This is a genomic window from Acutalibacter sp. 1XD8-33, assembly GCF_003612555.1.
GTDB lineage: Bacteria > Bacillota > Clostridia > Oscillospirales > Acutalibacteraceae > Acutalibacter.
In genome coordinates this window covers 1-57,143 of sequence record NZ_RAZF01000003.1, presented here as the reverse complement: position 1 = coordinate 57,143, position 57,143 = coordinate 1, and the positions used below count along the sequence as shown (strand labels likewise).

Sequence of the window (57,143 nt, the reverse complement as noted above, 5' to 3'; positions counted from 1 at the left end):
TCACCCGCCACCGGCTGGCTTCTTACAGCGTCCAGAGCCAGCGGTATGTGAAGGAGGCGGCCTTTGAATTCATCGTGCCGCCGGAGGTCCAGGCCCTGCCAGAGGCCAGGGCAGAATTCCTTCAGGCCATGGAGGAGGACCAGCGTCACTATGAGCGGCTGGCGGAGCTCCTCCAGGAGAGACATAAAAAAGATTTCCTGGCCCAGGGGCTGGACGAGAAAAACGCGGCCCGAAAAGCGGAGAAAAAAGCCATCGAGGACGCCCGGTTCGTACTGCCCAACGCCTGCGCCACCAAATTGATCTGCACCATGAACGCCCGCTCCCTGCTGAATTTCTTCACCCACCGGTGCTGCAATCGGGCGCAGTGGGAGATCCGGGAACTGGCCACAGAGATGCTCCGGTTGGCGAGAGCCGTCGCGCCCCATATCTTTGAGAAGGCCGGACCGCCCTGCCTGCGGGGGGGCTGCCCCGAGGGGAAGATGAGCTGCGGCCAGGCTCAGGTGGTACGGGAACGGTTCCGGAGACTGGGGGAGACCTCATGAGCCTGATTGTCATCGAGGGGCTGGACGGCACAGGCAAGAGCACTCAGCTCCCCTTGCTGGAAAAATTTCTTTCTCAGCGGGGAGAGGTAAAGACCATCTCCTTCCCGGACTATAGCTCGCCCTCTTCCGCGCTGGTGAAGATGTATCTGGCGGGGGAGTTCGGCAGAGCCCCGGGGGATGTGAACCCCTATGCCGCCGGAGCCTTTTACGCGGTGGACCGGTACGCCAGCTATCAGAAGCACTGGCGGCGGGACTATGAGGCCGGGGTGACGATTCTGGCAGCTCGGTACGTCACGTCGAACCTCATCTACCAGATGGAAAAGCTGCCAGAGGATCAGTGGGAGAGCTATATTGCCTGGGCGGAGGATTTCGAGTACAACAAGCTGGGCCTGCCCCGGCCCGACCAGGTGATCCTGCTGGATATGCCGGTGCCCGTCTCCCAGAAGCTGCTGGAAAAACGGTATCAGGGGGAGGCGGAGAAAAAGGACCTGCACGAAAGGAACGTGGCTTTTCTGGAAAGCTGTGCGGCCTGCGCCTGTTTTGCGGCAAAAACCCTGGGCTGGACCCTGGTGCCTTGCGCGGAGAACGGGGAGCCCCTGTCTGTGGAGAAGATCCATCAGAGGGTGCTCCGGGCCTTGGTATGAAAACGAATGAAACAACCTAGAAAGGAGAATACTATATGGTATATGTATTGTTGGCGGAGGGGTTCGAACTGGTGGAAGCCCTGGCCCCGGTAGATATTCTGCGCCGGGCGAAAGTGGAGGTCAGAACCGTGGGCGTGACCGGAAAACGGGTAGCCGCCTCCAACGGAGTGGAGGTAACGGCGGATCTGGAAATCGCCCAGGCGGAAACCACAGGCTTGGACTGTGTGGTGCTCCCCGGAGGGCTGCCGGGAACTCTCAATTTGGAAAAATCCCAGGAGGTCCAGGCCCTGGTGGATGCCTGCGCGAAAAATGGCAAACTTCTGGCTGCCATCTGTGCCGCGCCCTCCATTCTGGCCCACAAGGGACTGCTCAAAGGCCGGAATGCCACGGCATTCCCCAACTTCCAGAAGGACGTGGCCGAAGGGGGCGGAATCCTCAGCGAGAACTATGTGGTCCAGGATGGCCTCTTTATCACCGGTCGGGGCATGGGAGTGTCCGTCCAATTTGGCCTGAAGCTGGCGGAGGCATTGACCTCGAAAGAGACTGCGGATGCAATCCGGGCTGGCATCCAGTTCGAAACCCTCTGAATCAGGAAGGAGGGAGCGGAATGAGCTGCTTGGGCAACGTTCTGTGGTTCGTCTTTGGGGGCTTCTGGCAGGGGCTCTCCTGGGGCTTGGCCGGGTGCCTATGGTGCGTCACCATTGTGGGGATTCCCATCGGGCTGCAGTGCTTCAAGTTCGCCGGGCTGGCCTTCTTTCCCTTTGGAAAGACCGTGCGCTATGGCGGCGGCGCGGTGTCTATGCTTGCCAATATTCTCTGGCTGATCCTCAGCGGGATTCCTCTGGCCATAGCGGCGGCGCTGAACGGCCTGCTGCTGTGTATTACCATCATTGGGATTCCCTTTGGACAGCAGTGCTTCAAGATCGCTAAGCTGGCGCTGATGCCCTTTGGGGCGGAAGTGGCGGAGATTTAGCCAGCGGGGATATTTTTGGGAGTAATACTGTGTGGCCTCCGCCGCCATGCGGCTACGGCAAGGTCGTGGGACGCTGTCCCACACCCTGCGAGCTTTTGAAAAAGCTCGAGCAAAACTTTTACGGTTGTTAGGTTAGCTCGTCAAAACATTTAAAACGTTCACGACGAGCAAAGCGAGGAGTGGGTAAAAGTTTCGTAGACTTCGTTCTACGAAGTCTTACCTTTATCAAAGGTTGCAGGGGTTTGGGGGCGCTGGTCCCCAGTGGGGACCGTCAAGCGCTGACCGAGCCGGCAGGCGAGACCAGAGTCCCCAAGGTCTTAAAAGCATTTCAGACAGAAAGGAACAGCATACTATGGATCAAAGACCACAGCAGAACAGAGGCCGCGAGCCTGTTCAGCGTCCGAGCCAGGGCACGGGAGGCTTTCAGGTGAAGATCGACCAAAGGGACCTGATGACAGGCAGTTTGGAAGCGCCCCGCCAGCGCCGGGGACAGCCCGTTCAGTACGCCGAGCCGCCCTCGGCGAAGAAGGCCGCCCTCACCGACAAGGAGCTGAAAGCGGAGAAGAGAGCCCACAAAAAGCGCAACCGTATCAAGGCCCGAAAGAACAAGCGGGTGTTCTCCTTTGTGTGGCTGTGCATGGTGCTGCTGACTTCCTTTACCCTGGCCAGCTACCTGATTGGCGGGGCCATGGACTTTTTCGGCGACGGCCGGGATACGGGGACAGTGGATATCACCATCCCCGAAGGCAAACTCACTGAGGACGGCCTGGCGGAGATCCTCTATCAGGCTGGGGCTATCAAGAAGCCGGAGTTCTTCAGTCTGTACTGCAAGGTTAAAGAGGATATGGAGGACTTCCAGCCTGGAACCAGCCTAGAGGTAGGAACAGACCTGGATTATGAGGCGCTGATCAACATCCTCCAGGGGGGCGGGGAAGTGGACCGGGAGGTGGTGACCGTGGTGTTCCCCGAGGGCTTCAACGCCCTGGAGGGCGCCCGACTGCTGGAGGAAAACGAGGTCTGCACGGCGTCGGAGTTCCTCAGCGCCCTGAACACCATGGACTTTTCCAAGTATGGCATGATCGGCGCCCTGGGGGACACCTCCAACCGGTATTACAAGCTGGAGGGCTATCTCTTCCCGGACACCTATGAGTTCTATAAAGGTGAGAAGCTGGATTCGGTGATCGGAAAGCTGCTCCACAATTTCCAGCGGAAGATGGATGACAAGCTCCTGGAGAAGATTCAGAATTCCGGCATGTCCATGGACCAGGTGGTCACCCTGGCCAGCATCATCCAGGCGGAGGCTGCCAGCACCAAGGACATGTTCGATGTCTCAGCCGTGCTCCACAACCGGCTGGAGTTTGGCGCGGACTACGATATTTTCAACCTGGAGTGCGATTCCACCGCCTATTATCCCTATAAGAACGCCAAGCAGATGGAGGAGATCGGGGGGAATCTCAGCTACGGCAACTACAACACCTACAATTTCAGCGGACTGCCCGCCGGGCCCATCTGCAATCCCGGCCTGGAAGCTCTCAACGCCGCTTTGAAGCCCAATACCAAGGGGGACGCCTCCAGCTATCTGTATTTCTGCCACTCGGACGACGGCGTGGCCTACTACGCTACCAACGAATGGGACCACGAGTACAACAAGCAGCTGGCGGGCCTGTCATGAGCGCGGGCCGGAATTCACAAGGGGCGCTGACCCTGGACCCCTCCGGCTCCCACCGCCAGTCTGCGCGAGGGGATAGGTGTAAACCAGAGCTCTTGGCTCCTGCCGGAGACATGGAGCGCCTGGAGGCCGCCGTGCGCTATGGGGCGGACGCGGTGTATCTGGCGGGAAAGGACTACGGGATGCGGGCCGCGCCGGGGAATTTCACCCGGGAGGAGCTGGAAAAAGGGGTGGAGCTCTGCCACCAGAGCGGGGTGCGGGTCTACGTCACCTGCAACACCCTGCCCCGAAATTATGAGCTTCAGAACCTGCCAGACTTTCTCGCCTTCTGCCAGCGGGCGGGGGTGGATGGGCTGATCATCTCCGACCTGGGGGTGCTGGCCTTAGCAAAGGAGTATGCCCCGGATGTGGAGCGGCATGTGTCTACCCAGACGGGGATCGTCAACTACGCCGCAGCTAAAGCCTGCCATGACTTGGGGGCCAGTCGGGTGGTGCTGGCCAGGGAAGTGCCTTTGGAAGAGATCAAAGAAATCCGCCGTAAGACCCCGCCGGAGCTGGAGCTGGAGGCCTTCGTCCATGGGAGCATGTGTGTGTCCTTTTCCGGGCGCTGCCTGCTCTCCAACTACATGGCCGGCCGGGATGCCAACCGGGGCCAATGCGCCCAGCCTTGCCGGTGGGAGTATTTCCTTACAGAGAAGCAACGGCCGGGGCAGCAGTTTTCCATCATCGAGCAGGGAGGGGGGACCTATATTCTCAACTCCAACGACCTGCGGATGATCCAGCACATCCCGGCTATGGCGAAGGCGGGAATTTCCAGCCTGAAGATCGAGGGCCGGGCCAAGTCCGCCTATTATGTGGCCTGCGTCACAGCGGCGTACCGACGGGCTATTGATTTCTTTTGGGAGAACCCCGGGCTCCCCCTGCCCCAGGAGATTCTGGAGGAGACGGAGAAGATCAGCCACAGGGCGTATTCTCCGGGATTCTATTTTGGAGGTGAACCGGGCCAGACTCCGGACCGCAGCCAGTACACCCGGAACTATGAGGTAGCAGCCGTGTGCCAGGGACGGCAAGGGGAATATGTCCTTCTGCGGGAGCGGAACCGATTTTTCCGGGGTGAGCTGGTGGATATACTCCAGCCAGGGAAGGAGCCCTTCACAGCGGAGCTCTCAGAGCTGTATAATCAGGATTGGGAGCCCATCAAGGCCGCCCCTCACGCGGAGATGCTGGTGTACTGGAAAACTCCCTTGGATCTGGAAAAGGGCGCGTACTTACGGATCCGGCGCTAAAAGTCAAGCGCAAATTATAAAAAACTAATATGTAGTAAATTAATTTAAGAACCGACAAAGCCGGTTCTTAAATCCGGCGGCTCTGCCGCCTAGTTCAAAAGATCCTTTTGAACTTAATTAACCATAAAGTTCTTGTAAAAACCGGGACCCTGACAGCTTTTGGGCCCCGGTTTTGTCCATCTTCCGCTTTTCTGCAAAAATAATACTGTGTGGCCTCCGTGCTTCGCACTGCCGCAAGGTCGTGGGGCTCCGAGTCTCGCCTGCCGGTTCGGTCAGTTCGCAGCCTGGTCTGCAATACTTGGCTTCGCCAAGTATCCGGCAGACGCTCACCCCCACACCCGCGCCAGCTGGTCAAAGCTAACCAGGGTAAAATGTTTCGTAGACTTCGTTTCACGAAGTCTTGCCTTTCTCAGAGGCTGCGGGGTTTTTAGGGGGCGACAATCGCCAGTGGCGATTTCCCGTCGCCGACCGAACCGGCAGGTGAGAAGAACCCCTAAACCGTCGGAGGCCTGCGCAGCGAAGCGAGCACCACTCTAAAAAAGTATAGTTAACAAACTTCAAAAGAATCTCAGAATCTTTTGAACCGGGCAGCTATGCCGCCAGACTTGAAATTCAGCTTTGATGATTCTCAAGTTTGCTTACTTTAATCATTTTTTATTTCTGGATAGACAAAATATTGACAATGACTGTTATAATTGCTAAAATATATAATTAGATAATTACAGCCTGTTTCAAGACGAAAGATTTTGAACACACGGTCTTGCCAGCCGGCCCCGACGCGGGCGGACCACGGAGGGATAGTTATGTATCATTGTCATGTCCGGTTCTATTTTGTCGGTTCCCGGCGGAAGCTCTTTCAGCCGGTACGGGACGCCTCTCCCCTGGAATCCTTCACTCACGAATGCATGGAGAGCCTTCGGCCGGAGGCCTCTCTGGCGGCAAAGGCGGACCTCATCCTCTGCGACCTGCGGGACTTGGACGCCCCCTTGGCGATAGACGCCCTGCTAGAAAGCAAGGCCCCCGGCGCCCAGCTGATCCTTCTGGCAGAGCAGTCCCAGGCGGCCGGCCTTTTCGCCAGCCATCCCGGGCTCCTTTCTCAAATTGTGGACATCTGGATCCTGCCCATGTCCGCCGCTGAACTGGGATTCCGGTTTTTGCGGTGGCAGCAGGCATTCAAAGCCCAAAAAGACGCCTGGCAGACCAGCCAGTTTCTGGAGGCCGCCATCAACGGCACCCCGGACATGGTGTGGTATAAGACCAAGGACGGTATCCATGAAAAGGTAAACAACGCGTTCTGCCAGGTAGTCAATAAAACCAAGGAACAGGTACAGGGCCGGGGCCACGCCTATATCTGGGATGTGGAGCACGACGACCCCGCCTGCATTGAGTCTGAGCGCATTGTGATGGAGCAAAGGCAAACCTGTGTTTCCGAAGAAACCGTGCTCAGCGGAGAGCACGTCAAGACCCTCACTACATACAAGTCCCCCCTATACGACTTGGACGGCAGCGTGATGGGCACTGTGGGCATTGCCATCGATATCACCAGGGAGCGCTCTTATGCCCAGGAGCTGATTGAGAAGAACCAGACGCTGGAGGCCCTCTTTACCACCATGGACTGCGGCGTGATGCGCCACAGCCTGGACGGCACCAAGATCATCAGCATCAACAACGCCGCCTTGGACATCCTGGGCTATTCCTCAGAAAAGGAACTGCTGGACGCTGGATTCAGCATGACTGCGGACTCTGTGCTGGAAGAGGATAAGGCTCTGCTGCTGGAAAGCATCGCTTCCTTGAAAAATCCTGGAGACAATGTAAGCCTGGAATACCGGGTGCTCCACCGGGACGGGGAAATCCTCCATGTGATGGGAAATGTAAAGCTGGTTCAGGAAAATGGCGAGCTTTTCTACCAGCGGTATCTTCTGGACTGCACCGCCCTGAAGCTCCAGGAAGAGCAGGCCCGGCGGGAGGATGAACGCCGGCAGATGGAGCTCATCCACGCTTTGAGCATTGAATATAATCTAGTCTGCCATTTTGATCTGGACACGGGTACAGGCCGGGCTCTGCGGGTCAACGAATGCAAACACCATATTCTGGAAGACATCTTTACCGGGGAGCTTACCCTGGAGGAATGCTTTGGCCGCTATATTGACGCCGGCATATATGAAGAGGACAAAGACCTGGTGCGTCAGGCTGCTACCCGGGAATGGCTAGAAACAGAGCTTTCCCAGAAGCCGGTGTGCTATCTGAATTTCCGCAATACTTGCTGCGGGGAGCTGCGTTATTTCCAGATGAAAGCCGTGCGTGCGGGCAGTTGGGAGAAAACCCACGGCGTGGTACTGGGCCTTCGCAGTATTGACGACGAAACCCGGGAAGAGCGGGAGAAGAAGGCCCTGCTGGAGGACGCCCTCTCCCAGGCTAACCGGGCCAGCCGGGCAAAGAGCGTGTTCCTCTCCAATATGTCCCACGATATCCGCACCCCTATGAACGCGATTATTGGATTTACCGCTTTGGCCATCACCCATATCGACCGCACAGAGCAGGTGGAGGAATATTTGAAAAAGATCATGACCTCTGGCAACCACCTCTTGAGCCTGATCAACGACGTGCTGGATATGAGCCGCATTGAGAGCGGAAAGATCCGCCTGGATGAACAGCCCTGCAGCCTGCCGGATATTCTCCACGGCCTGCGCAATATTATCCAGGCAGATATCCACTCAAAGCAGCTGGATCTCTATATGGATGCCGTGGACATCCAGGACGAGGAGATCTACTGCGACCGCCTGCGCCTGAACCAGGTGCTGCTGAACCTGCTCTCCAATGCGGTAAAGTACACCGGCTCGGGCGGTATGGTGAGCCTGAAGGTGATCCAGCGGCCCGGCGCTCCGGCAGGCTATGCCAACTATGAATTCCATGTGAAGGACACCGGCATCGGTATGAACGAGGAGTTCGTCTCCCACATTTTTGAGCCCTTCGAGCGGGAGCGGAATTCCACCATCAGCGGCATCCAGGGCACTGGCCTGGGTATGGCCATCACCAAGAATATCGTGGATATGATGAACGGTTCCATAGAGGTCAAGAGCCGCCAGGGTGTGGGAACCCAGTGCGTGGTGTCCTTTACCTTTAAGCTCCACTCCGGAAAGAAAGAGCCCCAGACTATCCCCGAGCTCAAGGGACTGCGCGCTCTTGTGGTAGACGATGACTTCAACACTTGCGACAGTGTGTCCTGGATGCTCCAGCAGATTGGCCTGCGGGCGGAGTGGACCCTTTCCGGTAAAGAGGCGGTCCTGCGCACAAGGCAGGCCATCATGCGGGATAACCCCTATTCTGTCTATATTATCGACTGGCTGTTGCCGGATATGAACGGCATTGAGGTAGCCCGGCGGATTCGCCAGGAGATGGGCAAGGACGTGCCTATTATCGTTCTCACTGCCTACGATTGGTCTGATATTGAGGAGGAGGCGCGGGAGGCCGGGGTCACCGCTTTCTGCAGCAAGCCACTCTTCCTGTCTGAGCTCCGGGGCTGCCTGCACTCCATCGTCAGCAAAGACCAGGAAGGGGATGCGGCCGCCCACCGTCCCCGAAAAGCCCTGCGCACCGGGCGGATCCTCTTGACCGAGGACAACGAGCTGAACCGGGAAATTGCCATCGCCCTTTTGGAGGAAGCCGGCTTCTCCCTGGAAGTGGCGGAAAACGGGCAGATCGCCGTGGATATGCTGAAAGCCTCCCGGCCAGGATATTACCAGCTGGTGCTCATGGACATTCAGATGCCTGTAATGGATGGCTATGAAGCCGCCCGGGCTATCCGGAGCCTGAAAAACCCGGCCCTGGCCTCCATTCCCATCCTGGCCATGACCGCCAATGCCTTTGAAGAGGACAAACGGGAGGCGATGCGCGCCGGGATGGATGGCCACATTGCCAAGCCCATTGACGTGGATAAGCTCATGGACGCGCTGGACGAAGTTATGGAGAAAAAAGATTGACCCCCCTTCAGAAACTGCCCGCGCCCCTGCTGGCCTGGTACGGTCAAAACGCGCGGGTTCTGCCCTGGCGGAGCGACCCCACCCCCTATCATGTGTGGATCTCCGAAATCATGCTTCAGCAGACCCGGGTGGCCGCCGTCCTGGATTATTACCGCCGCTTTCTGGAGGCTCTCCCTACAGTGGAAGCCTTGGCCCGGTGCCCGGAGGACCGGCTTTTGAAGCTGTGGCAGGGACTGGGATATTATGGCCGGGTCCGGAACTTGCAAAAAGCCGCCCGGCAGGTTTTGGCAAATTTCGCGGGCGAATTTCCCTCCCGCCTTCAGGACATCCGATCCCTGGCCGGAATAGGCGATTACACTGCGGGGGCTATCGCCTCCATCGCCTTTGGACAGGCGGTTCCAGCGGTAGACGGCAATGTACTGCGGGTGTTGAGCCGCCTTGGGGACGACCACCGGGAAATGGGAAGCCCTCCGGTAAAAAGAGAGATTGCCTCCGCCCTGGAGGAAATCATTCCCCGGGACCGGCCGGGGGATTTCAATCAAGCCCTGATGGATTTAGGAGCCATGGTCTGCCTGCCCAATGGGGACCCGTTGTGCGGGCAGTGCCCGGCGGCGGAATTCTGCCTGGGGCGGTTGCGGAACACCGCCCGGGAGCTTCCGGCAAAGCCGTCGAAAAAGCCTCGGGAAGTCCAGGACCGGTGGGTCTACCTGATTTTCCGCGAGGACAGGGTTGTCCTGCGCCGCCGCCCAGACAAGGGGTTGCTGGCCGGGCTGTGGGAATATCCCAACGAGCCCGCTCCCTGGCCCTGCCCGGTGGCGGGGAGGACAGTGCCCGCGGGAACAGGGCGGCATATTTTCACGCACATAGAGTGGCAGATGGAGGCGTTCGCGGTGGAATCGGCCACTGAGGATCTGCCAGAGGGCTGGGTTTGGGCCAGCGGCAGGGATCTGGAAGAAAAATATCCTCTGCCCAGCGCTTTCCGGGCCTTTGAAAAATTGGTGCGGTCCCGCCTGAGCGCGGGTAGCCCCCATGATATGGGCGCGAACAAGCCCTGATGGGGCGAGACGGCTTCGGCGCCCGCGAAGCAAACCGGATTTCCCGGGAAACGTTCCTTGTCTCTCCCGGCCTCCGGCGTTATTATAATGGAGAAAATCTCTGAAAGGAGCTTCCCTATGACATCTCAAAAGCATCTTATCTGGAAAGAGTCCGAATATTCCTATCCTATGTCCGCCGGGTTCTCCCCTTTTCTCGTGAGCTACATCCATTCTAAAGGAACTCGCCCCGCTATGCTGGTGATTCCCGGCGGCGGCTACTGCTTTGTCTCCCCCACAGAGGCCGAGCCCGTGGCTATGGAATTCTATGAAGCGGGCTATAATGCCTTTGTCCTCACCTACACGGTCAACCCCCTGATGAACGCGCCCTTGAAGGACCAGCCCCTCCAGGATATTTCCCGGGCGGTCCGACTCATCCGGCGGAAGTCAAAAGAATTCTCCGTGCAACCGGACAAACTGGCTGTCTGCGGGTTCTCTGCCGGAGGCCATCTGGCCGCCAGCCTCTGCGTCCACTGGAAGGATGCCGGGGACCCCAATCCTGCCTACCAGGCTGTGTCCAACCGGCCGGACGCGGGCGTCCTCTGTTACCCGGTGATTACCTCCGGAGAATTTGCACACAGGGACTCCTTTACCGCCCTGCTGGGTAAGGACGCCTCAGAGGATGATCTTCGGTATATGAGCCTGGAAACCCAGGTGACTCCGGACACGCCCCCTTGTTTTCTCTGGCAGACTGCGGAGGACGGGGCTGTTCCCGTGGAAAACAGCTATTTCTTCGCACAGGCCTGCAAAAAGGCCGGGGTGGACTTTGCCCACCATGTATTTACCAAGGGCCAGCACGGCCTCTCCCTGGCCAATGCCAACTGGCTGGCTGGGCGGCATGGGGCGGATTACGCCATGGCCCAGGTCGCGGCCTTGCGGGAAGCGGTTCGGGCGGGGAGGATTCCCGGTATACAGCCCGACGCCATGGAAGGATACTTTACGCCGCCCCAGGATGTGGGCCCAGCCTATCGGGCGGAGCTGGAAAAGGCCTGTAGGCAGGTGAAAGTGTGGCCAAAGCTGGCGGAGGCCTGGCTGGGAGAGATTCTGGAGCTGAATCAATAGCCCCACAAATGTACATAAGCACAAAAAGAGAGCCCCTCTGAAGCCTGGTTCAAACCAGGCACGAGAGGCTCTCTTTTCATTTGGCCCCGTTCTCAGACGCGCACGTCAAAGGTATAGGGGCTGGGGGGCAGCATCCGCTGGAGCTCCTGGCTGGCCAGCTCCTGGGTATCTTTCATGGCCCGTTTGGTGAGGGCCAGGGAATACTCGGTGGACAGCTGCGCCTTACTGTAGTCCATGTCGGTAGCGCCTACGGCATTGGTAATCTCCATAGTATCAGCCTCCTTGTTGATTACTGAGAGCCGCTATCTATGGTCTAAAAGCCCATTCATACCGGGTGTCTTAGCCATTGATACAGCCTTCTTCTATAGAATATCACGATTTCTCCCGGTTGTCAATGGGCGCGGCGCCCGGCTCTCAAAATAGGGCTTGACTTTTCTTGCTTCCCATGATATGCTAAATAAGCCGCATACTGCGGGTTTTTAAGAGGAGCCGGTGTGGTCCGGACCCGCCCGAGGTAGCGAGATTAGAATAAAAGGCAGGAAATCAGATGTTTGCAATCATTGAAACAGGCGGAAAGCAGTACAAGGTCCAGTATGGCGATGTGATCTTTGTAGAGAAGCTGAACGCGGGGGAAAACGACACGGTAGAGTTTCCGGTAGTGGCGGTTTTCGGCGAGGGTGAGCCCAAGCTGGGCAGCCCCTATGTCCAGGGCGCTTCTGTAACCGGCAAGGTGGTCAAGAACGGCAAGGCCAAGAAGATCACGGTGTTTACCTATAAGCCCAAGAAGAATTCCAAACGGAAGATGGGCCACCGCCAGCCCTATACCAAGGTACAGATTGAGGCGGTTAAGGCCTAAGTGATTACTGTGGACTTTCTCACCCCGCCGGAGGGCCGGCTTTTGGGATTTCGCGTAGAGGGCCATGCGGGATGGGGGAAAGAGGGTTCGGATATTGTATGCGCGGCGGTATCCTCGGCAGTATATCTTGTGGCGAATACCGTCACGGAAGTGTTGGCGGTGACGCCGCTGTCTCTGCGGGCAGAGGAGGGAGAATTCTTCCTCCGCCTGGAACCCAGGGACGAGCCTCTCTGCCGCAGTCTGATGCAGGGGCTCAAGCTCCATCTCTCCCAGCTGGAGGAACAGTATCCGGAATACGTGAACGTGAGTTATATGGAAATCTGAAGGAAACAAATATTTTATTGAAAGGATGGCAACAATCATGCTGAAACTCAATATACAGCTTTTTGCGCATAAGAAAGGTATGGGCTCCACCAAGAACGGCCGGGACTCTGAGTCTAAGCGCCTGGGCGTGAAGCGGGCCGACGGCCAGTTTGTGCTGGCAGGAAATATTCTCGTGAAGCAGCGGGGCACCAAGATCCATCCCGGAACCAATGTGGGCAAGGGCAAGGACGACACCCTGTTCGCCTTGGTAGACGGCAAGGTGCGTTTTGAGCGTATGGGCGCGGACCGCAAGAAGGTCAGCGTGTACACCGCTGAGTAAGAACCTGTGTTCTAGGCAGGCGGCACCAATCGGTTTGAATGGAGAGCTTCTTCGGGCAGTGTCTGAGGGAGCTTTTCTTTTGGAAGAAGGGGGAATCTCTATGAACAGACTATACATTGTGGAGGGCCCGCCCTGTTCCGGCAAGAGCACCGTCTCCCGGCAAATGGCGGGTTGGCTGGCCAAAGGCGGCAAAAAAGTGGTATACGTGGACGAGGGCGGCGGGGACCATCCCGCAGACTATGAGTTTCACGCCTACGTCCCGGAGGTGGAGATGTCCCGCCTTCCTCAGGAGGTGCGGGCTCGGGCCAGGGAGTGCGGCGAGCCCGGCAGGGGCGGCTGGATTCTGCCATTGGCGGCGTTCCGAGAGGCGGAGCTGGCCCCCCTTCTGCCCTACAAAATCTATGACGGCCTGCCCTGGGAAACCGAGCGGCCGCTGATGCTGGACAAGTGGGAGGCTTTTGCCAAAGGCGCGGAGCCGGACGCCGTCTATGTGTTTAACTGCGTCCTCCTGCAAAATCCCATGTGCGAAACCATGATGCGCTTCGGATTCTCCCAGGAGCGGTCCCTGGCCTATATTTCAGAGATCACAGAGCGGATCGCCTCTTTAGACCCGGCGGTGGTTTACCTGAAGAATGAGGATCTCGCCCAAACGGTGAGGAATACCGAGGGAGAGCGGCCCGGCTGGCTGGAGGCGGTGGTCGGGTATCACGTAAGCGGCAGGTATGGGAAAAGCATTCGGGCCCAGGGCTTTCCGGGTTATATCGCCTGCCTGGAAGAGCGCCAGCGCAGGGAGCTGGCTATTTTGGCAGGGCTGCCTGTCCGGAGCATTGTGATCGAAAACGCCCAGCGGGACTGGAGTGAAGCATGTGGCAGGATCCAGCGCTTTCTTGGACAATAGAACTTTGCGCGGAACAAATTTTGTGCGAAAAAAGGGAGGAAGAGAGGGAAGAATACAGATGGAAGCGAATGTAAGAATCCATACCCAAAGGCTGGTGATAGAGCCCTTTCGTCCCGCCTTTCTGGAGGACTATTATCGGGAATTCACGGCCGAGGTCACACAATACCAGTACCCGGACCCCTTCTCCGACCTGGAGGCCGCGAGGCGGGTGCTCTCCGGATTTCTGGAGGACATGGACCGGGGCGAAATGCTGGAGCTGGTCATTCTCAGCCGGGAGGGGGAGTTTCTGGGCAGCGCGGAGGTATTCGGTCTGCGGGAGGAGGCCCCGGAAATCGGGCTGTGGCTGAAACCCACCGTCCAGGGAAAGGGCTATGGCTATGAGGCCCTGCGGGCCGTTGTGGACTACCTGAATAGCCTGAAAAAGTACAGGTATTATATCTATGAGGCGGACGTGAGGAACGTTCCCAGCCTCCGCCTGGTAGAAAAGTTCCGGCACGAAAAGGGAGAGGGCCAAAAGGTCACCACAGAGAGGGGAAAGGAGCTGGTTTTGCAGTCCTACCGTGTTTTTGCGTAGGGCTGTCTCTCAGAAAGTATATTTTCTCGAATAAAACTGTGTAGCCTCCGTATAATTCTTAAAAAAAGTATACTTAAACCTAAGCAGCACGGATGAAAGAAACCGGCGGGATGTTGCATCCGCCGGCTCTTCCTATTATATAGCCTTTCTTTTAAGTGCGTTATCCTTCGTCATACAGACAGCCGAGACCAGCCGAGGCGCTTGGCGCTGAAAAAGCAAGGCCGGCCCAGCTTTCAGCATCGCGTGCGGGTCATGATATTCAGAATCGTCCGGTCCGTCTCTCGCATTCCCTCTTTCGCCAGCACGCCGATATTGGCAATCGTCTCGTCCACATTTCGGGTGACGATTCCGTCCCCGCTTTTGAATTCCTGGCTGGCAAGGTACATGTGATATCCCAGAATTCCCGCGTCCACGCTGGCCGCGATTTTTGCCGCGCAGGAGGGCTTGGCCCCATCACAGATAGTGCCGCTGATGATGGCCACCGCGTTCACAATGGTGTGGGCAATCGCCGCGAAGCTGCCGTCCAGTAAGTAGGCGATCCCCGCCCCGCAATAGGCGGAAAGCCTCCCGATGCCGCTCTTTTGCTGAATGGTCACCAGGTCGCTGACCAGGAGCGCCCGATGCAGCTTCTCCCGACTCGCCCCTAGATGGACCGCGTACCGGGCCAGGGGCACAGAGGCGGTCATTCCCTGGTTTCCCGAGCCGGAGAGAATCACCACCGGCATTTCGCAGCCGCTCATCCTGGCGTCGCTTCCGGCGGCAGCCCAGGCCTTGGCCTCGGTCTTGATGTCCGGCGCGTAGCCGTCCAGAAGTACCGAACCGATGTTAGCCCCCCAGTCCCCCCGCAGGCCCTCCTCCGCGATGGCCGTGTTATAGCTGAGCTGCTGCTCCAAAAGCGGGGAAATCTCCTCCAAGTCCGTCGTATCCGCAAAAGCCAGGATATCCGCCACATTCAGGCAGGCTTTGTCCGTCAGGCTGTCCTCGGGGGAGTCGGTGACAGGCCTCTCCAGCAGGACCTCTCCGTCCCGCTCCTCCCGGACGATATTGCTGTGGCTGTTGGCGATGTGTACCAGGGCGCTGTGCCCTTCCGCCCAGCCGGTGAGCCGGATGTCCAGCAGCCGCGACGTTTTTGCGTACACCACCTGGATGGGGGTATTCTGGGCATAGGCGGCAATTTCCCCGTGCTTTTCTTCCGGCGTTTGGGCGATTACCTGCAAAATACGTCCGGCATCCCCGGCGATAACTCCCGCCGCGACAGCCGCCGGGATGCCCTTCATCCCCCCGGTATTGGGTACGATCACGCTTTTCACGTTCTTGATAATATTTCCGGAAATCTCCGCCAGGATCCGCTCCGGCACAGCGCCCAGTACCTCCCGCAGCCGGGCCCCGCAATAGGCCAGGGCGATGGGCTCCGTGCAGCCGGTGGCGGGCACCAGTTCTTCCCGCAAAATAGAAATATAGGCGTTCTTTGTCTGTTCTGTCAGCATAATATCCCACTCCCTGTCTCTCGCGCTTAGAGTTCCGTCACAGCGTCCAGCTTTTCCCCGCAGGCCTCGATCTGCCGCCGGGAGCCCAGCACGCACACCGCGCCCTCCTTTGCCAGCCGCTCCACCTCCGGGGCCAGCCGCACCAGATCCTCCGGCTTCGTGGAGAGAATCTCTCGCCGCTCCCGGCACAGGTCCTCCTGGGTGATGCCCCGCCAATGGCGCATATCGGCGGTCTTGCCCCGCAGCCGGGGGGTGAGCAGGGGGTCGGAGTCCGCCACCGCGCCGATAATCATGCCCGTCAGATCCATCTCCCCGGCGTTCCGCAGAAAGTCCGCCGTGGCGGCGTAGCAGTCCAGGGTCCGGGCGGCGCTGGGGTCCCGGTAGGAGTAGAACCCGCCCAGGCCGCTGTTCCACAGGAGCATCCCCACGCCGTAGGCCCCTCCCTGGACCCGCACGGCGTTCCACAGGTACGCGAGGGACGCGGCCTTGCCCATGACACTGGCCTGTCCGGTTTTTGCGTGGGGGAGCGCGCCGCACAGCCCGGCAAAGGACACGTCCGCGGGCGCGGCGATGCCCTCCCGGCGGATGCCCCAGGGCCGGACCGCAGGCTCCTCCGGCATCCGGAAGGCCCCCTCCGGCAGGCGGGCGGAGAATGCGGCTCCGGCGGCGTCCTCCGCCTGGGGGTTGGAACTGGTGGCACTGAGGGTCAGCCGCTTTTTGCAGAAGATCCTCCCGGCCAGGGCCTCCAGCTCTTCGGCCAGGGCGGGGAATCTCTCCTCAAAATTCTGCTCCAGGTCCCGCAGCCAGTGGAAGTACTCCACGCCGCCGGTATGCTCCGCCACGACGCCCCCGGCGGAGCAGCAGGCCAGGGTTCGGTTCAGGGCGGTCATGTGCCCGGACATTACCAGCTGCTCGGCAAAAGCCGCCCGCTGCTGGCAGACCAGCTCCCGGACCCGCTTGGGGTCGTTCCACTTGGTCTCCCTCAGCAGCTCGCCCAGCAGCTCCAGGGCCTCCTGGAGCTTGCTGTCCAGAATGCTGCCAAAGGCGCACAGGAACGCCCGGCACCGGGCGGGGTCGTCTCTGTGCCCATAGGCTTCCACATGGAAGGCCATCTGCCCGAACAGGGACCGCATCTCCCGCTGCAGCCGGTCTAGGTCCCGGTTCTCCGTCTCCAGAGAGCCCAGCAGCCGGGCCAGAAACGCCGCCTGGGTCAGCTCCTGGGGGGAGAGGTCGTCCAGGGCGAAGTACAGGTTCAGGTAGCTGATGCCCCCCGTGGGCAGGGTGTGGCGCAGCAGGGGGATGCCATGGGTCTCTGCCTCCTCCAGGGGCAGGGGCTCCGGCTCTTTGGGGATCTCCTCCAGCTTCAGCATGGGGATAGTCGCCAGCTGCTCCGGGGTGTCCGGGGTATTCTGCCATAGCTCGATGGACTCCTGGCGCGCCCGGATTTTGGCCTCGTCCTCCGGGCTCCAGGTGGATTTCGCCGCCTCCAGCCGCTTGGCCTCCTCCTTCTGGCGCTCCTCCCCCAGGGTGTGGGAGGGCCGCATGAGCACCCGGCACTGGTGGCTGTTGTGGAGGAGTCCCCGCTCTAGCAGGGACTCGAAGTACCCCTGCTCCACCTTTGCCCGTAGGCCGTCGAAGAGGCCTCCCACCGAGAGATTCTCCTCCGGCGCGCCGCCATAGAGCCAGCTGTCCAGCACCTGCATCCCAAAGACCAGCCCCTGGGGCATCCGGCCGTAGTCCCGCTGCCGGGCCTGGAACTCCATATTGTCCAGGGTTGCCAGGATGCGCCGGTGGTCCAGGCCCTCTTCCGCCAGCCGGGCCAGCTCCCCGTGCATGGCCTCCATCACCTCAGAGGCCCGGCCGGCGTCCATATCCCGGGCCTCCAGCCAGATCCAGGGCTGCCGGACGCTCTCATACAGGCTGAACCGCGCCTCCTTGGCAAGGCCGCTCTCCAGAAGCCGCCGGGTTAGCGGGGCCTGATTGTCCCCGCAGAGCACGTCCGAGAGGACCTGCCAGGCTGTGGCCTCCTCCCGGTCCTCATAGGAGCAGACCACAAAGCCTTCCGCCAGCCGGGCCTTTTCCGCCGGGTCCTCCTGGGGGGAGAGCTCGTAGAAGACCTCCCCCTCTCCTCCGTCTACCGGCTGCTGAACGGGAATCTCCCCCGGCCCGGGCGCGGCCTGGTATTCCCCCAGATACTCCCGGTCCAGGATGCCCAGGATTTTCTCCATATCCAGGTCCCCGTCCAGGAAGAAATAGGCGTTGGAGGGGTGGTAGAGCCGCTTGTGGGCTGCGGCGAAGGCCTCGTAGGTGAGCTCTGGGATGTGCTCCGGGTGCCCGCCGGACTCGAACCGGTAGCAGGTGTCCGGGAAGAGGCGGCGATTCAGCTCGTACTCCATCAGGGAGTCCGGGGATGCGAAGGCGCCCTTCATCTCGTTGAACACCACGCCCTTATAGCTGGGCCGGCCGTTTTCGTCCAGCTCGTAGTGCCAGCCCTCCTGGCCGAAGATCTCCGGCTTCTGGTGGATCGCCGGGCGCAGGACCGCGTCCATATACACCCGCAGCAGGTTCACGAAGTCCTGGTCGTTCCGGGTGGAGAAGGGGTACATGGTCTTGTCCGGGAAGGTCATGGCGTTCAGGAAGGTATTGAGGGAGCTTTTCAGCAGCTCCACAAAGGGCTCCTTCACCGGGTACTTTTCCGAGCCGCAGAGCACAGAGTGCTCCAGAATGTGGAACACGCCGGTATCGTCCCAGGGCTGGGTCTGAAAGGCCACGGCGAAGGTCTTGTTCTCCTCCCTGCGGTCCAGCCAGACCAGTCTGGCCCCGGATTTCTCGTGCTTCATCTCATAGAGCACCGCCTCCAGCTCGTCCACCTTTTTGCTGGACAGAACGGTAAAATTGCAGATCGTTTTCTGTTTCATGGTTTTCCTCCCTGGGAATTTTCTCTTGGTTTTTCGGTATTTCTGCGGTATTGCCTTTATATCATTTTTCCGGCTGAGCCTCCCGGTCCACGCTGAAAAGATAGCCTGTGCCGCCCTGCTCCCAGCCCTGGAGGAACACCTCCGCCGTCCAATACTTGTGGGGATAGGGGATCAAAACCCCCTGCCCTAGTATGGCGTTCCGGGTCACGTCGTACATGGCGTCGCTGTCAAAGCCCTGGCGGCTGTGGAGGGCCTCCTGGCTCCCGGAAAACACTCCAAAGGCAAACTGGGAGAGAAAGGGCGGGCCCTCGGCTCCATTGTTTTCCGGCACAAGGTCGAAATAGGCAAAGCCCTCCGGAACCGGAGCCCCCGCCTGGAAGAACCTGCCCCAGAAGCCGTGCCAGGGCCCCACATCCACGCAAAGGCCGTAGTGGTGCATAAAGAAAAGATCATAGTCGAAGCCGCAGCGGTACTGATCCAGCCGGTCCAACTCCGCGAAAAGCTCCCTGCGGGCCTGGGGATTCTCCAAATCCTCCCCCTCCCGCCCCAGAAAACGGATGGCGGGAAGGGTACGGTAGCTCAGTCTCTCCAGCCGGATCCTCCACCACTCCGGGCATAAACAAGGTCCATTGAACGGCTGCGTCAGCGTCCTCGAGAAAATTCAAGTACCCTGTCACCTCTATAGCGTCCGTGCCATAGGAGCCGGTTTTTCCACCGGCAATCCGGGCCCGCAAACTGTGGCTTTCCATGGCGGCAGGGCTAGCCAGCATCTGCCGGACGGCCTCTTTCAGCTGCGGATCTGGCAATTCGCCCTCTAGGGTCCGGTCAAAAGCATCCAAAGCGGGAAAAACCGCCGGATTGACCAGCTCCGGGAGCTCCATCTCCTGAAGGATGCGGCGGAATCCGGCGTTCTGCTCCCGAAAGCGGCCGATCAGGCCGTTCGCCAGCTGACCCCAGCTTCCGACGAGATTTCCCCCGGACCAGGACGGATCGTCCAGCACCCAATCCTTCAGGCTGTCGAAGGCGTTGGGGTTTTTCCCTCTGGCCTCCCTGGACCAGTCCACCAGTTCCTGATAGTTTTCCTCGCTGGTATGCCCCTCTGCCCGGGAAAAGTCGAACCAGCAAAAGTTCTCCATGCGTTCTGACGTCATAGGGACGGTCCTCCCTTTAAGGTTAAGATTATATCTATTATACCAGATTTTTGGGGCAAGGCAAGAAAAACCTGAAAAAGCGGGAAAGCTGAGTGCGTGTTTTTTGGGGAGTAATACTGTGTGGCCTTCTCCGCAAAGAACGCGGCTACGGCAAGGTCGTGGGGCTCCGCGCCCCACACCCCCGCCAGCTTAAGACCAGCTGGACCGGTCGATGTTGTTCACTGTAGCATTCCAAGCTAACCATGGTAAAAGTTTCGTCCACCTTTTCAAAGGTGGTAGGGGTGGAGAGGGCAAAGCCCCCTCCCCGCCGGAGGCCACTCCGTATGACTCCCAACACTCAAAAAAAACAAAAAGCCCAGCCTCGCGAAGAGGCCGGGCCTTGCGCTTTTGCTATTCCTCTGTCTCGCTGCTCACCCCGCCGCCTTCCAGGTCCTCCTCCAAGGGAGGCGGGGGCTCGTGGAGCTCGCTCTGGGTCATGAGGACCTCCTCACTGAGAAGCTGCTCCCCGCTGTTCTTGTCATAGGCCTTCACCGTCACCGGGCGGGTGGGGTCCAGGGCCACGTACAGGTCCGGGATGAGGATGAGGTAGGAGCTGTGCTCCGATCCCTGGAACCGGGTGCCGTCGTCCTCCGGGTCGTCGCAGGAGGTGCCCGTGGTCAGGTTGTAATACTCCCAATAGCGGAGCTTCTCGTTCCAGGAAGCATACTCCCCCGTATAGGCGGTATAAACTCTCTCGCCCTCCTGCCAGAACTCTGCCCTCAGGGCCCGCTTTTTGTCCCCGGTCATGATGCTCAGGGTGGGCTTGCTCTGGGAGAGGTGCAGCCGCTCCACCCCGTATTCTCCGGGGGCCAGGTCCTTCACCGCCTCCACGCCGCAGGCGTAGTCGTACACCGGCGGGGACTTCACGTCCTCCCCGCTTCCCAGCTCCGCCGTGCCGTTCTGGAAGTCCAGCAGGAACACCGCCTCGTGCTGGCCGGAGCCGTTTTTGTCGAAGAGGGACCACACCACCCGGCGGGTTTCGTCCTCCCGCAGGCCCGCGCACACGCTGACGCACCGCGCCACGCCGTTCTCCTCCAGGGTATATCCCCCCAGGGAGCCGATCCAGAGCCCGTCCTCAAAGCTGCTGACATCCGCGCCGGGATTCTGATATAGCTCCGCCGGATACTCCGCCACCACGCAGAGGGCCGTCTCCGAGGCCGTGGCGGAGACCAGCCGGACGCCGCCCATCTCCACGCCCTGGCAGTCGATCTCCCGCCGGGGCACCTCCTGCTTCTTCACCGTGAGGTCGAACTGGAAGGGGCTGCTGTTCACCGGGCCGATGCCGTAGGCGCTGATGCCGGAGAAGCCGATGGTCAGGTCCAGCTCCTCCTGGTCCCGGAATCGGTCCGGCACCCGGAAGGCCCGCTGCATCACGTATTCCCCCTGGCCCGCCGGGGTCCAGCTGGAGCTGTTCAGGTCGCAGTAGCCGTCCCCCCAGCTGCGGGGGTAGTCGATCTGGCCGTCCTCCAGGTGGGGGATCTGGGACTCCCCGTTGATGAGCACGTCGTAGCCGGGGCCGTTCAGGTCCCACACATGGTCGTAGCTCCCCCCCAGGTCGAACCGGAAGCCCACGAACACGTATTCCCCGTCGTAGTAGGCCTCCCGCATCCGGGCGGTGACGGGCTTCTCAAAGACGCCCCCCGCGGGCACGGTCTGGACCGTCCCCTCCTCCTCGGGGAGCTCCACCGCCCGCTCCGAGAGCCGGACCAGGGCCTCCCGGAAGTTCTGGCTCTCGCTGCCATAGACATTGCTGTTCACGGTGCGGAAGATGCTTCCCACCAGGGGCAGCTGTTCGGCCACGGCGGGGTTCAGGCTGTTCAGGCCCAGCAGCGTCCCGAACGCGATGGCTACGCTGGCTGCGGTGCATAGGCTCCGCCGGACCCAGGTGGGCATATGCCGTTTGGTAGGCAGGGCGTCGGGTAGTTCGGCATAGACCTGCCGCAGGCGGCTGTCCACAAGCTCCGGCACGGCGGGGAGCTCCAGCTCCTCCCGCAGGGCTCGCGTCATCTGATCCTCATTTCGCTTCACAGGGATTCCCCTCTCTTTCCAGATAAATTTTTTGCAGCCGCTGGCGGCTTCTCATGAGCCGGGTCTTGACGGTGTTCTCATTGGCCCCCAGCATCTTTGCGATCTCCCGGAGCTTGAATCCGTCCATATAGTGGAGAGTGAGCACCAGCCGGTCGTTCTCCGCCAGGGCGCAGAGGCTTTCTTGAATGTCCAGCACCTGGTCGCTGGGCTGGGTGCTGGAAGATTCCGGTTCGGGAAGCTGGTCCAGCGGCACATAGCGCCGTTTCTGCCGGAGAATATCGTAACAGTTGCAGATTAACGCCCGGGTCAGCCAAGTCTTGAAGTATTTGGGCTGGCGCAGGCGGCACAGCTGGGAAAAAGCCTCCACAACGGTTTCCGCCACAGCGTCGGCCACGTCCTCCCGGTCGTGGAGGATGGCCATGGCCGCCCGGGTCAGGGAGAGTTTGTGGGACTCCATCAACGCCACGAAAGCCTCCTTATCCCCGGACTGGGCCCGGCGCACCAGCTTTTCCGTGGAAATTGGCACAAGATCACTTCCTTTACAACATTTTGATTCCGTAAAAGCTCTTACAACTGTTAGGCGAAAGAAGGGGGAAAAAGGTTTCGGACTTTTAAAAAATATTGAAGATTCCATAAATTGGACAAGTGCCGCCGCTGTCTGTCCCGCAGAGGGGAAACGCCTTTTCATCAGCCAGGCGGGGAGGCAGCTGGCCCCTGAGCTAAAGAGCCTGTTCCGTATCTGGGCATATGCAGCGTTGCGCAGATACGGAGCAGACTCTAAGGAAGCAGGATCAGTTTTTCCGTGTAATCCCGCCCGCAGGGTTGGGGCCTGGGGCAGCAGAGGGCATAGAGATCGTCCGCCAGGACCTCTTGGGCGAAAACCTCCCGGACGGCGGGATCCAGCTTTTCCAGATCCTTAGGCCGAACCGCCAAAGGCAGTTTGGAGTCCAGCTGGCGGAGGACCTGTCTCCCCCGCTCCGTGACGGCTATGACCCGCAGATAGGGGGGGAGTTCCGGCAGGGGAGCCTGAAGCCCCAGAAACGCCGCCATCACCAGCCGCCGCACCCGGGCGTGGGAGGTCCGGCGGGACTTTGCCAGGGCGTAGAGCTCTGAAAGGGAGCCGGCCTGCCGCGCGGCCCTGTAGAGCCGGTTTTCCATGCCCTCGCTCAGGTCCGGCAGGCGGGAGAAGGCCTCCCGGGGCAGAGAGCGTAGCCGGCTGAGAATGGGCAGCTCCAGCCGCCGGGGTTCCGCCGGGCACCGGCCGGCCTTTAAGGAGCGCTCCAGGATTTCCCAGGCTTGTCCTGGAATCAGGGCCTCCAGGCTTCCTCCCTGAAAGAGAATTTCCCGCAGCTCTCCGGCGGAATAATAGGGGGCGGGCCCCGGAGCCTGAGAACGCGTTCCGGCCGGGAGGGGGCCCGCACCGGGAGCTTCCTGGGACCGGGCGCGGGGCTGGCCGGTCGGGAGGAATTTAGGCGCGTTCCCATCAAAGGAGCCGCCGCTGTGACCGGCCCCTTGGCGGAGGATGGGGATTGGGGCCAGGTCCAGGCCCTGCCGGAGGATGGCTTTGCGATATTCCACTCCCAGATTGGCGTTGGGCAGAGACAGAACCCGGGCGGCATCCTCTCCCAGAAGCCGGGCGGCGGCCCGCTGACGCCGGACGGCGAAATTTTTTTTGCCGGAATCCGCCTGGAGGAGGCGGGAAAATTCCGGGGAGAGCAGGGCGCGGGCCAGCCGGTCCAGCAGGGCGGCGTCCGGGGTTTCGCTGCCAAAGAGCAGCCCCCGGGCTCCCAGGGCCCCGGCCAGGGCCACCCCTCCGGCGGCGAAGCGCTCCGCCCCGGCACAGGCCCAGGATAGGGGGAGCTCTGCCACCAGGTCCGCGCCGCAGGAAAGAGCCATCCGGGCGCGGTCCCATTTATCCGCCATGGCGGGGGCCCCCCGCTGGACGAAATTGCCGCTCATAATGCAGCAGACCGCCCCTCCCAGGGCCCTTGCTTTTTCCAGAATCAGCCTGTGGCCGAAATGCAGGGGATCGAATTCACAAATGATTGCGAAAATCGGGATTTTCTGTAGCATTTTCTGGTAAACTCCTTGAATTTGCGAGAACAGTATAGTATAATATGTAAGGTGGTTACAAAATTGACATTTTTCAAAGCTTGTGGCGGAAAGCGGAGGAGCAAAGTCGCCATGACAGGGGGAGCTCTTTGGAGCGTCCCCAGGCCTCGCCGGGAATAGATCCGGCAGGAGTACATACTATTATACAAAAAAATGCACGGAAAGGAAAGACGTACATGAAAATTTTAGTCATCAACGCGGGCAGCTCTTCCCTGAAGTATCAGCTCATTGATATGGACGGGGAGAAGATGCTCTGCAAGGGCAACTGCGAGCGCATCGGTCTGGATGGAGGCATCTTCACCCACAAGACCGCCGACGGCCGGGAGCTCCATAAGGACGTGGATATGCCGGACCATACCGCCGCGTTCACTCAGGTAAAGGAAGCGCTGCTGGACCCGGAGAAGGGAGTGATCCACAGCCTGGACGAGGTAACGGCGATCGGGCACCGGGTGGTCCAGGGCGGGGCCATCTTCCACCAGTCCTGCTTGGTAGACGACAAGGTGATCGCCGATATTGAGAGCCTCATCCCCCTGGCTCCCCTGCACAACGGGGCCCATGTCCAGGGAATCCGGGCCTGCCGGAATCTCTTTGGGGAGAAAGTGCCCGAGGCCGTGGTGTTCGACACCTCCTTCCATGCCACCATGCCCCAGAAGGCCTATATGTATAATGTGCCCTATGAGTACTATGAGAAATACGCCGTGCGCCGCTACGGCGCCCATGGCACCTCCCACCGGTATGTGAGCGCCCGCTGCGCTCAGCTGATGGGCAAAGACCTGAAGGACCTGAAGATGATTACCTGCCATCTGGGGAACGGCTCCTCCATCACCGCCATTGACGGCGGCAAGGTGATTGACACCAGCATGGGCCTGACCCCTCTGGACGGCTTTATGATGGGCGGCCGCACCGGCGCGCTGGATCCCTCCGTGGTCACCTTTATCATGGAGAAAGAGGGGCTGTCTCCGGCGGAGATGGACCAGATTATGAATAAAAAGTCCGGCCTGCTGGGCATCTCCGGCGTCTCCAGCGACGACCGGGATGTGACCGCCGCCCGCAACGAGGGTAATCCCCGGGCAAAGCTGGCCCACGATATTCTGGAATATCAGATCAGCAAGTTTATCGGCGGCTACATGGTGGCCCTGGGCGGTTGCGACGCCATGGTGTTTACCGCCGGCGTGGGCGAGAACCAGTGGCACCACCGCTGGGAGGTCGGCAAATATCTGGAGTTCCTGGGCGTAAAGCTGGACGAGAAGCTGAACCAGGAGACTGTTCTGGGCAAGGAGGGCAAAATCTCCACGCCTGATTCCAAAATTGAGGTTTACGTGATTCCCACCAATGAGGAACTGGTTATTGCCAGGGATACTAAGGAACTGGTGGAAAAATTGTAAGAATCCATGTCCATGGCGAAAAACGCTATGACTTTGGATTCCGGAAGGCAGGGAGATTTTCTCTCGCGCCTGGGGTAAAATTTAGGTGAGAAAAGGCGGGGCGTCTGCGTGGGGCAGGCGCTCCGCCGGCTTTTGAGAAAGGTCGAGAAAAGGCGGACTCCCCTTTATATAGTATAGGAAGGTGGAAAAAGCCCCGGTTTACGGTGCAATATTTGGAAAATGACAGAAAAGATTGCAATTTTGTAACTTTTCCGCTATAATAGACGCAGCATAGTTTCATCCGGCGCGCTTTTTTGCCGGAATATTGCGACATTTCTGGAGGTACATAGAAGATTATGCTGAAACATATTATGAAGAATCTGATTTTGCCCCTGGGGCTGGCGGCGCTGACGGCTTTGCTGCCGGTGGTTTCCCTGGCGGCCCAGGGGCCAGAGGACGGAGCCGTCTCAGCGGCGGAAAACCTGGCGGATCCGGGAGAACAGGAGGAGACAGAGCCGCAGGAACCAGAGGGGTCCGAGGAGGCGGAGCTTCCGGAAACTTCTGAGCCCGGCGGCATTCTGGACTCTGAGGATGTCCTGGATCCTGAAAGGGGAGAGGAGCCTGTTCCCTCTCCCCAGCCTGGGGAGGATTTGGAGCCGGATGAAAACGGCTTTTTGGAGACGGAGGCTGAAGTGGACGATTCTCAGCCCATGACCTATGCCCAGGCGGTGGGTGCCCTCAAGACCGGCACCCACGACACCTATATGTCCGGGTACTCCGGCAAGCTCTTCAAACCGGAGAACTTCATCACCCGGGCGGAGGTATGCCAGATGCTCTATAATCTGCTGAAGGAGCTCCCCGAGGGCGGAACGAGCAGCTTCAGCGATGTGCGCAAGGGTACAGATTGGTTCGAACCAGCGGTGACCGCTCTATGCGGCCTGGGTGTGATCTCCGGCTACAGCGACGGCACCTTCCGGCCGAACCGCTATATCACCCGGGCGGAGTTCGTGAAGATCCTGGGCAGGTGCTTTCCCGCCGGGGAGGGGGACGTGGCCTTCTCCGACGTGCCAGAGGATCATTTCGCCTATCAGGACATCGCCTCCGCCTTGGCAAAGGGCTGGCTTTCTGGTTACGCCGACGGTACTTTCAAGCCGGATAACAACATCAAGCGCTGCGAGGCCGCCAAGGTGATGAACATCGCTCTGGAGCGCAAGGGAGACGGCTATGCCGCCGACCGGGACACCCAGGAGTTCCGGGACGTGCCGAAAACCCACTGGGCCTTTCTGGATATCGCTGAGGCGGCGGATCCTTTGAACGAGCCGGATCCGCCCCCGGACGAGCTGCCAAACGGCATCCGGGTAGGCTCCACCGTGAGGGTGAACGCGGAGACCGGCCTGAATATCCGCAAAGCCCCGGTGGATGGCGCGGTGATCACCGCTGTGGTAAACGGCACCCTTCTCACCGTGACGGATATCTCCCAGAACCCTTGGCTGGGGGTGCGCACAGCCAGCGGCATTACCGGATATTCCCATGCGGACTATCTGGTAAAGTACACCGGCGGGGGGAATACAAGCCAAACGGGTACTCTCTCTCACAGCACACTGAGCCTGCGTCAGTATGCCAGCGCCCTTCTGGACGTGAAGGTGGATAACGGCGTGAGCAGCATGAAGTGGGTTTCCAGCAACGAAGCCGTGGCCAAGGTGGGATATGCTATCAATTATAACTCCAAAGAACAGAGCGCGGTGGTTTACGCCGGGGGCCAGGGCACGGCAGTGCTCTCCCTGCGGAATTCTTCGGGTAAGGAGCTGGCCAGCTGTACAGTAACGGTTACAGGGCCCCAGGCGGTGCGCTCGGCCTATGGAGAGGGGAACATCGTCCCCCTGAACCAGGAGTTCGATCTGGTGGCAGTGACGGATACCAGCCGGGATGAGGTGCGTTTTGACATCACCGGCGGTCCGGCCTCCGGTAGCTACACCTCCAGCGCCTACACAGAGGAATCCGCTGTTTCCAAGCACGGCCTGCCCACCAACACGGTGCGGGTGTTCCGGCGGACGGTGAAATTCTCCATGGCGGGCGTCTATACCCTACGGGTCTATTCCGCCCGAAACGGTGCCTATGACAGCGAGTCCTGCCAGTTTACGGTGCAGGTGACCCAGGCGGCCAGCGTTACCGCTACCAGCAACGACAGCCGCCGGGTGAGCGGGCGGATGATTTATCAGCTAAAGGATTTTGAGGGCTATGTGGCTGAGATTGAGGACGACAACGTGACTTCGGGCAATCCCACCGTGGGCTATGGCAAGGTGATGCACGCGGGCGAGATGTTCTACAATAATATGACCCGCACAGAGGCTTTTGCCAAGCTGACGGAGACGGTAAATGACGACATATACGCGGCGGCGGCGGAGAATTTCCGCAAGGAGTACGGAATCAGGATGAGCCAGGCCCAATTCGACGCCCTGGTGAGCTTGGCCTATAACTGTGGTACCGGCGTGTTCAGTACCAGCCGCTATGAAACCCCCAACATCATTCTGAACATGGTGACGCCGCCTACGGACTGTTCCGCGAACAAGCCCTATTCCGGCACGCTGAACGTGACAAAGGCAAAGCTCTATGCCCAGCCCGACTATAACAGCACCCTGCTGGTTGAGGTACCCAAGGGAACGGCGGTGAGCGTGACGGAGATCAAGGTGAACCGTAGCGCCACAAAGCAGGAGGTCTGGTATAAGCTCTCCTATGGCGGCAAGACTGGTTGGATGGCCTCAGGGTATGTAAAGCTCAACGGGAATTTCACCCGGGATTTGGCCTATGCCGATACCACCTCCCTGGCCAATGAGTTCCTCCAGTGGCACAGGTCCGGCGGCTCCTGTACGCCCGGGCTCCTGTACCGGCGGCTGGCGGAGTGCAAGATCTTCTTCTTCGGCAACTATGACGAAGGCAAGGTGGACGGCGTGGAAACGCCCAACTACCGGAAGAACACCTACAAGTTCCGGTATCCGCCCTGCTGCGCCCATCTAGGAAAATAAGAACCTGTATTCATAACCGAAGTTGCCGGATGAGCAAGAGCTCTTGAGTTCTGAATTTTTGGGGCTGCTCAAGGCAAATTTGTGAAGGCATCCTTGCCGTATGGCAAGCAAATTTAACGCGGAGCAACCCGAAAAAAGCCGCTCAGACGGTGATTGCAGGTTTTGAATACAGGTTCTAAAGAAGCGGCCCTTTTCCGGCCCTTCGAAAGGATCCTCGGAGGCGACTCTCCGGGGGTCCTTCCGTCTTTTATGCACGAAAAATTCCCCAGGGCATAGGATGGATAGGGGCTTTTGGGGGTTTAAAAGCATAGTTTTTTAAGAGTAATACTGTGTGGCCTTTATGCGCACAGAAGAGTTCGCAAGCGAACTCTCGCGCATTCCGGCAAGGTCGTGGAGCTCTGCTCCACACCTCGCAAGGGGCCTGTCTCGCCTGCCGGCTCGGTCGGGTCAGAACAATCGCCACTGGCGATTTTCCCCGCCCCTTGACTGCGCAACATGTCCGGATTTATCCCACACAGCTAGCTAGGGAAAAGTTTGGATCAAAAACTTTTAACCTGGCTAGCTGAGTGCTTAAAAGTTGGCCAGCGTAAAAGTTTTGTCCACTTTTTCAAAAGTGGCGGGGTTTTCAGGGGGCGACAATCGCCAGTGGCGATTTCCCGTCGCCGACCGAACCGGCAGGTGAGAAGAACCCCTGAACCGCCGGAGGCCGTCGTCACTCCCAAAATTCCTTCTCAACAGACGAATGTGTAAGGCTGTTTTAGTTATGATAGAGGTGATACTATGAGCAAGCCCATTATTTTGGTTGGCTCTGTGACCTATGCCATGAAAAGTCGGGACCTGCTCTTTCAGCGGGGCATCAGGGCCTTTGTGGAACGGGTGCCTCCCACAGAGGCCTCCGGCTGCGGCTATGGGGTGCGGGTGCCCCAGGGCGCCGATGAGGCGGAGCAGATTCTGCGGGAAAACAAGATTAAGATTCTGGGCCGCATAGAACAGGAGGCGGCTCCATGATTTATCTGGATAACGGGGCCACCACGTATCCCAAGCCCCAGGGAGTGCGCCAGGCCGTGGCCCGGGCTCTTGCGGAATTTGGGGCAAACCCGGGACGGGGCGGTTTTGCCATGAGCGTGCGTACGGGCCAGGGGGTGTACGACTGCCGCCGGATGGCGGCGGACCTCTTTGGCGCCAGAGGCCCGGAATGCGTGGTGTTTCAGCCCAACTGCACCCAGGCGCTGAACCTGGTAATCAAGGGCAGCCTGCGGTCTGGGGACCATGTGGTGGTCAGCGACCTGGAGCACAACGCGGTGATGCGGCCCTTGGAGGCGCTGAAATCCCGGGGCGTGTCCTGGACTGCGGCCCAGGTGACCCCCGGTGATAACGACGCGACTTTAGATGCCTTTCGCAAGGCAATGGGGCCGAACACCAAGCTGCTGGTCTGCACCCAGGCCTCCAACGTGTTTGGCATCCGGGTTCCGGTGGAACGGCTGGCGGCGCTCTGCCATCAATACGGGGTGAAACTGTGTGTGGACGGGGCCCAGTCTGCGGGCGTGGTCCCCATCAACATGGAACGGGACGGGATCGACTACCTGTGCTGCGCGGGGCACAAGGGCCTTTACGGGCCCATGGGCACCGGACTGCTGATTTTTCGGGATCCGGCGGACAAGTTGGCGACGCTGGTGGAGGGGGGAACCGGGACCCAGTCCCGCAGCTATCTGCAGCCGGAGGATCCCCCGGAGCGCTATGAGGCGGGCACGGTCAACGTACCGGGGATTCTGGGCCTTCGGGCGGGAATTGCGTTTGTCCAGAGCCGGACGCCGGAAAAGCTCTACCAGGAGGAGATGGCCAAGGCCGCCTATCTGTATGGACGGCTGTCTCAGCTGAAAAAGGTGCGGCTCTATACCAAGGCTCCGGAGATCCCCTGGTTTGTGCCGGTGGTTTCCTTCAATGTAGAGGGAATTTCTAGCGAGGAGGTGGGAAACCTTCTGGCAAAGCGGGATATCGCGGTGCGCTGCGGCTTGCATTGCGCCCCCGCCGCCCATGAGAAGATGGGCACGTTGGAAACCGGCACAGTGCGGGTGTCCCTTTCCGCCTTTACCCGACGGGAGGAGCTGGACGCCTTGGCGCGGGCTGTAGGACGCATGTAAGGCAGAATATGGGAAGGCCGAAAGGGCCGGGGCGGCTGCGAGGAAGCGCTCCGGCCCTTGGCCTGCCCGGCTGCTTTGGCAGAAATTGGGCGGAAAAAAGAAAAGATATTCGAAGTTGTCTCCAAAAACCCCTTTTCTTTGTTCCCGGATTGTGGTAAAATAAAAAAGATTGTAGGGTTGGCCTGTGGGGATTTCTCCCTGCTTGGTTCCCGCCATGCCGTCCAGCGGAAGCGTCCTGAAAATTCCGGTTGGCTTTGGGGACGGGCCCTGCTGCTGAAAAACTACCTGAAAAGGTCCTTTCCGGACCGGCAAACGAAAAAGAGAAAGGACTGACTCCTGTGGAATCCATGATGGACTCTATCGCCCGGTTTGGACAGACCGTGTTAAACCTGGCCCGTCAATTTACCCTGAAGGACGCCTTGGACGTGGCCATCGTCACGGTTCTTCTGTATGGCGTTATCAAGCTGGTGCGGGATACCCGCGCGGGCCAGCTTGTCAAGGGAATCATTTTGCTGGTGGCCCTGTTCCTGCTTTCCGATTATGGGAACTTCATGGTGCTCAACGGCATTCTTACGCGCTTTTTGCAGTCCGCTTTTGTAATTGTGGTAATCCTCTTTCAGCCGGAAATCCGCAAGGCTTTGGAGCAGGTGGGCCACAGCAAGACAGTGCAGTCCATTGCCAGTAATTTGGGCCGGTCCAAGGACGCGGAGCACACGGAGACCCGCCGGGCCATTGCCGGAGTAGTGGAAGCCACGGGGATTTTGCAGCAGCTGCGCATGGGGGCGCTGATTGTCTTTGAGCGCCAGACCCGTCTGGGGGAGATTATCTCCACGGGAACGCTGGTGGACGCGGGCCCCTCCGGCCAGCTGATCGCCAATATTTTCTTCAACAAGGCGCCCCTTCACGATGGCGGAATGGTGATTCGTGAGGGGCGCATCTGCGCGGCGGGCTGCATTCTGCCTTTGACGGCCAGCGACGCCGTCAGCGCCGAGCTGGGCACCCGCCACCGGGCCGCTATTGGAATGAGCGAAAATTCCGACGCGGTGGTGGTGGTGGTCTCTGAGGAAACCGGCCAGATCTCCATGGCCATCGGGGGCAAGCTGGCACGGAATTTCAACCGGATGAGTTTGGCCGAGACGCTGGAAAAGGAGCTCGTAGGCCGGCAGGAGAGTCCTGCGGCAAACGGGATTCTGGGCCGTCTGGGCCTTGGCAAAGGGAAAAAGGAGGAGAGATAGCCGCCATGAACCTAAAAAAGGAACCAGAGGAGCGGGAGGCTCCCAAGAAAAGAAAGTTTCGGCTGGGAGAGCTGGTATACCGCAACGGCTTTGTGCTGGCGGCCTCTTTTGCGGCGGCGTTGGTATGCTGGTTTGTGATGGCCAAGGACAGCGAACTGGACGGCACCCAGATGATCTATGACGTGCCGATCAACGTAACGCTTTCTCCCCAGGCAGACGCCGATGGCCTGCGGGTGTTCAACACTTCTTATAGCACGGTGGACATTGAGGTGTCGGGCAGCAGTCTGATTACCTCTAAGCTAACTGCGGAGGATTTTCAGGTTACCGCCCAGCTGAACCCCACCTCTACCAAGCTGGCGGGGAATACCACCGAGAAAATGGCGGTGCAGGTGCGGGCGATTAAGAAGTCTGCGGCCACCGACTATGAAGTCGTCTCCACCAATCCGGACGAGATCGCCGTGGAGTACGACCGCTATAAGGAAATCACGCTGAACATTGAGAACGAGGTGGAGTTTACCGCTGGCACGGGATTTTATCCCGGCACGCCGGTGCTTTCAGAGGAGAAGGTGAATATTTCTGGGCCGGAATCAGCGGTCAATAAGGTAAAGCGGGCGGCGGTAAAGCATAGCTTTTCTGATCCTTTGCGGGACAACGCGTCTTTTTCCGGGCCCATCATCCTCTATGATGAGAACGGCCAGGAGATCATCGACAAAGCCTCTCTCTACCTCTCCCAGGATCTGGAAGAGGTAGAGGTGACGATTCCCGTGATGGCCCGAAAGACGGTGCCCCTGGTGGTTTCCTGGGCCCATCGGCCCCAGAATTTCTCAGACTCTCGAATTTCTATCCAGCCTGAGAACATTGAGCTGGCCGGGACGGGGGAGACGCTGGGCGGAATCACGGAGATCCGTCTGGATACGGTTATCGACTTTGCGGAGCTGGACGTGAACCAGCGTTCCGCCACATACACGGTGGAGATTCCCGTGCCCGCGGGAACCAGGAACATCACCAACAGCGGCACGAACACGGTGAGCCAGGCTACTGTGACCGTGAATCTGAGCGGCTACCGCCAGGCCACAGTAACCGTGCCGGAAAGCAATATCCAGCTGCTCAACGCTCCCAGCGGCACTGTAAACGCGGAGCTGATTACCAAGACGCTGGATGTGGTTGTGGCGGGGCCCGAGGCCCAGATTAACCGGCTGACCGGGGATTCGGTGACGGTGCAGGCGGATATGAGCAATATTCAGGCCCGTCCGGGAAGCGTGGACGTTCCGGTGACAGTGTCCGTGACAGGAACCTCTGGAGAAGCCTGCTGGGTTGTAGGAACCTATACGATGACGGTGACAATGAGGGCAGAGAGCGGCGCCAGCAGCGCCCCCAGGCAGACCTCTCTGAGCCCATAAGGAGGCTGGTCAAGATGGATGTGCGGGCAGGCGACAGACTTCTGATGAAAAAGCCCCATCCCTGTGGAAGCAAGGAATTCCTGGTGCTGCGGGCCGGCATGGATTTTAAAATTCGGTGCCTGGGCTGCGGTCGGGAAGTCATGTTGCCCAGGCTGAAGTGCGAGAAGAATATAAAGAAAATTCAGCGGGACGGCGAAATATAATCAGCGGGAAAGGGAAGTGATTCTAAAGATGGCAATTACGGTGAATGTTTACTACACCGGCGAAAATGGAAACGCGCGAAAGTTTGTGGAGGATATGGTGTCCGGTGGCATAGTGGACTTGATCCGGGCGGAAAACGGAAACCAAAAGTATGAATATTTTTTCTCTAAGAAAGACCCGGAAACGGTGCTTCTGGTGGACAGCTGGGAGAGCCAGGAGGCCATCGACGCCCACCATGCCACGCCTATGATGGAGGAAATCACCCGCCTGCGGGAGAAGTATGACCTGCACATGCGGGTGGAGCGGTATATCACGGATGAGAGCGGTATACCCCAGAAGGATGCCGCCTATATTCGGGAATGAGAAAAGACGCGGGGAGAGGATCGGCCGCGAATCTGGATCGAAAGGGAAAACGGAAGGCCTATGTTTGAAAATCTACAGGTATTTGAAAACCGCTATGAGGAAATTACGCAGAAGCTCTATGACCCTCAGAGCGCCGGAGATCCGGAGGTTTTCGCCGCTCTGATGAAGGAGAGCCGGGAGCTGGAACCCATTGTGACGGTCTATCGGGACTATTGCCGCTGTTTGAAAGCGGCGGAGGAAGCCCGAGAACTGCTGGAAGAATCTGGAGACCGGGAGCTTCGGGAGCTAGCCCAGCAGGAGCTGAAGGACAACGAGGCTCAGGCGGAAGAGCTCCAGGAACAGCTAAAAATCCTGTTGCTGCCCAAGGATCCCAATGACGGCAAAAATGTGATCATGGAGATCCGCGGGGGAACCGGCGGAGAAGAGGCGGCGCTGTTTGCCTACGATTTGTACCGGATGTATACCGCCTACGCGGAGCGCCAGGGTTGGCGCACGGAAATTGTCAACCTGAACGAGACGGAATTAGGAGGATTTAAAGAGGTAAGCTTCCTTGTGGATGGAGAAGGGGCCTACAGCAGGCTGAAATATGAGAGCGGGGCCCATCGGGTACAGCGGGTGCCGGAAACGGAAACCCAGGGGCGGATCCACACCTCTGCGGCCACAGTAGCGGTGATGCCCGAGGCGGAGGAAGTGGACGTGGAGATCGACCCCAAAGATCTGCAAATCGACACCTTCCGGTCCAGCGGGGCCGGAGGCCAGCACATCAACAAGACCTCTTCCGCCATCCGGATTACCCACCTGCCTACAGGCATGGTGGTGGAATGCCAGGATGAGCGGAGCCAGTATAAAAACAAGGACAAGGCCATGAAGGTGCTCCGAGCCCGGCTGTTGAGCCGGGAACAGGAGAAGGCCAGCGCCGAGACAGCGGCCCAGCGCCGGAGCCTGGTGGGCAGCGGTGACCGGTCGGAGCGGATTCGCACCTATAATTTTCCCCAGTCCCGGGTAACGGACCATCGAATTGGGCTGACGCTCTATAAGCTGGAGGAGGTCCTCTCCGGCGGGCTTGACGAGATTATCAACGGGCTGATCACGGCGGACCGCACGGCGCAGTTGGAGAACGATCCCGGCTGAGGAGTATTTGAGGCGCCGCCGCTTCCCGGCAGGTCTGGGAATGCCGGTGGTTTCCAGAATTTCAGATTTTCTTGAAAGGAGTCCTCCATGAATACCGAGATTATCCCGCCTTCTTCCCAGGGAGCTGCCCGGGCAGGAGAAATCCTCCGCGCCGGGGGGCTGGTGGCCATTCCCACGGAGACAGTGTACGGCCTTGCCGCCAATGCCTTGGACCCTGCCGCTGTGAAAAAAATCTATGAGGCAAAGGGCCGGCCGTCGGACAACCCGCTCATCGTCCATATTTCCAGCGTGGAGCAATGGCCGGAGCTGGTCCGGGGGAAGATCCCGGAAAATGCCCGAAAGCTGGCCGAGGCCTTCTGGCCCGGCCCTTTGACGGTAATTTTGGAAAAATCGGGGATAATACCCTCTGTCACCAGCGGCGGACTGGACACTGTGGCAGTGCGCTGCCCCGCCCACCCGCTGGCCCGGGCGGTCATTGAGGCGGCGGGCGTGCCCCTGGCCGCGCCTTCGGCGAACCTTTCCGGCAGGCCTAGCCCGACGACCTTCTCCCATACCTTGGAGGACCTGCAGGGCCGGGTAGACGCCGTTATGGACGGCGGGGACTGCGGCGTGGGGGTGGAATCCACGGTGATAAGCTTGGCCGGAGGCCGGGTCCGGCTGCTCCGCCCCGGCGGGGTAACAAAGGAGGCGCTGGAACAGGTGGCGGGCCCCGTAGAGTTGGACCCGGCGGTGACGGCCATGCTGGCGCCAGGAGAAAGGGCTGCTTCTCCCGGCATGAAATACAAGCACTATGCGCCCCGGGCGGAGGTGGTCATTTTGGACGGCTCCCCGGAGGCCTTCGCACAGTACGTGAACGCCCAGGGGCCGGGGGCTGATGTCCTGTGCTTTTCCGAGACCGAGCCCCTGCTGGCCGTTCCAGCCCTGTGCCTGGGGTCCCGGTACGATGGGGCGGAGCAGGCCCGGAGACTGTTCTGGGCCCTTCACCGGCTGGACCAGATAGGGGCTAGGCGGGTTCTGGCGCAGCGGCCCAACCGGCGGGGGATCGGCCTGGCGGTATATAACCGGCTGCTGCGGGCAGCGGCGTTTCGCATAGAAAAACTGCCGGGCCCTCCCTGGATTGTAGGCCTGGTGGGCCCAAGCGGGGCGGGAAAGTCCACGGTGGCAAAAGAAATGGGCCGGCTGGGCTTTTCCCTGGTGGACTGCGACCGGCTGACTCGATCTGCCGAAGTATACAACCAGGAATGCCTGGCGGCGCTGGGCAGGGCCTTTGGGGAGGAAGTAATCCCGGGAGGCGTGCTGGACCGCCGGGAACTGGCGCGGCGGGCGTTTCGGGACGAGGCATCCAAGAAACTGCTGGAAGAGATCACCTTTCCCACCATTGAGCGGGCGGTCCGCCGGGCGTTGGAGCAAATGGAAGGACCGGTGTTGCTGGATGCGCCCACGCTGTTTGAGTCGGGGCTGGATGTGCTCTGCGCCAGAATTTTGACGGTAACCGCTCCGGAGGATCTGCGCCTGCGCCGGGTGATGGCCCGGGACGGGTTGACGGAAGAGCAGGCTCGCCAGCGCTTTCGCGCGCAGAAGCCGGCGGAATTTTACGAGGCGCGGGGGGACTTTGTGATAGAAGGCACAGGGGACAATTCAGGGCGGTTGGAAGAGGCGGCCCAGGAGCTGAAAGGCAGGTGAGGCCGGTGAAGAAGCCCGGGAAAAAGCTGGCGCTGGGATTGGCGGCGGTAGCTCTGGCGGGGATTTTAGGAGTGGCCTTGGGTCCCCGGCTGGCGGATTGGGTTCTGCGGCTGCGCTACCCCCAGGCGTTTACCCAGGTAGTGAACCGGGAGGCCGAGGAGTTCGGCCTGCCGGAGGAACTGGTTTACGCGGTAATCCAGGCGGAAAGCGGGTTTGACCCCACAGCCCGTTCCCGGGCGGAGGCCATGGGGCTGATGCAGCTGACGGAGGGGACTTTCCGCTGGATGGCGGCGGAATATCCCCCGGAGAACGGCGGCGGGGATATCTTTGACGCCAACGATAATGTGCACTGCGGCTGCGCCCTATTGAGGTTGCTGCTGAATCATTATGAGGACCAAGAGGTGGCCTTGGCTGCCTATAACGCGGGCATGGGCAACGTGGACCGCTGGTTGGAGGATCCCGCCTGCTCCCCCAATGGCCGTACCCTGGAGAAAATCCCCTTCCCCGAAACCGCCGCCTACGTGAAAAAGGTCCAGCGGGGCCAGAGCATCTACCAAAACCTCTATGGGGGTAGGCCTCCGGCGGCTTAGGAGCGTTGCCCCTAAGAACCCCACCACCTTTGAAAAGGTGGACGAAACTTTTACCCACTCCTCACTTCGTTCGTCGTGAACAATTTTATTGACAAACGTTGACCGGTCCAGCTGGTCTTAAGCTGGTCGTCGTGTGGGGGCGAAACCCCACGACCTTGCCGGAATGCGCGAGAGTTCGCTTGCGAACTCTTCTGTGCGCATGGAGGCCACACCGTATTACTCTTAAAAAATACCTTTGCAAGGCCTTCTACCACTCCTTAAAAGGGGATTGTGGCTTGACAAGTCTCCCCGGGGGGAGTATAATTTTTAGCGAATCACCAAAATAATTTCCAAAAAGAGGGATTGCCAATGGACGAGAATAAGAACTCCGCCGCCAAAGAGCTGGCGGAAAAACTGCTGCTGGACCGTGCCAAGCCCGCCCGCGCCGCCTGCCTGAAGATCGCCCCCAAGGCCATGGACTTCGCCGAGGGCTACAAGGACTTCATCACCGCCTCCAAAACCGAGCGGGAGACCGTGGACTGGACCGTGGCCGCCGCCGAGGCCGCCGGATTCCGGGCCTATGTGCCCGGCAAGGCCTACGCCCCCGGGGAGAAGATCTACTACAACAACCGGGGCAAGGCCATGTGCCTGGCCGTGATCGGCAAATCCGGGTGCAAGGAGGGCGTGCGCATCGCCGCCGCCCATATCGACAGCCCCCGCATCGACCTGAAGCCCATCCCCCTGTACGAGAGCAGCGAGCTCTGCCTTTTGAAAACCCACTACTACGGCGGCATCAAGAAGTACCAGTGGACCGCCATCCCCCTGTCCGTCCACGGCAAGATCGTGCGTAAGGACGGCACGGAGATCACCGTGAACGTGGGTGAGAACGAGGGCGACCCCCAGTTCTGCATCACGGACATCCTGCCCCATCTGGGCAAGGACCAGAACGGCAAGAAGCTGGGAGAGGCCTTCACCGGCGAGGACCTGAACGTGCTGGTGGGCAGCCTGCCCCTGGACGAGGAGGGCGAGCAGCTCTACAAACTGAATGTGATGAAGATCCTCAACGACCAGTACGGCATTGTGGAGGGTGACCTGATCTCCGCCGAGCTGGAGTTTGTCCCCGCGTTCAAGGCGGTGGACATTGGCTTTGACCGGAGCATGGTGGGCGCTTACGGCCACGATGACCGGGTATGCGCCTATCCCGCCCTGCAGGCCCTGTTCGACTGCGCCGCCCCGGAGAAAACCTCTCTGGTGGTGCTGGCGGACAAGGAGGAGATCGGCAGCGTGGGCAACACGGGCCTCTGCTCCGAGTATATGAACTACTTCGTCAGCGATCTGGCCAGGGGAGAGGGCCTGGAGCCCCAGCATGTGTGGAGCAAGTCCAGCTGCCTCTCCGCCGACGTGACCGCTGCGCTGGACCCCACCTATATCTCCGCCTACGAGCCCGGCAACTCCACCTATGTGAACCGGGGCGTGGGCATCGCCAAGTATACCGGCAGCAGGGGTAAGGGCGGCAGCAACGACGCCTCCGCCGAGTTCCTGGGCTGGGTGCGTCGCATCCTGGACGAGGCCGGGGTGCTGTGGCAGATCGGCGAGCTGGGCAAGGTGGACCAGGGCGGCGGCGGCACCGTGGCCTATGACGTGGCCCGGCTGAACGCGGACGTGATCGACATCGGCGTGCCGGTGCTCTCCATGCACGCCCCCTTCGAGGTCATCTCCAAGGTGGACCTGTACAGCGCCTATGAGGCCTTCAAAGCCTATTTTGAGGCAAAATAAAATTGAATGGAAAAGAGCTGGCGGCAATGGAAAGCCGCTGGCTCTTTTCTTGATTTTTCAGTTCATTTTATGGGCGCGCGGTCAGAAAAGTGGAGGGCGTCAGGCCCGCCGCCCGCGAAGCTGGCAGGAACAGAAAAATCCGGGAAGGCGGAAAACTCTCCCGGATAACAACAAAGTAGCAAAAAGGCGATGCAGCCAAGGCCGCACCGTCTTTTTTGTAGTTAACGCAGTTCAAAAGAGGTAAGATACCTAGAGGTAGAATACCTCTTTTGAACCAGGCGGAAAATCTGCTCAGCTTGAAAATCGGTATTTACCGATTTTCAAGTGCGTTTACTAGTTTACTATAAGAAGCTGTATTCATATCGAAATTGCCAGACGAGCGAGAATGTTCAGAGATTAATTAAGGCAAACTTCCGCAAGTGTATTTTTCCTTCAAGGGAATTTAACCCGGAGCGGTTCTGAAAAAGACGCGCAAAAAGTGGCTAAAGTAAGTAGCCTCGCTGCGCCTCTTACTTCTTTTCCTCTTCTTCCTCGTCCTTGCCAAAGTAGTTGTCGAACATCTTGTTGACAGCGTCAATGGTCTCTCCGGCAATATCGGGCAAGTCACTACCCCAGGCCTTGCCCGCGGCCTCATAGCCCTTCTTGACGGCTGCCTGCATGGTTTTCATCTTTTCAGGATCGTCCCCGGCCAGGGCCTGGGCCATCTTAAAGATACGGTCAGAGGTCTGCTTTACACCCCAGTAGCCGTCCTCGGAAATGGCCTCCTGGGCGGCCTTCTTGGTTTCCAGGTCCACAGAAAGGTTGCCGGAGGAGAACATCTTCCAGAAAGAGTCGTCCTCGGCGGTTTTGCCGGTGAAGCCCTGTTTGGTGAAGGTTTGGGTCATCATGTTGATGAAGCGGGTCATCTGATATTCCTGGTCGGCCTTCAGGCTTTTCACCAGGGCCGAGCGCTCTTCGGCGCTCATTTTGTTTACGCTTTTGGCATCGTCGCTCAGGTCAACGCTGTCAGGGTCCTGCTCGATCTTGCCTTCAGAAGCGGCGCCTTCCGCAGCCTGGCCTTCGGAAGCCTTTTTGGTGCTTTCGGCCTCGCTGGTCTTGGCAGTTTCAGTGGATTTTGCGGCAGGAATGCCGCTGGTAACGCTCTGATAGCGGTTTAAAGCGGGATCGAATTCAATTGCCATGGAAATTTCCTCCTTCTATTCATTCAGATGAGTTCACCTAGTATATCGGAATTTTTTGGGAAAACTTAACCCCATGTCCCCTACTTTCCCAGCTACTTTTTTTGCTGTACGGGCACATACAGCCAACAGCCCTGGATTTCTCCATCCGGGCGGTGGCGGTAGTACTCCACAATGGGCAGCTGACTGTCTCCGCAGGCAAATCCCAGCCGGGGGCCGATGCTCTCGCTGACCCACTGGAAAGGGGGAACGCCGCCGGTCCAGGGCTGTTTATCCAGGGCTTTGGCGGTCTGCTCATTGATCTCCAGCCGCAGATACCGGCCCGCCGGGATCCAGACCATATCGAAGCCCTCCGGCTGGCGGCGGCTCTCCACCAGGAAGCCAAAAAACACGCCGCTGGGCCGTTGGCCGGAGAGATAATTGAAGCTCAGGCATACGTCCCAGCCCTCTTCGGGGCCGTTGGGAGAGAGCTCCGCTTCCCCCAGCGCCACAAAGTCCTTCATCAGCTGTTCCACATCCGGCTCGTCGACAGGGTTCTTTGCGTAGAGAATTTTTCCGCACCAGAGGCTTTCCTCCCATTCTACCAGCTGAACGCTGGCCCCGTCCAGGTCAAAGGTTTCCAGGACCCTTTCCTGTTTGTGCATCGATTCCATAAGGGGCTCCTTTCGCGCGTTGCTACATCCATCTTTCCTATTCCTGACTTAAATGCTTTTCTTTCATATGATTGACTAACCAGTCATTGACTAAAATCAGATAGTTTTCACTAGCATTGGGGTCTGGATAGTCTCCTTCAACTATTGCCTCAATACAATTGCCACTTGCGCCTCTATTTGTATATACCGGGGAACCACTTTGTCCAGGCTCTATCGGGATTGTTGTTGTGACAATGTCCAAAAAGCGACTCAGTTGCGGTTTATCTGCGATAATCCTCCCTGATGCTTTATACATATCCCATTCATCCCACCGGGTATGTTTATTGATGTTTAAATCTTCTGGATAACCCTGCGTAAAGTAAACACGTCCAACCATATCGCTGGCACTATTAACAGCATTTAAACCCATATGACTGGATGTATTGGTGGGTGAATTTAACGTGAGAACTCCCCAATCATCATATTTGGCCCAATGATTCCAGAGGCTATGCCCAGTATACTTTACAAAATCTCCTCCCACGGCAAAGCCAGTCCCCAGCCGGTACTGGCTATACTTCCCGCCAGAAGCGCCTACATATACTGCCACATGCTTTGGATAGTGATTTCCATCTGCATTAGTATAGTTTATATCTATAATTGCTCCTTTCAAATTTCAATCATTTGGCCTAAACAGAATGTCAATTTCACAGTACCCCACCTGTTCCATGTATAAACGGTACGCCCCGGGCTCCTCAAACAGTCCGGCAGGAACCAGGAAGCTGAACAGGTGGGTATGCTCCGGCTCCAGACACGGGGAGTTGAGGAACCGCTCCAGATAGGGATGATACACGGTATACCACTCCCCGTTCTCCTGCTTGTCCACACGATACTCTGTGGGGGAAAAATGGAGTTCCCCGCTACCCGCGTTTGTGAGCTGAACCAGCACGGCATCAAAGACGGTTCCGTCCTCCTGGCTTGTGTATTCCTCAAAATTGATTCCCCGAAACTCCAGCTTTCCCCCTGGATTCACCGAATCCTCCGCCTCCACCTTCTCCCACAGGGGATACCGGTCCTCCGGCTTCCTTTCGCACGCGGCAAACATAAAGATCCCCGCCGGTAAAAGCAACAGAGACAGCACCTTTTTTACCATGGACTTCCCCGCCTTATCAAAACAATTAAATTTTCATTTTACCATCAGTTCAAAGATTCTCAAAACCGCCTCCTGAAGGATTCCATAAAAGCGCTCCTTTCAGGGCTTGGGATACCGGCGGGCGCGGCCGTCGGAGATCACGCCGTTCCAGTTCAGGCCAAAGGCGAAGTCATAGACGTTTCCGGCGGAGTCCCGGTAGGGCTCCATGTCCAGGGGCACGTCCTCGCAATGGCGCTCCACCGTGTCCATATTGGCGGGCATCTGCACGGGCAACAGGCCGCTAGGCTCAGCCCTGCCGCTGACCAGATCGAGAATGGCCTGGCTCTGCACGCCAAAGTCCACGAGGATGGCGTCGGCGCTGGGCTCAAATTCTGCCGGAACGGTGGGCTTGTGCATCCGCAGCACCACGATGACAGGCTTATCCCTCATGGCCCTCTTGGCATTTAATACCAGATCCAGGTCGGCCTCGTTGGCGGCGGTTCCGGTTTTGCCCTTGTAGCTCCGGTTGGTGAAATCCTCCCGGAAATCGCCTCCGGCGATGCTCTCCTTCCGGGCGGCATCCGCCCGATAGGGCCGGTATTGCAGGGAAATGGGCACATAGCCGTTGCCGCCCGCGTCCCGGTCGGCCTGGGAGTAGCCATCGGAAAGGGGGCTCTCGATGAATACCAGGGCGAAGTCCGCTTCTTCCGGCGTTTCGGCCCAGTCGTAGTATTTTTCCACCAGCTCTCTTGAGATGGGCTGGATGTCTTGGGCGGGCAGGTCGCTGCGGAAGAAGGCCTTCATGGGCCCAATATGCCGGGCGGGGATGAACACCTTTTTCCGGTCCCGCTGGGGCAGCGCGCCCTGGTTTTTCACCAAGACCAGGGACTTCAGTTGGGCCTGGTAGCCAGCCTGGCAGAAGGCCTCGCAGCCTGTGGTTTTTACGCTTTCAGCGGGGTCCAGGTAGGGGTTCTCGAAGAGCCCGCACCGGAAGATGTTCCGCAACAGGCGCACGGCGGACTCCTCCATCCGTTTGCGCATGGCGGCTTCCCCGTGGCGCCGGCAGCCGATCTCGTAGGCCTCTAGAATAGGGGCGATGGCGGAGTTCCCGCCGAACTGATCCACCCCGTTTTCAATAGCCAGCAGATGGCGCTCGGCCTCGGAGAGGTCCTCCACCCCATAGCAGCGGCTGGAGAAGGAATCGATCTCCGGGCTCGGGTCGGCGGTGATGCCCCAGTCGGTGCAGACCACGCCGTCGTAGCCGTATTTTTCCCGGAGCAGGTCGCGGATCAGGTACTCGCTATAGGAGTTGCCCACGTTCTTGCCGTTTTTCTGGTCCAGCCCCCAGCTGACGGTGTAATAGGGCATGATGGCGGAGGTCCTACCGGTAGGACCCTCCAGGCGGAACACGCCCTCCAGGAAGGGCTTCAGGTGGTCGGAGAGGTTGTTTCCCGGATACACGGCGAACTTGCCAAAGGGATAGTGGGCGTCCCGGCCCCCCTCACAGGGGCCGCCGCCGGGCCAGTGCTTGGCCATGGCGCAGAGGCTGTCTTTGCCCCAGCCGGTGGGAGAGTTTTCCGTGGTTTGCAGGCTGTCGCAATAGGCTCTGCTCATGTCGGCCACCATGTCCGGGTGGGCGCCGAAGGTGTCCTCAAAGCGCATCCAGCGGGGCTCTGTGGCCAGGTCTACCTGGGGGAACAGGGCGGTGGTGATACCCATGGCCCGGTACTCCTCGGAAACGGCTTTGCCGAACTCCCGGCACAGCTCTGGGGAGAAGGTAGCGGCCATGCCCAGCCCCTCCGGCCACTTGGACACGTCCCCGGCCCCGGACTTGTACTCCGCGCCCGCGCTGCTGGAGCCGTGCCGGGGATCGCTGGAGATATTCACGGGAATGCCCCAGGGCAGGCTTTCCGCGAAGCTCTGGAGCCGGTTGCTCCATTTGGCGGCGGTTTCTGCGTTTTCCAGGACCATGGCCAGGATATGGCGCACATGGTCCCGCTCTATGAAGTTTTTCTGCTGGTCGGTAAGCTCCCAATGGGCCGCGCCGCTCTCCTCCAGAGTTTTCCCGCCGTAGGTGCCCGGGAAGGGGCCGTGGGGCCCGGCGGGCACCATCTGGTGGGGGGAGTAGAGCATGAGCCCGGCGATTTCCTCTATGGAGAGCCGCCCGGCCAGATCCTTGGCCCGCTCTTCAATATCCAGCCGCCAGTCCTCATAGGGGAGCAGTTCTCCGGTTCCGGCCAGATCCTTGAAGAAGAGGCCGTCTTTCTCTAAAATTTTTGCTCCGGTCGTGGCGATATCCGGCCCGCCGGGGTTCTTATGTACGGTAACCCCAAATTTCTCTTGTGTTGCCATAAATACCTCCTGCTTTTTATTGGGAAAAAGCCTATATATAATTCTATTATATCGGGAAATTCCAGCAATGTCAACTAAAATTCTGGAAGGGAGCGCCCAAATCGCGTTTTGCGCCACCTTCCCAGATAAAGCCTTGTAAACGGAAAAATTTGGGAGTATAATAAGGACGTATGAAATTTGGAGCGGGAGGCGCTGGAAATGCGGATATGGGACCGGGAAAAGCTGCGTGACGGGGCAAAAGCCTCGGGGGAGTATGTTCTGGCGTTTTTAAAATGGGTGCTGGCGTCACTTTTGGTTGGAGGAATCGGGGGACTGCTGGGCACGCTGTTTCACAGCGGCATCGGATGGGCCACAGCATTCCGGCAGGAGCATGGTTACATCATCTGGTTCCTTCCGGCGGCGGGGCTGGTGACGCTGCTCCTGTACCGGCTGTGCAAGGTGAGTTTTGGGGCAGGGACCAACCTGATTATTCAGTCTGTTACCACCAACGAGCATATTCCGATTCTGCTGGCCCCGTTGATCGCGGCGGGCACGCTGCTCTCTCATTTGTTTGGCGCGTCGGTGGGCCGGGAGGGGGCGGCTTTGCAGCTGGGAGGCAGCGTCGGGCACAATTTTGGCGAGCTGCTCAGGTTTGACGAGGACGATGTACGGGTGCTTTCCATGTGCGGCATGGCGGCCTGCTTTTCCGCCATGTTTGGTACGCCCCTGGCGGCGGCAGTGTTTGTCCTGGAAGTAATCTGTGTGGGCAGGATCCATTATGGTGCGTTTCTGCCCTGCGTGTTGGCCTCATATATGGCGTCCGCTGTGAACAGCTGGATAGGAGGCGGTACGCTGCAATATGACCTGAAGGGAGGCATTCCCCAGGCCAGCCTGGAAACAGTTCTTCAGGTGGGGATTTTAGCCGCTTTATGCGCCGGGGTGGCCATCCTATTATGCATGGTGATTCACGGGGCGGGGCATTGGGCGGAAAAGCTCCTTAAGAATCCCTATCTCCGCATTGCCTGTGGGGGCGGCCTGATGGCGGTGCTGGTAAATATTTTTGGGCTCTGGGACTATGCCGGGGCCGGGGCCCACATGATTGATAGGGCGGTAAACGGCGAGGCGGATTCCTGGGCGTTTCTGGTAAAGCTGGCCCTGACGGCTCTCTGCGTGGGGGCGGGGTTTCGCGGCGGGGAGATTGTGCCCACGCTGTTCATCGGGGCCACCTTCGGATGCGCGATTGGGCCGCTGCTGGGACTGAGCCCGGGCTTTGCCGCGGGAGTGGGGATGGTGGCGGTGTTCTGCGGCGTGGTGAACTGCCCAATCGCTACGCTTTTTCTAGCGGCGGAGATGTTCTCCACCTCCAATCTGGGCCTTTTCGCCGTGGCAATCGCGGTTTCCTTTGTGCTTTCGGGATATTTTGGGCTCTATAGCAGTCAGGTGATCATTTTCTCAAAAATCAAACGCCGGGTAAGACAGAACCCGGAAAAGGAACAGGAGTGAGCCGGTATGTATAAGAATGTTGAGAAGTGGGCCGTAGTGAAGCTGAAGGATCAGGTGGACCATAGTAAACGCACTTGAAAATCGGTATTTACCGATTTTCAAGCTGGGCGGCTACGTCGCCTGGTTCAAAAGAGGTACTCTACCTCTTTTGAACTGCGTTAACTTATACCAGCCGGGACAGCTGGTAAGCATGACGCTGGTTTCCTTTGACAAAGGGGAGGAGATTTCTACCCACGCCGCCGGAGGCGACGCAATGGCGACCGTGTTAGAGGGCACCGGGCGGTTCACGGTTGGCGGGGAAGTATTTATCCTCACAGCCGGGGATGCGCTCATTATGCCGAAAGACATTCCCCATGCGGTATATGGGGAGGAGCGGTTTAAAATGCAGCTGACGGTGTCCTTCTAAACCAGCGGAGGCATCTATGTCTTTTCATTGGATTGCCCCTTCCCAAATCTCAGCAAGACCGGCGGCAAGGTGTGCCGTTACCGGAAACAGGTGGAAAAAATAAGGAAAAGGGCCTCCCCCAGATTTTTTGGGGAGGTCCTTTTGGCGTTAGCGATACTTTTTGAGAGTAATACTGTGTGGCCTCCGCCGCAAGGGGTGCGGCTTCGGCGCTTAGGGGCTCTGGGTCTCGGCTGGTCTCGTCTGCCGACTCGGTCGGCGACGGGAAATCGCCACTGGCGATTGTCGCCCCCTAAGAACCCCGCCACTTTTGAAAAAGTGGACAAAACTTTTACCCTGGTTAACTGGGTGAAATAAAGCTAGACAAAGTAAAAGTTTTTGATCCACACTTTTTTCAAAAAGTGTGGTCCAGTCCAGGGCAAGAGTTCGTAAGACGAAGTCTAACGAACTCTTGCCGCCGAAGGCCATCACATGCTCCAATAAAGTATTACTTTCTGAACCGGCCGCTGGTGTTGCAGTAGACAGCGGCGAAAATGCTCAGACCGACCACAACTGCCAGGTAGAACCAGGTGAGCCATTCCAGGGCCAGGAGAAAGAGGCCTGCCCCAAAGAGCAGAGTTGCCAGTCCGATGGCTAGCAACACTCTTCCGGTGAATCTGGCCAGGGCCGAGCCGTCCCATCGGGCCTTTTCCTCGGCGCTCATGGTGTTGTACCCGGCGATGAGCCAGGTTCCCTTGCCCAGGAGCAGGGGGATCGAAAGCCCTACAAGCCCAAGACTTATCGCAATAAACACGGCCAGGCCGATCATGGCAGGAGTTTCCATTCCAACAGCCTCCTTTCAAAAAGCCAATTGCGCAATATTTCAAGGGTACAGGTCCCTTTACTTTATAATGCTCTCTCCGGTCATCTCGGCGGGCTGGGGCAGGCCCAGCACCTTCAGCATGGTGGGGGCAATGTCCGCCAGGCGGCCGCCCTCCCGGAGCTCGCAGGGGTGGTTGATCACGCAGAAGGGCACCGGATTGGTAGTGTGGGCGGTGAAGGGCGTGCCGTCGTCGTCCACCATCTTGTCGGCGTTGCCGTGGTCCGCAGTGAGCAGAATACAGCCGCCCATCTCCTTGACCGCGGCCTCCACCCGGCCGATGCAGGTGTCCACGGCCTCCACGGCCTTTACCGCTGCCTCAAACACGCCGGTGTGGCCCACCATGTCGCAATTGGCATAGTTGAGGATCAGGGCGTCGTACTTGCCGGACTTCACGGCCTCCACCATCTTGTCCGTGACCTCGTAGGCGCTCATCTCCGGCTGCAGGTCGTAGGTGGCCACGGCGGGGGACTTCACCAGAATCCGGTCCTCGCCGGGGTACTGCTTCTCCACGCCGCCGTTGAAGAAGAAAGTCACATGGGCGTATTTCTCCGTCTCGGCGATGCGCAGCTGGGTCATGCCCTGGTTGGACAGGTACTCGCCGAAGGTGTTCGTGAGGCTCTCGGGCTTGTAGGCCACGTCCACGTTGGGCATGGTGGCGTCGTACTGGGTCATACACACGTAGTTCAGAGGGAAGAAGCCCTTCCGGCGCTCAAAGCCCCCGAATTCCGGATCCACCAGGGTGCGGGTGATCTCCCGGGCCCGGTCGGGGCGGAAATTGTAGAAGATGATGGAGTCGCCCGCCTGGATGGGCTCCGCGCCCTTACATACGGTAGGAACCACGAACTCGTCGGTGACCTCCTGGTCGTAGGAATTCTGCACCGCGCAGATGGGGCAGTCGGCCTCGACGCCCTCGCCGTAGACCATGGCGGCATAGGCCTTCTCCACCCGCTCCCAGCGGTTGTCCCGGTCCATGGCGTAGTAGCGGCCCATGACCGTGGCGGCCTTGCCCACGCCGATCTCCTCCATCTTCTCCACCAGCTCCTTCACGTAGTCCTTGCCGCTGGAGGGGGGCACGTCCCGGCCGTCCAGAAAGCAGTGGACAAAGACCTTGGTGAGCCCCAGGCTCTTGGCCATTTTCAGCAGGGCATAGAGATGGGTGTTGTGACTATGGACGCCGCCGTCAGACAGAAGGCCCATAAAGTGCAGGGCCTTGTTGTTGTCCCTGGCGGACTCCATGGCGTGGAGCAGGGCGGGGTTCTTCGCCATGTCCCCCTCTTCGGCGGACTTGGTGATGCGGGTGAGCTCCTGGTAGACGATGCGGCCCGCGCCGATGTTGGTGTGGCCCACTTCGGAATTGCCCATCTGGCCGTCAGGCAGGCCCACGTCCAGGCCGGAGGCTCCGATCTTGGTGACGGGGTTCTCCTTGAGGATGCGGTCCAAGTTGGGGGTGCTGGCGGCCACAATGGCATTGCCCTCGTCCGGGGCGATGCCGAAGCCGTCCAGAATCATTAAAACTAAAGGCTTTTTCAAGTATATACCTCCTTGCTTGTGCTGGCTTCCAGGGGAGTCCTGGGATTTGGGGCGTGTTCACATAAGCGTTCGTACACGCCTTTTTGGCAGATTTTCGCCATCTTCTGCGTTAAAAATTCTTGAAGTACGGCAAGTACGTCTGCGAATTTTTGCCTTGAATCTGCCAAAAATCTGCTCAAAAATCCGCATACTCAGCATATGGGAACACGCCCTAGGAAAGCGGGGGCTTTTGGGCGACGATCAAGTACCGGTGGATAGTTCCCTCCACACAGCCGTCCCGCTCCAGAAGCCTCTGGGCCTCTTCCAGCCGGGGCAGGCAGCGCTCCACGGAGAATCCGGGGAACTCCCAAGGGATCACCCGGGCGAACCACACCAGAGCCCCCACGTCGAAGAACCGGATGGGGCGGAAGGCCCCATCTCCCCGAAGAATGACGAAGCCGGCCCGCTGAAAGCGGCGGCGCTGCTCCTCCAGATGATTTTCGGGGAAGGGGGGCGGCTCGCCGGGCAGCAGCAGCTCCACCAGCTCCCGGTCGTTTTTGCTCCCCACCTGCTGGGTGAGGAACACACCGCCGGGCCTCAGAACCCGGAAGAGCTCCTCCGGCACAAAGTCGCCGTGGCGGTTTATGACCACGTCAAACCGGCCGTCCTCAAAGGGCAGGGGCTCCAGGCAGTCTGCCTCGCGGAAATCCACCCCCAGAGGGGAGAGGGTCTCCCGGCAGAGGGCGGCGTTGGGGGGATATCCCTCCGTGGCGCTGGTGAGCCCATAGGGGTGCCCCAGGCTCAGGAGGAATTCCCCGCCGCCGGTGTCCATGTCCAGCAGCCGGTGATCTGGGCGCAGATATTCCTCGATGAGGGCCCGGAAGTCCCAGGGCAGGTCCGTCTCCTCCGTGTAGCGCCCGTCCAGATGGGAAAAATCCCAGCCGTGGATCCGGGCGGCGCGCTCTTCGGCTTTCCAGATTTCTTCAAAAGACTTGTTCATATTATTCTGCTCCTTCATTCAGTATTATATAAGTTTTGTTATATTTTTGAGAGTAATACTGTGTGGCCTCCGTGCTTCGCACTGCGGCAAGGTCGTGGAGCTCTGCTCCACACCTCGCAAGGGGCCTAACGCCCCTTGACCGCGCAACATGTCAGGATTTATCCCACACAGCTAGCCAGGGTAAAGTTTTCGTCCACCTTTTTCAAAAGGTGGTGGGGGTGGAGGGGGCGAAGCCCCTCCCTGCCAGAGGCCATCATCACTCTCAAAAAATACTCAATTTCCGGTGCAGAATTTCCGGCGGAACGGGCGGGGGACTAGGCCCTCCGTGCTTTCAGCCCAGTGCAGGCGCCGGAAAAACTCCGCACCGGGCAGATATCTCGAATATGTGCCAAAAAGGCCACCTCGGCTTTCAGGGGGATTTAGCCCTTGGTCGCGGCCTCCACAATGGCGGCGAAGTCGGCGGGCTTCAGGGAGGCCCCGCCGATGAGGCCGCCGTCCACATCGGGCTGGGCCAGCAGCTCGGCGGCGTTCGCAGCATTCATGGAGCCGCCGTACTGGATGGTGATGCCGTCGCCGGCGGCGCAGTCGTAGATTTCCTTGATGGTCTGGCGGATGGCGGCGCAGACCTCGTTGGCCTGCTCGGCTGTGGCGGTCTTGCCGGTGCCAATGGCCCACACGGGCTCGTAGGCGATGATCACCCGCTTCAGCTCCTCGGCGGACACGCCGCCCAGGGCGATCTTGGTCTGCATGGCGCAGAGCTCATTGGTGATGCCCTGCTCCCGCTGCTCCAGAGTCTCGCCCACGCAGAGGATCACGGTGAGGCCAGCGTCCAGGGCGGCCCGCACCCGGTCATGGACGGTGACGTCCGTCTCGCCGAAGTACTGGCGGCGCTCACTGTGGCCGATGATAACGATCTTCACGCCCATGGCGCTGAGCATCTCGGCGGAAATCTCCCCGGTGAAGGCCCCGGACTTGGCCCAGTGGCAGTTCTCCGCGCCGATCTGGATGTTGGTGCCGGCGGCAGCCTCCTGGGCGGCGCTCAGGTCCACAAAGGGGGTGCAGGCCACCACGTCGCAGCCCGCGTCCTTCACCAGGGGGGCGATGGCGGCAATGAGCTCCTTGGCCTCCTGGGGGGTCTTATTCATCTTCCAGTTGCCGGCGATCACGGCCTTGCGCAGTTCTTTATTCATAGTGCTTTGTCCTCCATTTAAATTGGTTTAGTTAAGGGGCGTGTCCAAAGCGCACGTTTTTTGAAGTAATGGAAAGCCTTCGGGCCAAAGGACGGCCCGCTGGATCAGCCAAAGCCGTCCAGGGTAAAAGTTTTGTCCACTTTTTCAAAAGTGATAGGATGTGCCTCAGCAATGTCCCACAGTCTTGCCAGAGTCGGCGTCTCTGTGCCGACGAAGGCCCCCTACTACTTCAAAAAATGCGTGATTTAGCCACTCCCTAGTCAAGCATGTTGGTCTCTTCCAGGTCCTCGATCAGCTCTTTCAGAAGTTTGTCTTTCTCAGATGGATCCCGCTGGGCGCGGATCCGTTTCAGCTGGGTGATGATCAGCCGAAGAAACGCGCCGAAAACTTTGTCTCCCATAGCAATCCCTTCTTTCAAAAGAAAGGGCGGAGATACCCCCGCCCTCCCAGATAGCCAATTATTTCTCGTTGAGGCAGGCGATGCCGGGCAGCACCTTGCCCTCCAGGAATTCCAAAGAGGCGCCGCCGCCGGTGGAGATATGGGTCATCTTGTCCGCAAAGCCCAGCTTCTCCACAGCCGCCGCGGAATCGCCGCCGCCGATGATGGAGATGGCGCCGCTCTCGGCCACGGCGTTGGCCACGCCGATGGTGCCCTTGGCGAAATTATCCCACTCGGAGACGCCCATGGGGCCGTTCCAGACCACAGTGCCCGCGCCCTTCACGGCGTCGCTGAACAGCTCGATGGTCTTGGGGCCGATGTCCAGACCCATCCAGCCGTCGGGAATGGCGGTGGAATCCACCACCTGGCTCTCGGTGTCCGGGGCGAACTCCTTGCCCACTTTGGTGTCAACGGGCAGCAGGAACTTTACGCCGGCCTTCTCGGCCTTCTCCAGGGTGGCCTTGGCCAGGTCGATCTTATCCTCTTCGCACAGGGAGGTGCCGATGGTGTGCCCCTGGGCCCGGAAGAAGGTGTAAGCCATGCCGCCGCCGATGATCAGGGTGTCCACCTTGGAGAGCAGGTTGTCGATGACGCCGATCTTGTCGGAGACTTTCGCACCGCCCAGAATGGCCACAAAGGGGCGCTTGGGCTCGGTGAGAGCTCCGCCCATGACGGTGATTTCCTTCTGAATCAGGTAGCCGCACACGGCGGGCAGATAGTGGCTGACGCCCTCGGTGGAGGCATGGGCGCGGTGGGCGGTGCCGAAGGCGTCGTTTACATAGATGTCGGCCATGGAGGCCAGCTCCTTGGCGAACTCGGGGTCGTTCTTGGTCTCCTCGGAGTGGAAGCGGATGTTCTCGATGATCATCACGTCGCCGTCATTGAGGGCGGCGGCTTTCGCCTTGGCGTCGGGGCCGATCACGTCCTTGGCCATGACGACCTTCTTGCCCAGCAGCTTGCCCAGTTCGGCGGCCACAGGGGCCAGGGAGAATTTCTCCACGTCGCCCTTGGCGGCCTCCAGGAATTTAGCGGTGGCCTCGGCCTGCTCGGCCTCGGGCAGGGCCTCCACCTTTTTCTTCTCCTTCTTGTCCAGCTTTACGGTATCGTTGAAGATATTGTGGGGACGGCCCATGTGGGAGCAGAGAATGACCTTCGCGCCGTGGTCGCTGAGGTACTTCACAGTAGGCAGCGCGCCGACGATCCGCTTGGTGTCGGTGATGGCGCCGTCCTTCATGGGGACGTTAAAGTCGCAGCGGACCAGAACCCGCTTTCCGGAAACGTCAATGTCTTCAACGGTCTTTTTGTTGAGATAATTCATTTTGGGAGCACTCCTTCATCATAGAAATCCAGTGGCAAAAACACGCGCACTACTACCAAATATTGTATAACAAACTGCGGCTCTTTTCAAGCAAAACTTTGCGGAAAAGAGCCGCTTTCTTAAAATTTTTACCAGGAAAAGATCTCCTGGGGATCCTGGAAGAGCCGGTCCAGCCGGGAGACAAAGGGCACAAGGTCGCTGAAGTCCAGCACCCTGTGATCGAAAACCAGGCACATAGGCAGAATTTTTCGTATGCCCAGAACCTTTTCGCCCGCGTCATTCACATATACGCCGGGGCGTTCCTGTATAGCGGAAATGCCCGCGGCAAAGACCTGGGGCGGAAGGATTTCCAGCAGGGCGAACTGCCCGGGGCTTTTGCAGATGGAGCCGATATTGGAGACAGTGACTGTGCCGCCCTCAATATCCGCGGGGGAGAGGCCCTCTCCTGGGTCGAAGGGAAACTCCGGCCTGGCTGTGGCCATAAAGAGCTTGGTAAAATCGGTTTTCTCCACCTTTTCCCGAATGGCTTCCACCTGCCCGGCAATTCCTGCTAAGTCCTGTCTTCCGCCGTCCCGGATGGTCAGGGTCATCATGCCGCCCTGGGGCAGTAGCCAGGGTACGCCCAGGTTGATCTGAGAATTTTCCGCGATTTCACCGTTGTGCTGCTCTGGATCATAGGTAAAGCGGGAATTGAGAATGGGGGCCTCCTTCAGCGCCAAGGCCACGGCTTTCAGAAGGACGGTGTTTATGCTCAGCCGGATCCCCCTATGGGAAAAGTCCTCCTTCAGTTTCTGAAATTCCGTGAGAAAATCCGTGGCGTCTGGCTCATATTGGTAGGCCACATGGGGCACCTCCTGCCAGGCGGCGTAAGTTTTGTAGGCCACCAGCCGTCTTTGCAGACTTAAAGGATGGGTGTTCAAATTTTCTGCCATAATGATTCCTCCAAAAAAGATTCCATACAATGGCTTTCCCGTAGCAGCGCGGCGAGCGCCACCCTCAAAACCGATAAGCCTATGATAACAAGTTTCCCCATCTGGCGGAAGAAGAAATATGCGGACAGGCTGTTTCCTACGGCTGAAAACAGCTTGTCAGTCCACCTGGATTCCCAGGCTATAAAGAAGATTCGCGGCTTCCGGTAGGGAAAATTTCGCCCCCTTTACCGTGCAGCTGGGCACGTCCACCTTGTATCCTACCGCCTCTCGGAAATTCGCGCCGGTCAGGTCGCAGCGGAAGAACTCCGTCTCGTGGAGGCCGCAGTTCTGGAAATTGCTTTCCATCAGATTGCACTCCGCGAACATGCAGCCTTGAAGGGCGGTCCCGGAAAAGGAGAAGCGCCGCAGGTCTATCCCAGTGAAAAAATTGTATTTTAGACGGCAGGCCTCCATCCGCTCCAGGGGGTCCCCAAAGCCTCCCGTGGGCAACAGAAGGCCCCAGTTGACCCCGGTAAGGGAGCAGTTTTCCAGGGTGAGGAATTTTACTTGGCTGTATTCGCATTTGGGGTCCGTGATCCGGCAGTTCAGAAACCGGCATTCCGTGAGCACGCAGCGGAGGAATGCGCAGCTCTCGAACACGCAGTCCTGAAAGGCGCAGTCCACCAGGGTGAGGCCCTGGAAGCGCTCTTCTATAAAGCTCAAGCCCCGGAACTTCTCGCCCTCGAAATAGCTTGCAGGCATGGCGCGGCCTCCTTACAAAAACTCAGAATGGGGATGGGCGGCTTTCGCTGCGGCCCAGTCGTAGCTTCGCAGCTCGCCCCGGCATTCCAGCTCTGGATAATCCCACTGGCGGAGCACCTCGAACACGCCAATGGCCACAGAGTTGGAGAGGTTCAGGCTTCTGGCCCCGTCCAGCATGGGGATGCGCACGCAGCGGTCCGGATTTTCGAAGAGCAGGCGCTCCGGCAGCCCGGCGGATTCCTTTCCGAAGAATAGATAGGCGTTGTCCGGATAGGAAAGATCTGAGTGTCGGCACTGGGCTTTGGTGGAGAAAAAGAAAAAATTCCCAGTGTTTTTTTCGAAAAACTCGGACAGGCTATCATATTGATGGAGCGACAAAAAACGCCAGTAATCCAGGCCCGCATGGCGCAGGCGGCTGTCTGTGGGGGTAAAGCCCATGGGGCCCACCAGGTGCAGAGAAGCGCCGGTCACCGCGCAGGTGCGGGCGATGTTGCCGGTGTTCTGGGGAATTTCCGGCTCCACCAGAACAATGTGCAGGCTTGCCATAACGAGGCTCCTTTCTGCCGGGCGTTCTTGTAAATTTAAACCTTTTGCATTCTTTGATTATAAACAGGGGAAGAGGCGGGAAAAATGAGTTTGACAACCGTGTTGAGGCTGTTGCATTTTCTAATTATTTTAAGGAGGATTGACGGGATGTACAAACAGAGCATGAACGTTGCCAAGGGCGTGGGACTGGGGCTGCTCACCGGCGGGCTGGTGGCCGCCATCGGGACCAAGGCCATGTCCGGTTCCCACAAGAAGGCCGCCCATATGAAGAAGAACGCCAGCCGGGCCATCCACACCGTGGGGAATATCATCGGCGATATGGAAAAAATGCTCAAGTGAGCGGGAGACTGGGTTAAACAAAAGGCGGCGGGAGAGCCGGGCATTTTCCTTTTTGGAGAATGCCCGGCTTTTTGCCAGGGCGTGTTCGTGGGAGTGTTTGCAGGCCTCCGGCGGGGAGGGGGCTTTGCCCCCTCCACCCCCACCACCTTTTGAAAAAGGTGGACGAAAACTTTACCCTGGTTAGTTGGAAGCGCCCTAACGAACCACATTGCGCGGTCAAGGGGCGTTAGGCCCCTTGTGGGGTTTGGGGCAAAGCCCCAAGGTCTTGCCGTAGGGCGCGGCAGACTTGGCTTTGCCAAGTCTTGTGCGCCCGAAGACCTTCTATTGCTTCAAAAAAACCTACGGATTCTGCAACTTCTGGTAGAGCACGCCGTTATAGTAGTTCCCGTCCCGGAATTCCCCGTCGAACACCACGCCGCCGGTCTGGTCAAACTCCGTGCCGTGGCCGTGGCGCTTGCCGTCCTTCCAGCCGCCGTAATAGAGCAGCCGCCCGTCCCGGTCAAAGGCGGAGCCCAGGCCTGTGGCTTCGCCCCCGGACCACTGTCCCACAAAGACCGTGCCGTCTTTGCCGTTGATCACCACCCCGGCCCCCTCTTTTTTGCCGTTTTCCATGCGGCCGCTGTAGCGCAGGTTCCCCTCGCTGTCAAAGAGGGTGACCAGTCCCTGGGGTTGGCCCTCTTGCCAGTTGGCCACATGCAGGGCGTGATCGCTGTCCCGGAAGGAGACCCCCAGGCCGTCCCGGCGGTCCTCCTTCCAGGAGCCCGCGTAGCACAGATTGCCATCTTTATAGTAATAGGAGCCGAAGCCGTGGCGCTTGCCGTCCAGATACTCTCCCTCATAAGAGGTGGCCCCGCCGGGCTGCTGGGCCCGACCCCGGCCGGAGGCCTTTCCCCCTCGGATACCCCCTGTGTAGCCGGGGAGCTCCAGTTCTCCGGAGGCTTTCGCGGCGGCCTCGGCGAGAATGGCCTCTAAGCCCTCTCCCGGCTGGGATTCCGGGCCGGGCTCAGGGGCGGATTCCGCCTCCATAGGCAAAGAATCGGGTTCTTTGGATGTTTTCTGTGGGGGCTGGGCGCTCCCCTTGGCCTCCTGGGCCGGCGGGAGAGCGTCCCCCTTTTCCGGCTGAATCTCCGTGGCCGGGGTGGAGGCTTCCTCCTCCTTGCCGGGCTCTTCCAGGCCGGAATCCTGGAGCAGCGCCCGGACGGCCTCCCCTGCCTCAGAAAGGGCGGCCTGCATCTGGGGGGGCAGCACGTCCTCCTCTCCCGGGGAGAAATCCTCCACAGGCTCGGAGAGCCCGTCGGAATCCCCGGCCTCTATCAGCGGGGTGGACTCCTCCTGGGCAGGGGGCTGGATCTTCGCGTACTCCTCCAGGCTGGGGAAGGTGATGGCAGGCTCTCCGCCGTCCACCAGTTCCCCCTCCTTCACCTCCCAGGCGGGCATTAGGACCATTGTTCCGGTGCTGACCTCCTCCATGGCCTCCAGACGGGCCTGGGACTCCTTCTGGGAACAGAATCCCAGCTCGCCCGAAGAGGTGAGCAGCAGCAGCTGCGGCGTTCCCAGGCGGGCGTCCACAAGGCTTTGCTCCGCGCTGCCAAAGCGATAGGGGGTGGGGTAGAGCGAAAGGGCGCGGTAGGCCTTTTTTTCAGGATCCCAGTCCCAGCGCTGAATAGCGCCCTCCTGGCTGTCGGGGCGAAAAATCACCCGGGCGGTGGAGGCGTCCCAGGGCTCATAATATTCGCTTCTCTGCCAGACGTGGCCTCTGTCAAAATAGATCCGGCTGACAATCGCGCCCCGGAAATCCCGGACAACCACCACCCAGCCGTCCCGCTGGCTGAAAGCCTCTTCCAGCACGGGACGGCCGAATCCTTTTACCCGCTTTTTCCAGTATATGCCTCCGACAGAGAGCTTTCCCCGCACCTGGCCGTCGAAGCCGCAAAGAGCGCGCTCCTTATAGACCCGGACGGGCTTGCGGCCCTTTTGGAAATACTCCCGACGGGCTACGGCCAGGTCGCCGTGGAGGGAATCCATGCTGTCCCGCAGAGGGAAGCATACCCAGTATATCTCATATTGCTTGTCCATATTCTTGCTCCTTGAACAGGAAATTTACCCTTACATGATATCCATAAATAGTACAAACCCAAAGGGAGTTTTCTCCGGATTTTGCGAAGCAAAACAAGCGCTTCACGCGATGGGAGAAAACTCATGAGACACAACGAAGCCGGGCTTTCTCCTTGCGCACCCTTGGCGTTGTGTCC

At 59.2% G+C, this 57,143-nt stretch carries 52 protein-coding genes (1 of these 52 running past the window's edge); 29 read left to right on the top strand and 23 right to left on the bottom strand.

Features of this window, described 5'->3' with window-relative positions; all coding sequences use genetic code 11:
- The 9 genes from thyX to D7X94_RS03405 form a co-directional block, all read left to right on the top strand.
- A protein-coding gene (gene thyX / locus D7X94_RS03445; protein ID WP_120426306.1) for an FAD-dependent thymidylate synthase crosses the window boundary here: on the top strand, positions 1-542 show its 3' portion. The gene continues 229 nt to the left of window position 1, outside the view; only the last 542 of its 771 coding nucleotides appear in the window; its start codon lies beyond the left edge, outside the window; the stop codon is at positions 540-542.
- Positions 539-1,186, top strand: coding sequence for a dTMP kinase (locus D7X94_RS03440; protein ID WP_120426305.1), 648 nt, complete (start codon positions 539-541; stop codon positions 1,184-1,186). Before thyX ends, D7X94_RS03440 begins: the two co-directional genes overlap by 4 nt.
- A 35-nt stretch (positions 1,187-1,221) precedes the next feature.
- The gene (locus D7X94_RS03435; protein WP_120426304.1) at positions 1,222-1,773 is read left to right on the top strand and encodes a DJ-1 family glyoxalase III; all 552 of its coding nucleotides are present in this window, start codon (positions 1,222-1,224) and stop codon (positions 1,771-1,773) included.
- Positions 1,774-1,793: 20 nt separating this feature from the next.
- Entirely contained in the window at positions 1,794-2,159 is a 366-nt protein-coding gene (locus tag D7X94_RS03430) for a YccF domain-containing protein (RefSeq protein WP_120426303.1), read from the top strand.
- A 352-nt stretch (positions 2,160-2,511) separates the two neighbouring features.
- Entirely contained in the window at positions 2,512-3,831 is a 1,320-nt protein-coding gene (gene mltG / locus D7X94_RS03425; protein WP_120426302.1) for an endolytic transglycosylase MltG, read from the top strand.
- On the top strand, positions 3,828-5,114 hold the full coding sequence (locus D7X94_RS03420) for a peptidase U32 family protein (protein ID WP_120426301.1): 1,287 nt from the start codon (positions 3,828-3,830) through the stop codon (positions 5,112-5,114). The genes mltG and D7X94_RS03420 overlap by 4 nt, the downstream gene beginning before the upstream one ends.
- Positions 5,115-5,917: 803 nt before the next feature.
- A complete protein-coding gene (locus tag D7X94_RS03415; protein WP_120426300.1) occupies positions 5,918-9,094 on the top strand; it encodes a hybrid sensor histidine kinase/response regulator in 3,177 nt (1,058 codons plus the stop codon).
- Entirely contained in the window at positions 9,091-10,149 is a 1,059-nt protein-coding gene (gene mutY / locus D7X94_RS03410; RefSeq protein WP_120426299.1) for an A/G-specific adenine glycosylase, read from the top strand. The genes D7X94_RS03415 and mutY overlap by 4 nt, the downstream gene beginning before the upstream one ends.
- Positions 10,150-10,266: 117 nt before the next feature.
- Positions 10,267-11,247: an alpha/beta hydrolase gene (locus D7X94_RS03405; RefSeq protein ID WP_120426298.1), complete on the top strand. Its 981-nt coding sequence runs from the start codon at positions 10,267-10,269 to the stop codon at positions 11,245-11,247.
- Between the two features lie 92 nt (positions 11,248-11,339).
- Here the strand turns inward: D7X94_RS03405 and D7X94_RS03400 are convergent, their stop codons facing one another.
- A complete protein-coding gene (locus D7X94_RS03400) occupies positions 11,340-11,516 on the bottom strand; it encodes a putative motility protein (protein ID WP_120426297.1) in 177 nt (58 codons plus the stop codon).
- A 278-nt stretch (positions 11,517-11,794) separates the two neighbouring features.
- On the opposite strand from D7X94_RS03400, the gene rplU reads away from it, so the two are divergent.
- The 5 genes from rplU (at position 11,795) to D7X94_RS03375 (ending at position 14,218) form a co-directional block, all read left to right on the top strand.
- A complete protein-coding gene (rplU, locus tag D7X94_RS03395; RefSeq protein ID WP_120426296.1) occupies positions 11,795-12,103 on the top strand; it encodes a 50S ribosomal protein L21 in 309 nt (102 codons plus the stop codon).
- Entirely contained in the window at positions 12,104-12,427 is a 324-nt protein-coding gene (locus tag D7X94_RS03390) for a ribosomal-processing cysteine protease Prp (RefSeq protein WP_120426295.1), read from the top strand. It abuts the gene before it with no gap.
- A gap of 37 nt (positions 12,428-12,464) precedes the next feature.
- A complete protein-coding gene (gene rpmA, locus D7X94_RS03385) occupies positions 12,465-12,746 on the top strand; it encodes a 50S ribosomal protein L27 (protein ID WP_120426294.1) in 282 nt (93 codons plus the stop codon).
- 100 nt (positions 12,747-12,846) lie between these two features.
- Positions 12,847-13,644 (top strand): hypothetical protein, encoded by a 798-nt coding sequence (locus D7X94_RS03380; protein WP_120426293.1) that lies wholly within the window; start codon positions 12,847-12,849, stop codon positions 13,642-13,644.
- A gap of 58 nt (positions 13,645-13,702) precedes the next feature.
- Complete coding sequence (locus tag D7X94_RS03375) at positions 13,703-14,218, top strand: GNAT family N-acetyltransferase (protein WP_120426292.1); 516 nt, start codon at positions 13,703-13,705, stop codon at positions 14,216-14,218.
- A 233-nt stretch (positions 14,219-14,451) separates the two neighbouring features.
- On the opposite strand, the gene D7X94_RS03370 is transcribed toward D7X94_RS03375, so the two are convergent.
- The 7 genes from D7X94_RS03370 to D7X94_RS03340 all read right to left on the bottom strand — a co-directional run bounded on the left by D7X94_RS03370 (position 14,452) and on the right by D7X94_RS03340 (position 23,914).
- Positions 14,452-15,705, bottom strand: coding sequence for an L-cysteine desulfidase family protein (locus tag D7X94_RS03370; RefSeq protein WP_120426291.1), 1,254 nt, complete (start codon positions 15,703-15,705; stop codon positions 14,452-14,454).
- Positions 15,706-15,731: 26 nt separating this feature from the next.
- Positions 15,732-18,623, bottom strand: coding sequence for an insulinase family protein (locus D7X94_RS03365; RefSeq protein ID WP_120426290.1), 2,892 nt, complete (start codon positions 18,621-18,623; stop codon positions 15,732-15,734).
- A 61-nt stretch (positions 18,624-18,684) separates the two neighbouring features.
- Positions 18,685-19,152, bottom strand: coding sequence for a hypothetical protein (locus D7X94_RS03360; RefSeq protein ID WP_120426289.1), 468 nt, complete (start codon positions 19,150-19,152; stop codon positions 18,685-18,687).
- The gene (locus tag D7X94_RS03355) at positions 19,073-19,774 is read right to left on the bottom strand and encodes a hypothetical protein (protein ID WP_120426288.1); all 702 of its coding nucleotides are present in this window, start codon (positions 19,772-19,774) and stop codon (positions 19,073-19,075) included. Before D7X94_RS03355 ends, D7X94_RS03360 begins: the two co-directional genes overlap by 80 nt.
- Before the next feature lie 390 nt (positions 19,775-20,164).
- Complete coding sequence (locus D7X94_RS03350) at positions 20,165-21,841, bottom strand: hypothetical protein (RefSeq protein ID WP_120426287.1); 1,677 nt, start codon at positions 21,839-21,841, stop codon at positions 20,165-20,167.
- Entirely contained in the window at positions 21,828-22,367 is a 540-nt protein-coding gene (locus D7X94_RS03345; protein WP_158590878.1) for a sigma-70 family RNA polymerase sigma factor, read from the bottom strand. The genes D7X94_RS03350 and D7X94_RS03345 overlap by 14 nt, the downstream gene beginning before the upstream one ends.
- A gap of 251 nt (positions 22,368-22,618) precedes the next feature.
- Positions 22,619-23,914, bottom strand: coding sequence for a nucleotidyltransferase family protein (locus D7X94_RS03340; RefSeq protein WP_120426285.1), 1,296 nt, complete (start codon positions 23,912-23,914; stop codon positions 22,619-22,621).
- A 215-nt stretch (positions 23,915-24,129) separates the two neighbouring features.
- On the opposite strand from D7X94_RS03340, the gene D7X94_RS03335 reads away from it, so the two are divergent.
- From D7X94_RS03335 to D7X94_RS03275, 12 genes are all read left to right on the top strand, one after another.
- A complete protein-coding gene (locus D7X94_RS03335; protein ID WP_120426284.1) occupies positions 24,130-25,338 on the top strand; it encodes an acetate/propionate family kinase in 1,209 nt (402 codons plus the stop codon).
- A 335-nt stretch (positions 25,339-25,673) separates the two neighbouring features.
- The gene (locus tag D7X94_RS03330) at positions 25,674-28,340 is read left to right on the top strand and encodes an S-layer homology domain-containing protein (RefSeq protein WP_120426283.1); all 2,667 of its coding nucleotides are present in this window, start codon (positions 25,674-25,676) and stop codon (positions 28,338-28,340) included.
- A 780-nt stretch (positions 28,341-29,120) separates the two neighbouring features.
- Positions 29,121-29,348, top strand: coding sequence for a DUF3343 domain-containing protein (locus D7X94_RS03325; RefSeq protein WP_120426282.1), 228 nt, complete (start codon positions 29,121-29,123; stop codon positions 29,346-29,348).
- On the top strand, positions 29,345-30,481 hold the full coding sequence (locus D7X94_RS03320; protein ID WP_120426281.1) for an aminotransferase class V-fold PLP-dependent enzyme: 1,137 nt from the start codon (positions 29,345-29,347) through the stop codon (positions 30,479-30,481). Before D7X94_RS03325 ends, D7X94_RS03320 begins: the two co-directional genes overlap by 4 nt.
- A gap of 347 nt (positions 30,482-30,828) precedes the next feature.
- The gene (gene cdaA / locus D7X94_RS03310; protein ID WP_243111155.1) at positions 30,829-31,716 is read left to right on the top strand and encodes a diadenylate cyclase CdaA; all 888 of its coding nucleotides are present in this window, start codon (positions 30,829-30,831) and stop codon (positions 31,714-31,716) included.
- Between the two features lie 5 nt (positions 31,717-31,721).
- The gene (locus D7X94_RS03305) at positions 31,722-33,116 is read left to right on the top strand and encodes a CdaR family protein (protein ID WP_120426279.1); all 1,395 of its coding nucleotides are present in this window, start codon (positions 31,722-31,724) and stop codon (positions 33,114-33,116) included.
- Positions 33,117-33,130: 14 nt separating this feature from the next.
- Positions 33,131-33,319 carry a DUF951 domain-containing protein gene (locus tag D7X94_RS03300; protein ID WP_120426278.1) on the top strand — a complete coding sequence of 63 codons (189 nt, stop codon included), beginning with the start codon at positions 33,131-33,133 and terminating at the stop codon, positions 33,317-33,319.
- Positions 33,320-33,347: 28 nt separating this feature from the next.
- The gene (locus D7X94_RS03295; RefSeq protein WP_120426277.1) at positions 33,348-33,680 is read left to right on the top strand and encodes a putative quinol monooxygenase; all 333 of its coding nucleotides are present in this window, start codon (positions 33,348-33,350) and stop codon (positions 33,678-33,680) included.
- Between the two features lie 60 nt (positions 33,681-33,740).
- Positions 33,741-34,811 carry a peptide chain release factor 1 gene (gene prfA / locus D7X94_RS03290; RefSeq protein ID WP_120426276.1) on the top strand — a complete coding sequence of 357 codons (1,071 nt, stop codon included), beginning with the start codon at positions 33,741-33,743 and terminating at the stop codon, positions 34,809-34,811.
- A gap of 87 nt (positions 34,812-34,898) precedes the next feature.
- Positions 34,899-36,494 (top strand): L-threonylcarbamoyladenylate synthase, encoded by a 1,596-nt coding sequence (locus D7X94_RS19630; RefSeq protein WP_120426275.1) that lies wholly within the window; start codon positions 34,899-34,901, stop codon positions 36,492-36,494.
- Positions 36,491-37,084 carry a lytic transglycosylase domain-containing protein gene (locus D7X94_RS03280; protein ID WP_158590877.1) on the top strand — a complete coding sequence of 198 codons (594 nt, stop codon included), beginning with the start codon at positions 36,491-36,493 and terminating at the stop codon, positions 37,082-37,084. Before D7X94_RS19630 ends, D7X94_RS03280 begins: the two co-directional genes overlap by 4 nt.
- Positions 37,085-37,432: 348 nt before the next feature.
- Positions 37,433-38,839: an aminopeptidase gene (locus tag D7X94_RS03275; protein ID WP_120426273.1), complete on the top strand. Its 1,407-nt coding sequence runs from the start codon at positions 37,433-37,435 to the stop codon at positions 38,837-38,839.
- Positions 38,840-39,348: 509 nt separating this feature from the next.
- Here the strand turns inward: D7X94_RS03275 and D7X94_RS03270 are convergent.
- The 5 genes from D7X94_RS03270 to D7X94_RS03255 all read right to left on the bottom strand — a co-directional run bounded on the left by D7X94_RS03270 (position 39,349) and on the right by D7X94_RS03255 (position 44,130).
- Positions 39,349-40,020, bottom strand: coding sequence for a hypothetical protein (locus D7X94_RS03270; RefSeq protein ID WP_243111134.1), 672 nt, complete (start codon positions 40,018-40,020; stop codon positions 39,349-39,351).
- 92 nt (positions 40,021-40,112) lie between these two features.
- A complete protein-coding gene (locus D7X94_RS03265; protein ID WP_120426272.1) occupies positions 40,113-40,670 on the bottom strand; it encodes a hypothetical protein in 558 nt (185 codons plus the stop codon).
- A gap of 37 nt (positions 40,671-40,707) precedes the next feature.
- Entirely contained in the window at positions 40,708-41,319 is a 612-nt protein-coding gene (locus tag D7X94_RS18100) for a hypothetical protein (protein ID WP_147401649.1), read from the bottom strand.
- A 3-nt stretch (positions 41,320-41,322) separates the two neighbouring features.
- Positions 41,323-41,799 (bottom strand): hypothetical protein, encoded by a 477-nt coding sequence (locus D7X94_RS03260; protein ID WP_120426271.1) that lies wholly within the window; start codon positions 41,797-41,799, stop codon positions 41,323-41,325.
- A gap of 99 nt (positions 41,800-41,898) precedes the next feature.
- The gene (locus D7X94_RS03255; RefSeq protein ID WP_120426270.1) at positions 41,899-44,130 is read right to left on the bottom strand and encodes a glycoside hydrolase family 3 protein; all 2,232 of its coding nucleotides are present in this window, start codon (positions 44,128-44,130) and stop codon (positions 41,899-41,901) included.
- 198 nt (positions 44,131-44,328) lie between these two features.
- On the opposite strand from D7X94_RS03255, the gene D7X94_RS03250 reads away from it, so the two are divergent.
- The gene (locus D7X94_RS03250; protein WP_120426478.1) at positions 44,329-45,612 is read left to right on the top strand and encodes a chloride channel protein; all 1,284 of its coding nucleotides are present in this window, start codon (positions 44,329-44,331) and stop codon (positions 45,610-45,612) included.
- A 148-nt stretch (positions 45,613-45,760) separates the two neighbouring features.
- Positions 45,761-46,018: a cupin domain-containing protein gene (locus D7X94_RS03245; RefSeq protein ID WP_243111132.1), complete on the top strand. Its 258-nt coding sequence runs from the start codon at positions 45,761-45,763 to the stop codon at positions 46,016-46,018.
- A gap of 484 nt (positions 46,019-46,502) precedes the next feature.
- On the opposite strand, the gene D7X94_RS03240 is transcribed toward D7X94_RS03245, so the two are convergent.
- From D7X94_RS03240 to D7X94_RS03205, 9 genes are all read right to left on the bottom strand, one after another.
- On the bottom strand, positions 46,503-46,838 hold the full coding sequence (locus D7X94_RS03240; RefSeq protein ID WP_120426269.1) for a DUF3784 domain-containing protein: 336 nt from the start codon (positions 46,836-46,838) through the stop codon (positions 46,503-46,505).
- 57 nt (positions 46,839-46,895) lie between these two features.
- Positions 46,896-48,407, bottom strand: a complete 1,512-nt coding sequence (gpmI, locus tag D7X94_RS03235) for a 2,3-bisphosphoglycerate-independent phosphoglycerate mutase (protein WP_120426268.1) — start codon at positions 48,405-48,407, stop codon at positions 46,896-46,898.
- 211 nt (positions 48,408-48,618) lie between these two features.
- Entirely contained in the window at positions 48,619-49,386 is a 768-nt protein-coding gene (locus tag D7X94_RS03230) for a class I SAM-dependent methyltransferase (RefSeq protein WP_199714997.1), read from the bottom strand.
- Between the two features lie 419 nt (positions 49,387-49,805).
- Positions 49,806-50,576 (bottom strand): triose-phosphate isomerase, encoded by a 771-nt coding sequence (gene tpiA / locus D7X94_RS03225; protein WP_120426266.1) that lies wholly within the window; start codon positions 50,574-50,576, stop codon positions 49,806-49,808.
- Between the two features lie 256 nt (positions 50,577-50,832).
- Positions 50,833-50,976, bottom strand: coding sequence for a hypothetical protein (locus D7X94_RS18315; RefSeq protein WP_158590876.1), 144 nt, complete (start codon positions 50,974-50,976; stop codon positions 50,833-50,835).
- Positions 50,977-51,034: 58 nt separating this feature from the next.
- Entirely contained in the window at positions 51,035-52,333 is a 1,299-nt protein-coding gene (locus tag D7X94_RS03220; RefSeq protein WP_120426265.1) for a phosphoglycerate kinase, read from the bottom strand.
- Positions 52,334-52,461: 128 nt separating this feature from the next.
- Positions 52,462-53,265: a 2-oxo acid dehydrogenase subunit E2 gene (locus D7X94_RS03215; RefSeq protein WP_120426264.1), complete on the bottom strand. Its 804-nt coding sequence runs from the start codon at positions 53,263-53,265 to the stop codon at positions 52,462-52,464.
- Positions 53,266-53,421: 156 nt separating this feature from the next.
- Positions 53,422-54,006: a pentapeptide repeat-containing protein gene (locus tag D7X94_RS03210; protein ID WP_120426263.1), complete on the bottom strand. Its 585-nt coding sequence runs from the start codon at positions 54,004-54,006 to the stop codon at positions 53,422-53,424.
- 12 nt (positions 54,007-54,018) lie between these two features.
- Entirely contained in the window at positions 54,019-54,552 is a 534-nt protein-coding gene (locus D7X94_RS03205; protein ID WP_120426262.1) for a tRNA (cytidine(34)-2'-O)-methyltransferase, read from the bottom strand.
- 147 nt (positions 54,553-54,699) lie between these two features.
- Here D7X94_RS03205 and D7X94_RS03200 point away from each other — a divergent pair, with 147 nt between their 5' ends.
- A complete protein-coding gene (locus D7X94_RS03200; protein ID WP_120426261.1) occupies positions 54,700-54,891 on the top strand; it encodes a hypothetical protein in 192 nt (63 codons plus the stop codon).
- A 339-nt stretch (positions 54,892-55,230) separates the two neighbouring features.
- On the opposite strand, the gene D7X94_RS03195 is transcribed toward D7X94_RS03200, so the two are convergent.
- A complete protein-coding gene (locus tag D7X94_RS03195) occupies positions 55,231-56,967 on the bottom strand; it encodes a hypothetical protein (RefSeq protein ID WP_120426260.1) in 1,737 nt (578 codons plus the stop codon).
- Positions 56,968-57,143 lie beyond the last annotated feature (176 nt).

Excerpts from the sequence above, each read along its gene's own strand:
- D7X94_RS03440 (WP_120426305.1), top strand. The coding sequence starts at position 539 with ATGAGCCTGATTGTCATCGAGGGGCTGGACGGCACAGGCAAGAGCACT.
- D7X94_RS03435 (WP_120426304.1), top strand. The coding sequence starts at position 1,222 with ATGGTATATGTATTGTTGGCGGAGGGGTTCGAACTGGTGGAAGCCCTG.
- D7X94_RS03430 (WP_120426303.1), top strand. The coding sequence starts at position 1,794 with ATGAGCTGCTTGGGCAACGTTCTGTGGTTCGTCTTTGGGGGCTTCTGG.
- mltG (WP_120426302.1), top strand. The coding sequence starts at position 2,512 with ATGGATCAAAGACCACAGCAGAACAGAGGCCGCGAGCCTGTTCAGCGT.
- D7X94_RS03420 (WP_120426301.1), top strand. The coding sequence starts at position 3,828 with ATGAGCGCGGGCCGGAATTCACAAGGGGCGCTGACCCTGGACCCCTCC.
- D7X94_RS03415 (WP_120426300.1), top strand. The coding sequence starts at position 5,918 with ATGTATCATTGTCATGTCCGGTTCTATTTTGTCGGTTCCCGGCGGAAG.
- D7X94_RS03405 (WP_120426298.1), top strand. The coding sequence starts at position 10,267 with ATGACATCTCAAAAGCATCTTATCTGGAAAGAGTCCGAATATTCCTAT.
- D7X94_RS03400 (WP_120426297.1), bottom strand. The coding sequence starts at position 11,516 with ATGGAGATTACCAATGCCGTAGGCGCTACCGACATGGACTACAGTAAG.
- rplU (WP_120426296.1), top strand. The coding sequence starts at position 11,795 with ATGTTTGCAATCATTGAAACAGGCGGAAAGCAGTACAAGGTCCAGTAT.
- rpmA (WP_120426294.1), top strand. The coding sequence starts at position 12,465 with ATGCTGAAACTCAATATACAGCTTTTTGCGCATAAGAAAGGTATGGGC.
- D7X94_RS03380 (WP_120426293.1), top strand. The coding sequence starts at position 12,847 with ATGAACAGACTATACATTGTGGAGGGCCCGCCCTGTTCCGGCAAGAGC.
- D7X94_RS03375 (WP_120426292.1), top strand. The coding sequence starts at position 13,703 with ATGGAAGCGAATGTAAGAATCCATACCCAAAGGCTGGTGATAGAGCCC.
- D7X94_RS03370 (WP_120426291.1), bottom strand. The coding sequence starts at position 15,705 with ATGCTGACAGAACAGACAAAGAACGCCTATATTTCTATTTTGCGGGAA.
- D7X94_RS03365 (WP_120426290.1), bottom strand. The coding sequence starts at position 18,623 with ATGAAACAGAAAACGATCTGCAATTTTACCGTTCTGTCCAGCAAAAAG.
- D7X94_RS03355 (WP_120426288.1), bottom strand. The coding sequence starts at position 19,774 with ATGACGTCAGAACGCATGGAGAACTTTTGCTGGTTCGACTTTTCCCGG.
- D7X94_RS03340 (WP_120426285.1), bottom strand. The coding sequence starts at position 23,914 with ATGCTACAGAAAATCCCGATTTTCGCAATCATTTGTGAATTCGATCCC.
- D7X94_RS03335 (WP_120426284.1), top strand. The coding sequence starts at position 24,130 with ATGAAAATTTTAGTCATCAACGCGGGCAGCTCTTCCCTGAAGTATCAG.
- D7X94_RS03330 (WP_120426283.1), top strand. The coding sequence starts at position 25,674 with ATGCTGAAACATATTATGAAGAATCTGATTTTGCCCCTGGGGCTGGCG.
- D7X94_RS03325 (WP_120426282.1), top strand. The coding sequence starts at position 29,121 with ATGAGCAAGCCCATTATTTTGGTTGGCTCTGTGACCTATGCCATGAAA.
- D7X94_RS03320 (WP_120426281.1), top strand. The coding sequence starts at position 29,345 with ATGATTTATCTGGATAACGGGGCCACCACGTATCCCAAGCCCCAGGGA.
- cdaA (WP_243111155.1), top strand. The coding sequence starts at position 30,829 with ATGATGGACTCTATCGCCCGGTTTGGACAGACCGTGTTAAACCTGGCC.
- D7X94_RS03305 (WP_120426279.1), top strand. The coding sequence starts at position 31,722 with ATGAACCTAAAAAAGGAACCAGAGGAGCGGGAGGCTCCCAAGAAAAGA.
- D7X94_RS03300 (WP_120426278.1), top strand. The coding sequence starts at position 33,131 with ATGGATGTGCGGGCAGGCGACAGACTTCTGATGAAAAAGCCCCATCCC.
- D7X94_RS03295 (WP_120426277.1), top strand. The coding sequence starts at position 33,348 with ATGGCAATTACGGTGAATGTTTACTACACCGGCGAAAATGGAAACGCG.
- prfA (WP_120426276.1), top strand. The coding sequence starts at position 33,741 with ATGTTTGAAAATCTACAGGTATTTGAAAACCGCTATGAGGAAATTACG.
- D7X94_RS19630 (WP_120426275.1), top strand. The coding sequence starts at position 34,899 with ATGAATACCGAGATTATCCCGCCTTCTTCCCAGGGAGCTGCCCGGGCA.
- D7X94_RS03275 (WP_120426273.1), top strand. The coding sequence starts at position 37,433 with ATGGACGAGAATAAGAACTCCGCCGCCAAAGAGCTGGCGGAAAAACTG.
- D7X94_RS03270 (WP_243111134.1), bottom strand. The coding sequence starts at position 40,020 with ATGGCAATTGAATTCGATCCCGCTTTAAACCGCTATCAGAGCGTTACC.
- D7X94_RS03265 (WP_120426272.1), bottom strand. The coding sequence starts at position 40,670 with ATGGAATCGATGCACAAACAGGAAAGGGTCCTGGAAACCTTTGACCTG.
- D7X94_RS03260 (WP_120426271.1), bottom strand. The coding sequence starts at position 41,799 with ATGGTAAAAAAGGTGCTGTCTCTGTTGCTTTTACCGGCGGGGATCTTT.
- D7X94_RS03255 (WP_120426270.1), bottom strand. The coding sequence starts at position 44,130 with ATGGCAACACAAGAGAAATTTGGGGTTACCGTACATAAGAACCCCGGC.
- D7X94_RS03250 (WP_120426478.1), top strand. The coding sequence starts at position 44,329 with ATGCGGATATGGGACCGGGAAAAGCTGCGTGACGGGGCAAAAGCCTCG.
- D7X94_RS03240 (WP_120426269.1), bottom strand. The coding sequence starts at position 46,838 with ATGGAAACTCCTGCCATGATCGGCCTGGCCGTGTTTATTGCGATAAGT.
- D7X94_RS03230 (WP_199714997.1), bottom strand. The coding sequence starts at position 49,386 with ATGAACAAGTCTTTTGAAGAAATCTGGAAAGCCGAAGAGCGCGCCGCC.
- tpiA (WP_120426266.1), bottom strand. The coding sequence starts at position 50,576 with ATGAATAAAGAACTGCGCAAGGCCGTGATCGCCGGCAACTGGAAGATG.
- D7X94_RS18315 (WP_158590876.1), bottom strand. The coding sequence starts at position 50,976 with ATGGGAGACAAAGTTTTCGGCGCGTTTCTTCGGCTGATCATCACCCAG.
- D7X94_RS03220 (WP_120426265.1), bottom strand. The coding sequence starts at position 52,333 with ATGAATTATCTCAACAAAAAGACCGTTGAAGACATTGACGTTTCCGGA.
- D7X94_RS03215 (WP_120426264.1), bottom strand. The coding sequence starts at position 53,265 with ATGGCAGAAAATTTGAACACCCATCCTTTAAGTCTGCAAAGACGGCTG.
- D7X94_RS03210 (WP_120426263.1), bottom strand. The coding sequence starts at position 54,006 with ATGCCTGCAAGCTATTTCGAGGGCGAGAAGTTCCGGGGCTTGAGCTTT.
- D7X94_RS03205 (WP_120426262.1), bottom strand. The coding sequence starts at position 54,552 with ATGGCAAGCCTGCACATTGTTCTGGTGGAGCCGGAAATTCCCCAGAAC.
- D7X94_RS03200 (WP_120426261.1), top strand. The coding sequence starts at position 54,700 with ATGTACAAACAGAGCATGAACGTTGCCAAGGGCGTGGGACTGGGGCTG.
- D7X94_RS03195 (WP_120426260.1), bottom strand. The coding sequence starts at position 56,967 with ATGGACAAGCAATATGAGATATACTGGGTATGCTTCCCTCTGCGGGAC.